The following is a 55,060-nucleotide window of genomic DNA, read 5'->3' as shown; positions in this document are numbered from 1 at the left end:
CCACCGCCTGCCGCACGCCTACAAGGTTAGGATTCCTTAAGTTAGGTAAGTTAGGAGGGGCTGAATTCCTGTTCGGATTCAGTGCGGTTACATCACGCCACGGTTCCCGATAGCACGGGTGTCGGGTTCCGGATAGCACGGGTCGGATGGTTCCTGATAGCACGGCTCTGTCCACAGCTTGTTCACAGGTTGGCCGTTCAACGACGCGCAGCGCGAGGCGCGGCGGCGAAGGGATTGGCGGGGGCGGGTTGGAAGCACAGCCGCGGCAGCCCGTCGGAACCGATACTGAGAGACAGGCGATAACCGGGCAGCGGCTGTCTTTGGACGATGGCCCGGATCTCGAAGGCGAAGCGCTTGAAGGGCGAGAGGCTGCCGGATTTCAGGTGCAGATGCCGAAGGTCGAAACTCCAGCCTCCGGGCTGCCGGCCGCCGTGGCGGCGCACCAGCCGGTAGAGCCAGCGTTCCAGCCCGCCCTTCAGGTCGAAATAGGCCCGGTCGATGGTCAGGACCAGCGCGTCGTCCATCACCCCGGCATAGAACCAGTCCGGCAGGATCAGTTCGATCCCGAGCGGCCGGCGCCGGTCGTCGAGCAATTCCTTCCACTCGTTGATCCAGGAGAAGCGGTGCCGCCGCCGTTCCGCCGGCTGGCGGATCGAGGTAGCGACCGTCGTCGACTGCAACCGGTCGAGTGCTGCCTTCAGCCGCAGATAGCTGCGGGCGGAATCGTCGCGCCGAATGAAGGTCAGGATCTCGTAGGGCGTCGCGGCCATCAGACGCGAGGTCCGCAAGCCTTGGTTGCGGGCCTCGACGATCTGGCTGGCGGCCCAGATCAGGATGTCGGCGTCCCAGATCGTCGCCATGCCGTGTTCCGGCGTCGCCTCGACGCGGATCGAGACCGAGCCCATGTTGAAATCGATCGGCACCACCCGGCGGGACTTGGCCAGCGAGAAGAACGGCCAGGACATCAGGTCTCGGGAATCCCGCGCGGCGATGTCGCGCGCGACCGGCCGGAACAGTTCCATCTGCCGGCCGTCGCAGATGCGGCGCGCGGAAATCGGCGCGCTCACCGGCCCGTCCCCGCGGTCTCGCCGAAGGCGCGGTCGGGTTTTCCGGAAGCTTTCGCCATTTCCGAGGTGGACTGGCGCGCCGAGCCCTCGATCCAGGCGCGCAGGTCGGCAATGGTGTAGACGACCCTGCCGCCGAGCTTGCGGTAAACCGGGCCGGTGCCGCCGCAGCGGTGCTTTTCCAGCGTTCGCGGCGAGAGGTCCAGAAGCCGGGCGGCTTCCTCGGTGCGCACGAAGCGCGGCCAGGCGGGATCGGGTTCGTTCTGCATCGTCGGTCTCCGTCGCAGGATCCGCCAGAGAGGCGGGATTGCGACGACGATGGCGCAAAAGCAGCACCGGGCCGGAGTGACAGAATGACGGTCTGGTTTTTGTCACCCCCTTTCGTCGGGAGCCGGAGCCGGGTCGACGAAAAGCTTTCCCGGCTCACGAATCCCCATTATACTAGGTGGCGCCGTGCGTGGTGCCCGGCGACTCCTCCCGCATGAGCTTACGGGAGCGAGTTGCCAGGAATCTGCGCCGGCTGAGACAGGAGAAATCCCTGTCGCAGGAGGAGCTTGCCGATCGTGCGGACATCAACCGGAACTATGTCGGCATGCTGGAGCGCGAGGAGAACGCCGCGACCGTCGACATGCTGGAAAAGCTCGCCGCGGTGCTGGAGGTCGATCCGGTGGAACTGCTCCGCCGCGAACGGACGTGAGCTTTCGGCAGCTGTTCGCCCGTTTTCCCAAGGATTCGCGGGTTTACGCCGATGGTCAAACCGCCGTCATGTTCGTACCGGAATATGCGTATTCAGAGAATCCCGATATCCGGCACGGATCGTTCCCCTAGAAATGGATTGCCGCGTTCTTCATTCTGGACGCAGGTCGGATACAGGAGAACTTCATGGCCGCTGACGCCTTCGAGGAAACCCCGCCGCAGTCCGAGCGGCTGACCGGCTACGACGAGGCCCATCTGACCACCTATCTGCGGCTTCTTGACGCAGAGGAGGAAGGGGCCGACTGGCGCGAGGTGGCCCGGATCGTCTTCGGCCTCGACGTCGCCGCCGATCCCGACCGGGCGAAGCGCGTTCACGACAGTCATCTGGCCCGGGCGCGCTGGATGACCGAGGCGGGCCACCGGCAGATCCTGAAACCGCGCATGCGCTAGAGCAGGGAACGGCAGCGGTATCTGTCCGTGTCTTTGGGGTGGCGTCGGCATATCCGCCATTCCCGAGCACAATCTATGCGTGAATCCGCATGTCTGCATAATCACGGGTTCCGACCCGCCTTTCATTCCGATGGGGAGCAGAGCCATGCCGTCTTCCACCGATTGGAGGTCACCGGGCTATGACGACCGGTTCCGGACGCTCGACCGTGCCCGGATGACCTTCCAGTTCCTGCGCCGCAACCGCCGCTATCGTGCCGAGTATTCCAGGATCCGCAAGCATATCGGGCGCGGCGTGACCGTTGGGGACAGCACAAAAGAGGAGATTGCCCGGATGGCCTGCCGCTGGGGGCTGATGTTTCCCGGTCGATCCCGCACTTCCGGTATCGGAAGCCCGGCCGCTCTGGCGTCCTGATGCGCTTCCCGCCACCCTGATCCTCACCGCCGCACCTGAAGGTTATGACCGGCCACCGCTGCTTAATCCAGCCGATCTGCCGCTGGCGCCGGTCTTGCGGACAAGCGAGGGGTTGCACGGCATCGTCGCCGATGCGGGTGGCGATCACCGGCTCTGGTTTCCCCACGGCATGGCCCGGATCCGGCTGGCGATCATCGTGCCGCTCGACGAGGATCTGATGGTCCGGCTGAACAGCATCCGGCGGTTTCATCGGTTGCTGACCGGCAGGCCGGTCAGGCCGATACCTTCTCTGCAGGCGCTTTCGGCCTCCGAACGGCACCGCGCCACCCTGATGCTGCGCGCCTGGGATGGAGCCGATTCCGGCGCCTCCCGCCGCGACATCGCCGGCGTCCTGTTCCGTACGGATTTCAGCGGACTCAGCGCCGACGAATGGAAATCTGCCTCCGAGCGCCGGCAGCTTGCCCGCATCCTCGCCGACGCCCGCGCCATGATCGGCGGCGAATATCTCACGCTGTTGCGGGGCGGCCCGCACCGGCGGCGCTGAACCGACCGCCGCTGGCGGCGTCAGTCGCTGGCGAGGTCGGCCTTGTGTCGCTCGCGCGCAGGCGGAGGAATGCCTCGATCTCTTCTGCGGTGGTGGCGCCGTATTCGACCATCTGGCCGAGCAGCTCGAGGGCTTCATGGATGTCGTTGCGGTCGAAGCCGAACTCGCATTCGGCGTGGATCTTCGCCGCGAGGGCAGTGGTTTCGGTTTCACAGGTCATCGGCGTCCTCCGTTCTGGGGTTGGGCTGAACCGCTCAGCCTCTCCTGCAGCTGCGAGCCCCGCGATCACGGGGCCAGGCAGCTTCCGCTGGCGCTGGTGAGATCAGGCCGGCCTTCCGCAGCCATTTGGCGGCGTCGGCGGCATCGGTTGCGTGGACAATGACCGTCAGGGTCATGCTGTCGCGGCTGGCGCGGGCCTTGACCCCGGTGTCCGCGTCCATGCCCATCTCGATGTCCTCGAGGTTGATGCAGCGGGCCAGCGGGTTGCTGGGGATGTTGATCTCAAATGTCGCGGTATGCATCGGGCGTCTCTCCGAGCTTCGGGGGCGATCCATTCGACCCCTTTCACCACCCCGACCCCGCGTTGCGGGGGCATGGCGCCGGCTGGTGTCGACCACCTCCGCGCCTTACGAATAGTCTAGCAAAAACAAGGCGCTAACGCAAGCCGATTGCGATGTTTTATCCATTATTTTCAGTCTTTTAGATGATTTCTTAACCCCTTAACACTGCCGCCGAAACGCCCACGGATGGCCACCCCATTCGCCAGCGGACACCCGTTCCCCCCTCTGCTCTGAAGCAAAGCGCGCCGTTCGCGACCATGCGCCGACGGTAATGCAAAACCCATCGGTGGCGCTGTGGCGCTGTCTTTTCCCAAGTCTTCCTTCCCAAGCCCCTGTTTCTTCTTCACGGGAGTAGAATTGGGATTTGGGGGAAGGAAGGTCCGCGGGGGGTGCCCCCCACCGGAGGCTTTCCGGCCGGTCGATCCGGCCGGGGAAGCCTTCTCTTGCCCGCGCAGTCTCAGGGCGATCCGGTGCGGACATGGGAAAACCCGGCGGCTGGAACCGCCGGGCCTCCCGCTCAGGTCGGGATGTCGTCTTCGTCGATGAAACGGCCTTCGTCCTCGTCTTCGGTCTCGGACTGCGGCGCCCGGCTCAGGAAATCCACCGTCTCGGCGACGATCTCGCAGCCGTAGCGGTCGTTGCCGTCCGCATCCTGCCATTTCGTGTAGTGGATGCGGCCGCGCACCAGAACCTTCGTGCCGGAGTCGCAATATTGCCGGATGGTCCGGCCCAGGCCGTTGAAGGCGACGACGCGGTGCCATTCCGCGTCCTCGACCCGATAGCCCTTCTCGTCGCGCACAACCCGGCCTTCCGAATAGCGCGGGCGCGCGGTGACCAGCTTGAAGCGGGTGACATCGGTGCCGGTGCGGGTGGTGCGGGTTTCGGGGGCCTGACGGATGGTGCCGGCGAGGATGACGATGTTCTGCATTGTGTGTCTCCGTTGCTTCAGCTGCTTCGCGGGCCGCGTCGAAGTGCGCAATGATATCCGGCTCGCTGGCCCCGGTGATCGCGCCGCCGTTAAGACCGAGCGCGGCGAACGCCATATAGGTCTTGTGCTCGAGCACCATCTGTCCGGGCAGGATGCCGTCGATCTCGTGCTTGTGCGGGTTGACGGCCACCTTCCATTCGTCGGTTTCGCCGCGCCAGACCCCCGGCAGCAGGTCGATCCGCTTCGCGCCTGCGGCCACCGCCCAGCTGACCACTGTGGCGAAAAGCGCGCTCACCCTCGGTCCCTGCGCCGCGCTCATGACCACCCGCAGCGATGGGGTGGTGCTGGGGTTCACGGATCACGACAATCCGCTGACCTTCGCCGGCGTCCAATTCGAGCCAGAAAGCGGCTTTGCGGCCTCCGAAATTCGCGTCGGGTCAGAGTTAAACGTCGATTCCCAGGATGCGGAGGGTGTTCTTTCCTCCGACCGCATCACCGAAGCCGATATCGTCGGCGGGCATTATGACAATGCCGCGGTTGAGGTCTGGCGTGTGAATTGGGCCGCTGTAAGCCAGCGGATTCTCATGCGGCGCGGGTCAATCGGGGAGGTTCGTCGGGGAAAGATCGCTTTCACTGCTGAAATGCGCTCGCTGGCGCATCTTCTCGATCAGGCCACCGGCCGGACTTATCAATATTCCTGCGATGCGGCGCTTGGGGACGGCAGGTGCAAGGTCAATCTCGCCGGCGCGTCCTTCAATGGCACGGGGGCGGTGACCAGCCTGATCCGAGACCGTTCGTTCCGAACTTCGGGGCTTGTCTCATTTCCGGCTGGCTGGTTCGACCACGGAATCCTGTCCTGGACAAGCGGGCCGAACGCGGGCCGCGAGGCCGAGGTGGTGCTGCATGGTAAAAGCGGCAGCGTGGTAAGTTTGTCCTTGCTGGAGGCGCCCGTTGTCGAAATTGCGGCGGGACACGAGTTCACCATCGTAGCGGGGTGCGACAAGCGGCATTCCACCTGTTTCGCCAAATTCTCGAACATCGCGAATTTCCGGGGCTTCCCGCACATCCCCGGTCAGGATGCCGTGGTGCGCTATGCGAAAAAGAGCGGCCTGAACGATGGGCAGCCGCTATGACCGCCGATCCTGCAATCGTCATCGCGGCAGCGAGGGAATGGCTCGGAACGCCCTATCACGATCAGGCCAGCACTATCGGCGCTGGCTGCGATTGCCTCGGGCTCGCGCGGGGCGTCTGGCGGCAGATCGTCGGCCGCGAGCCGACCGAGATTCCTCCCTATGGGCGCGGCTGGGGCGAGGTCGGCCAACGCGAGGTGCTGGCGGAGGGCGCGCGGCTGTGGATGGTCGAAATCGATCCGCTTGAGGCCGGCCCGGGCGCCGCCGTCCTGTTCCGCATGCGCGAGAACGGCATCGCGAAGCATGTCGGCATCCTCACGGGGCCGAACAGCTTCATCGCGGTCGGCGCATGCTGCCGCGCTGGTGGTGGACGGTGGCCCGCAAAGCCGGTCGACCGGTCGGGCGCTGATCGCGCGGATCGATGCCGGGTGCGGTGGTCCATGACCGCCCCGGCGCTTCTGGCGCAGCCGGTGGCGCGGCTGTCGGATGATGGCCGCACGGTCCTGCTGTCGCGCGGCGGCTGGTCCGGCTCCTTCCCACTGTCCCGCCTGCCCTCCCAGATCGCCTTCTATCGTGGCCTGCGAGACCGGAAAGGCGGCAAGTATGCCGCCTTCTACCAGCCCACGCTCGCCGCCCTCGAGGCGCTATCCGACGAGATCAGGCAGCATTCAGATGATAGGGCCGGACAAGGCAATCGGCCGGAAGGCCCCATTCGGTGCTGATCTTGTGGATCATGGCCACGGTGAGCGCGCGCTTGCGGTTCATGACCTCGGACGCGCGCGGCGTCGATCCGAGCAGCCGGCCGAGATCGGCCTGGGTGCGCCCGGTCGCTTCCATGTGCGCCTTCAGCAGGTCGACGGGATCGGCTTCGGGGATGGGATGGTGCCGGTCCTCATAGGCTTCGATCAGGTCGGCCAGAACGTCGAAGCGGTCTGCTTCGGGGGTTCCGGGTTCGGGCTGGTTGTCGAAATACGGGGCGATCTCGGCCAGCGCCCATTGATAGTCCGCTTCGGTGCGGATCGGTCGAACGTCCATCAGATCGTCTCCGGGTTGATCTTGTCATATTCCTTGTGGGTGCCGACGAATTTGATCAGCCCCCGCCGGTAGGGATAGGCGAAATGCACGATCAGGCGGTATTTGTTGCCGCCGATGTCGAAGATCACGCGGTTGTCCCCCACGAAATCGACGGTCGTTCCGAACATCGCCTTCACATCGGCCGGCCCGGTGAAGGTCGCTTTTGAAACGGCGGCATACCAGTTCACCAAGGGCGTTTCTGCTCGGGGCTCTCGCTCCCAGAAGGCGCGAAGCGTTGCCTTGGCGATGATCTGCATGGTCACTCCTTTATTCCCGTATTGGGAATATCGCACAAGCCCCGACGCAAGGCAAGCGGATATTCCCATTTTGGGAATGATTTTGGCGCAAGGCGGTTCCGGCGAGCGGCGGTGATAGGTGGTCGAAACGGCCGGCTTTCACCGCCTATGGGCGCCTAAAGGCCAGCGCATCCAGTCGTGCATACGGCTGGACATGGCAAACCTTCGATTTCTTTCCGTCTGTTCGGGCATTGAGGCCGCATCGCTCGCTTGGGAGCCGCTGGGGTTCCATGCTGTCGGCTATTCCGAGATCGAGCCCTTTCCCTGTCACGTCCTGCATCACCGCTTCGGCGCGGGGCGACCCATGTTCATGCCCTCGCCCGACGAAGCGGGGCTATCGGTGAAGGACCGCAAGCCCCGTGCCTCCGCAATCCGTGCCGTCGCCAATATCCCCGAGGTCAGCCGCGTTCCGAACTTCGGGGACATGACCCAATTTGAGAAATGGCCTGACATTCGACCGGACATCCTAGTCGGCGGGACGCCATGTTTCCCGGCCGGAACCATGATCGCCACAGAGCGCGGATTCGTTCCTATCGAGGACATCCGCCTTGGCGACATGGTGCTGACCCATCAGGGCCGCTTTCGGCCCGTACTGCGCACCGGCAGCAAGATCGCGCCGACTGTCGTCGTCAAGGGTCAGGGCCATCCCGGCATGGTGACCACGGCGAACCATCCTTTCTATGCCCGGCGGCGGGAGGGGCGGCATCAGTTCGCGGCCCCGGAATGGGTGCGGGCGGAATCGCTCGCGCATCACCATTGGGCCTGCGTTTCCCGCTGGCCGGCGCTGCTGATCCCGGATGTTGAGGTTCGCGGTCGCGAGAAGCCCGTGGACCTTGAGGATGCAGATCTTCTGATGTTGGCCGGTGCCTATCTTGGCGACGGCTGGATTCGGATCAACGAGCGGCGTGGCTCCGTCCTGCTGGGGCTGAATCCGCAGAAGTTCATCCAGCTTCGACCTGTTCTCGACCTGCTGCGAACCTACACGGTTTCGCCCATGCGCACCTCGGTTCGGGTGCAGATTTCCAGTCGGCCCCTCGCCAGGTGGATGGCCGAACATTTCGGCCACGGTGCCGCTGATAAGCGCGTTCCCATGTGGGCGCTCGGCATGCCGCGCCCTCTGCGGGATGCCCTGGTGCGCGGCTATCAGATCACGGACGGCGGCCCCTCTGCATGCGTTGGAATCCGCGCTACCACCGTGTCGAGACAGCTTGCGCTCACCATGCGGGCGCTCGCGGTTTCGACCGGGCATGCCTCGTCGGTATCCTTCTCGGCTCGACCCGAAACTGCGGTGATCGAGGGGCGGACAATCCGCCAGCGAGGCACCTTCACTGTCTCTTTCAGCCAATCGGAACGCACCTCGTTCGAGGATGGCGGATTCCGCTGGCAGCTTGTCCGCAGCGTTGCGCCTACCGGCCGCGAGGAGCGGGTTTTCGATCTCGAAGTGGCCGAGGATCATTCGTATGTCGCAGATGGAATTTGCGTTCACAACTGCCAGGACTATTCCGTCGCCGGACTTCGCCTCGGCATGGCTGGCAGCAGAGGGCAACTCACCCTCACATATGTTGAAATTGCTGCACGATATCGGCCCCGCTGGCTGGTTTGGGAGAACGTCCCCGGCGTTCTCAGCAGCAACGGCGGACGAGACTTTGCGCGATTTCTGGGCGAGATCAGCGGCCAGCAGATCGACGTCCCCGAGGGAGGATGGAAGAACGCCGGCATCGTCTCCGGCATCCCCGACGCCTATGGCCTCGCCTACCGGGTGCTTGACGCTCAGTTTGTGCGAACACGCGGACACCCTCGGGCGGTCCCCCAGCGACGGCGACGTGTGTTCGTTGTCGGATATCTTGGAGACTGGCGACGTGCCGTCGCAGTATTATTTGACCGCGAAAGCCTGCTCGGGAATTCTCCGCCGCGCCGGCAATCGGGGCAAAGACCTGCCCCCACCCTTGCGTCTCGCCCTTCAGGCGGTGGCGGACTCGGGACGGACTTCGACCTCAACGGCGGACTGATCTCGATGGCCCACGGCCAAGGCGGTGCCGAGATCGGCATCGACCATGGCCCGACCCTCACCTGCAACCACGAGGCCCCCATCGTCGCGCATTCCCTGCGCGCCGAGGGCTTCGACGCATCCGAGGATGGCACCGGGCGCGGGACGCCCATCGTGCCGGTGGCGATGCTGCTGACGGCTGGCATGGCGAAGTCGGCCAGCCGCATGCCGCATGAGCAGGGCGCGCTAGTGCCCGTGCAGCAGCCGTTCGTGCTCATGGAGCGCGGGCGCGATGGCCAGCAGAACCTCGAGTATCGGCAGGACGGTTCCGCGAACGCGATTCTCACCCCCAACGGCGGGCGCAGCGGCATGGGCGTCGGCGCGGTGGCGCATCCCATCGCCTTCGACTGCCTCGCCGGGGGCGAGACGGGCCTGTCCATCGGTGACGTGCCTGGCGCGCTCCATGGCGGCGGCAAGAGCGGGGGCCGCGCCGCCATCGCCTTCTCGGCCAAGGATTGCGGCGCGGACGCGCAGGACGATGTGACGCCCATGCTCCGCGCCATGGGCCATGCCGATTCCCATGCGAATGCCGGCGGGCAACTGGCGGTGGCCCTGCCTTGGGCAGCCCGTCGATTGACACCCGCCGAGTGCGAGCGCCTGCAGGGCATGCCGGACGAGCATACGATGATCCCGTGGCGCGGCCGGAACGGCGCGCCTGACGGGCCGCGCTATAAGGCGTTGGGCAACAGCATGGCCCGGAACGCCATGGAGTGGCTCGGGGAGCCCGGGCGCAGCGCGGCCTGGCCGAAGTTGAAGCCCAGTTCCTTCAGGATCTTGCCGTTGACGACGATCTGCGTCTCGGTGGCCGGGGTGTGGCCCAGATGTTCGTGACCGAAGACCGGATCCATCATCGCCTCGACGATGGCGACCAGCACGGGCATGTATTCCGGCCGGCAGCCCGACATGACGCCGTTTACGGCCACGCTCCAGACGGTCGCTTCGCGGCTGGCGGGCAAAGCCTTGCCCAGCACCTCGTCGCGATCGCGCGGCGTGTGGCGCAGGAACGCCTCGACCTTCTCGATCGTGGGCGGGACGACGGGCATGCCTTCGCTCCAGCCGTTTTCGAGGAAATGCTCCTGCACCTCGTCGAATGCGCCCGAAAAGACGATGTCGGTCTTGTCAGGTTCGGCGACATAGCCTTCTTCCGGCGGTTGCACGGTCAGGCCATGGACGACCTGCTGAAGCATCGGCCCTGCGACCGTCTTCTCAAGTTGCTCGTCGGGGACGAAGTTGACGTGACCCGGATGGATGGTATGAGGCAGATTGGGCATTCCAAGCCCCTTGGCAGTCATCTTGCCCTGGTTCACGAAACCGGAGCAGAGCATGGTGACTGTCGGATATCCCAGTTCTTCAACCAGGGCGCTGGCACGCGTCACGGCGGCCGTACAGGAGCCTCAGCATCCGACGCCGACGATCACCGCGTCGACGTTGAAATCTTTCAGTTTCTGGGGCAGGGCTTCAAGAACCTCGTGCTCGTTGGCGCCGTGGATCTCCCCGAACTCGCGCCAGCTGACGAACTTGATGCCGGGATAGAGCTTCGTCATCTCCCGTTCCCAGATGTCGAACATGATGTCGCCCTTGAACACCCAGTCCCAGAGCTGGGCGACGGTCTTGCCCTCGAGGGTGTCGAGCCTCTTGGCAAGCCTGTGCCCCTGATGCATCTGGCGCCCGCTTGGCCAGACGACGTCATAGGTTTCCGTCATGGATCCTCCTTTCTCGTGCATTTTCGGCAAGGCCATGGCTTGGACCCAACCTTTTGCGGCCCGCAGGCGGCAGGCCGAATCCTCCATGCCGTCCATCCTGCCCGCAAAGTCGTCATCCGCGAAGCAGGTATCACGAAACGAGACCCTGCCATCATGCGCGCTTCTGCGAAAATCGCGGTAACAGCCCAACGGCAGCACGGCTTTCGGCGCGAGTCGGTGCCGTCCCCCGCTGACGGGCATCAATGAACGGCGGCCTTCCGGGGCCGAGGCAATAACGGAAGTCGAAGCATGTTCCTGATTGCTACCGCGGGTCACATAGATCACGGCAAGACCGCACTGATCCGTGCCCTGACCGGAACCGAGACGGACCGCCTGCCGCAGGAAAAGGCGCGCGGCATCTCGATCGACCTGGGCTTTGCCTATTGGACCGACGTGGCAGGGACCGTCGGCTTCGTCGATGTGCCCGGGCATGAGCGTTTCATCCCGACCATGCTGTCCGGTGCCGGCGCGGCCGATTTCGCCCTGTTGATCGTTGCCGCTGATGACGGCATCATGCCGCAAACGCTGGAACATCTCGACATCCTGGACTTGCTGGGCATCCGGCAGGGTGTCGTCGCGCTGACGAAATCCGATCTCGCGAATCCCGAACGGATCGCCTTGCTGGACCGCGAAATCACCCGGACTCTTGCCGGCACCGCGCTGGCGGGCAGCCCGATCCTGCCGGTCAGCGCCGCCACGGGGGCTGGTATCGACGCGCTCGCCCGGCTGTTGCGCCAGGCCGCCACGCGACCCAGGCCCGATCGGGAAGCCGGGCTCGGCTTTCGTCTGGCCATCGACAAGGCCTTCACAGTGCCGGGGGCGGGCACGGTCGTGTCGGGGGCGATCAGGGACGGCGCCGTTGCCGTCGGAGACGAGCTGACCCTCGCTCCCTCGGGTGAAACGGTGCGGGTGCGCGGCTTGCAAGCCGCTGGGCGCCAGGTCCCGCGTGCCGTCGCGGGCGACCGATGCGCCATCAACCTGCGTGGGGTGGCGCTCGACCAAGTGCGCCGCGGCGACTGGCTGTTGGCGCCGGGCCATCTTTGTGCCTCGCATCGACTGACGGTGGATCTACGGATTTCGGACGCGGTCGCAAACGGCATCCGCCACAACAGCCAGATGCATTTGCATATCGGCACGACCGACATGCCCTGTCGCGTCCTGCTGCATGGCCGTTCGACGCTGCCCGTCGGGGAAAGCGGCGTCGCCCATCTGGTCACGGCCCGGCCGGTCTGCGCCGTCGCGGGCGACGCTTTCGTGCTGCGCGATGCCGCCGCCCGGCAAACGCTGGCCGGCGGGCGGGTCGTCGATCCGCTGGCGCCCCATCGCCGGCGCCGCGACGACGACCCCGAGCCGCTCTGGGCTGCCCTGCGCCGGCCCGATCCCGGCGCCGGCTTTCGCGACTTTTTGGCCCGGCCCGGCACCGAGGTCGATGCGGGTGCCTTTGCCTGGCGCCGCAATCTCGCCCAGCCACGGATCGAGACGCTGCTGTCCGACGCCCACGTGGTCCGCTGCGGTCCCGGCGGCCGCCTGGCGCTATCGGTCCGAACCGCCGAGCAGGCCGAGGCGGCGATGATCGCCGGCCTCGACAGCTTCCATGCCGCCCAGCCCGCGCTTGCCGGGCGGCCGGTCGCTGCGGTGCTGGCCGACCTGCCCTTTCGCCTGTCGCGCGAGGTGCGCCGCACCATCCTGCAACGGCTGCGGGAGCAGGGCAGACTGGCGGTGCGCGGCAATTTCGTGCATCGGCCCGACCATGCGCCGCCGGTTCCGCCCGGATCGGAGGCGCAATGGCAGCGCATCCTGGCCGCGGCAGCGGTCCTTGGGCGTTCGTCCTTCGGGTTGCGGGAACTGGCCGATGCCAGCCGCATCCCGGAAGCCACCATCGCCGAGCAGTTGTTCGAGCATCGCGGCCGCATGGAGATCTGGCGCATCTCGGCCACGCGCCACATGCTCGACAGCGCGCTTCGCGAGATCGCGGCCAACGCCAGCGCGTTGAGCGGTCAATCGAAGGCGGGGTTCGACGTGGCAAGGCTGCGCGACCGCACCGGTCTGGGCCGCAACCTGCTGATCGAGGTGCTGGAATTCTTCGACCGCACCGGCATCGCTCTACGCCGGGGCGACAGGCGCCGCATCGTCGCCGATCTGGACGCCGCCTTCCAGCGCGCCGCGCTGGCCGAGGCGGGGCTGCCGCGCAAGCTGTTTTTCGAGCGGCCGCGCAGCCGCCGCAAGCGACCCGGGGGTCACGCCTCGCGCTGAAGCGCCGCGGCCTGCGCGCGCAGCGCATCGACCAGCACCATGGCCACGGGCGACAGCATCGCCCCTTCCCGCAGCATCAGGCAGACCTGGCGCTCCATCCCGGTAAAGCCGGCATCCAGCTCGACCAGCGCGCCGGATTCCAGCTCGACCTCCATCTGCCTGGCCGAGGCCAGCGCCAGCGCGTCGCTGCTGGCCAGCAACTGCCGTACCACCGCCAAATCGGCGGATTCGATGCTGGCCTGCGGCGGCGCGATCCCCGCCTTCAGGAATTGCGCATCGAACAGCGCCCGGCTGGGCGAACTGTGCCAGGGCAGGATCCATTGCCTGCGGGCAAGTTCGGCAAGGCTGATCGGCTTTCCGGCCAGCGGATGCCCCCGCCTTGCCAGCACGGTCAGCCGGTCGGCGAACAGCGGCTCGATCACCAGCCCGGTGAAATCCGTCTCCTTGCGTGGCACGCCCAGGCTGGCGTCGATCTCGCCCGAGCGCAGCCCGTCGATGAGCTGATGGAAGGGACTGTCGATGGTGGTCACGCGGATGCCCGGATGGCGCGAGATCGCATCGGCGATCGCCATCGGAAAGACCCGCGTGCGCCCCAACGGCAGGGTGCCGATCACCACCGTTCCGGCGTAATCGCCCGAGACCGTGGTGACATCCAGCGCCATGTGGCGCAATTCCGCGAAGACGCGCTTTGCCCGGATCGCCACGCGGTTGGCCGTCTCGGTCGGAATGACGCCTTGCAGGCCGCGATGAAACAGGGTCGCCCCCAATGCCGCCTCGATCCGGCCCAGCGACATGCTGGCCCCCGACTGGGTGATGCGCAGCCGTTCGGCCGCCGCAGAAATCTTGCGCGTTTCGACAAGATGGATCAGCAGCATCAGCTTGCGGTTGTTGAACAGCAGATGCTCGATCGCGCTGGGTGAGGCGGCGGATTTGCGTGGCTTCATGCGCGCCAGATCGGCGGCGGCCTCGGCCAGTTCCGCCCGGATACGCCGCGCGCGGGCCAGCACCAGCTGACCATAGTCGTTCAACTGGATGCCTCTTGCCCCGCGATCGAACAAGAACATGCCGATGCTCTTTTCCAGTTCCGCCACCGCACGCGAGACGGCCGAAGGCGCCTTGTTGAGGATTCGCGTCGCCCGCGCGATGCTCTCCTCCTCGGCAACGCTGAGGAAGATGCGGATCGTATGCAGCTGGGCCCCGTCGGTTTCGGCGGTGTCGATATCGTCTCTCATCTGCCCCCCTCCCTAGTGATGATAACACAAGTCGACAGCGCCATAACCAATTTGGCAGCCCACTTTCGGCCGAATGGGTATAGGCAAAACCGGCAAACGGCCAGCCCAGAGGAGAACAAGAATGCGTGGAACCGAGGCTGTCGCATACCAGCTGCATAACGATATCGCCGTGCTGACCCTCAATCGGCCTGAGAGCCGCAATGCCATCGACGACGCGATGCGCGAGGCCCTGCTCGAACGGCTGGACGCGCTGGAGGCTGATGAGAATGTGCGCGCCGTGGTCGTGACCGGCGCCGGAAAATGCTTTTGCGCGGGCGGCGACATCGCCGCCATGCGGGCCCGGCTGGATGCGCCGGCGGGGCAGATCGCCTTCAACGGCTTCCGCCGCCAGATCCGCACCCACAAGGCAATCTCGCGCATTCACGGATTCCACAAGCCGGTAATCGCTGCCGTGAACGGACCGGCGGTCGGCCTGGGCGCCGATCTGGCGCTGGCCTGCGACTTCGTGCTGGCCTCGGACAGCGCCTTTTTCGCCATCAGCTACATGCTGCGCGGCCTTATCCCGGATGGCGGCAGCCTCTATCTGCTGCCCCGGCGCGTCGGTCTGGCCCGCGCCAAGGACCTGATCTATTCCGGCCGCCGCGTCGCCACCGAAGAGGCGCTACGCATCGGTCTTGCGGATCGCTCGGCCGCGCCCGAGGCGCTGATGGAGACCGCCCTTGACTGGGCGCATGAGCTCAGCCGGGGCTCGCTGACCGCGATGGCGCTTGGCAAGACCATCCTCAACGAAAGCTACGAGACCGGGCTGGAAGAGATCTTCGAACTTGGTGGGCGTAGTCAGGCGATCTGTTACAGCTCTGCCGAGCATCGCACCGCCGTCGAAGCCTTCCTGGCCAAGGACTGAGCCCATGACCAAGCCGACGGCAATGCCTGTCCGGACAGGGCTGCAGGATCGCGCCTTTGTCATCACCATCGACAATCCGCCGGTGAACGTGCTGGGTCAGGCGGTCCGCGCCGCGCTGCTCGACGCCTGCGACCGCGCCGCCGGGGCGCTCGGGCGCGGCGAGGCCGACCGCGTGATCGTGACCGGCGCCGGCCGCGCCTTTGTCGCCGGCGCCGATACCCGCGAATTCGACAGGCCGGCGCTGGATCCGCAACTGCCGGATGTGCTGGCGCGGCTTTCGGCCCTGCCGGCCGTCGCCGCGATCAACGGTGCGGCGCTTGGCGGCGGGTTCGAGATCGCGCTGGCGTGCCGCGCCCGCATTGCCACGCCCCAAGCCCTGATCGGCCTGCCCGAGGTGACGCTGGGCGTGGTGCCTGGCGCGGGCGGCACCCAGCGCCTGCCGCGACTGATCGGCGTCGAGGCCGCGCTGCCGCTGATCTCGACCGGGCGGCTGGTCAAGGGCACCGAAGCCGCCCGGCTGGGGCTGGTCGATGCCGTCTTCGACGATCCCCTGGCCGCCGCGCTGGCGCTGGACGCGGCGCTGCTGGCGCGGCCGGCGCTGGACGACCTGCCCTGCCCTGCCCCCGCGCCGGATGCCGGCGAGACCGCCCGGCGTCACGCGCGCAAGCGCTTGCGGGCCCAGGTCGCGCCGCTGAAGGCGATCGAGCTGGTCGAAACCGCTGCCCGCCTGCCGCTGGCGGAAGGCCTGGCGCAAGAGCGCGCCGCTTTCCTGGAGCTACGGGCCTCGCCGCAGGCTCGCGCGCTGCGGCACGTCTTCTTTGCCGAACGCAGCGCCGCTGCGGCGCCCGCCGTCGCCCGGCTGACCCCCGCGCCGCTGAAGACCGCGCTGGTCGCGGGCGGCGGCACAATGGGGGCGGCGATCGCCTATGCCCTGCAGGGCGCCGGGCTGGAAATCGCGCTGCTCGAGCATGACGAGGCCGCGAGCGATCGCGCGAAAGCGAACCTGCGCAAGCTCTTCGACGAGGCGGTCGGCCGCGGCAAGATGGCCGGGGATGAGGCAGAGCAGCGGCTCGCGCGCCTCCGCTTCCTTCATGGCGGTGAAGCCCTGCCCCCGGTCGATCTGGCCATCGAGGCGATCTACGAGGATCTCGATGCCAAGCGGGCGCTTTTCGCCCGGCTGGCCCGCGATCTGCCGCCGGAAACGCTGCTGGCCACGAATACGTCCTACCTGGACGTGAACGCGATCTTTGCCGGCTTGGCGCACCCCGAGCGCTGCCTGGGGCTGCATTTCTTTGCACCCGCCCATCTGATGCGGCTGGTCGAGGTGATCCGGGCCGCAGAAACCTCGGCCCAGAGCCTGGCTACCGCCTTCGCGCTGACCAAGCGGCTGGGCAAGATCGCCGTCGAGGCCGGAGTCTGCGACGGCTTCATCGGCAATCGCATTCTGATGCGCTATCGCCAGGAAGCCGACGGCGCGCTTCTGCGCGGCGCCCAACCGGCCGATGTGGACGCGGCCATGGCTGATTACGGCATGGCGATGGGCCCCTATGCCGCGCAGGATCTGTCGGGGCTCGACATCGCCCATGCCAACCGTCAGCGCAAGCGCCGCGCCGGCCTGCCGCTTTCGCCGCGCGAAACCGGCTTGCCCGACCGCATGGTCGAAGAGCTGGGACGGCTGGGGCGCAAGAACGGCCGCGGATGGTTCGCTTACGTGGACGGCGCCCCCAGCCCCTCGCCCGAGGTTGCAACCCTGATCGCGCAGGTCGCGCAGGAAAGCGGCATCGCGCCCGTACAGCAGGGGCCGCAAGGGATCGCGCGTCGGCTGGTGCTGGCGATGATCGCCGAAGGCTGCGACATTGTCCGCGAGGGTATCGCGCGCCGTCCGGCCGATATCGACCTGGTGCTGGTGCATGGCTACGGCTTCCCGCGCTGGCGCGGCGGCCCGATGCTGCAAGCGGACGAATGGGGCTTGCCGCAGGTGCTCGACGAAATCCGCGACCTGGCGCTGGCCGACCCCGCTTGCTGGAGCATTCCGCCGCTGCTGGAACAGCTGGTCGCGGAGGGCCGCAGCCTGGCCGAGCTGAACGGGACCGGGCGCTGATGCGGCCGGCTTTCCTCTATGTCGGCAGCCGGCGCAAGGGGCCTTCCTCGTGGTCACCGCCCCCCGCCGGCGAATTCGGCATCGGGATCCACCGTTTCGACTGCGAGACCGGCGCTGTCACCGCGGTCGGCCGTGTCGCCCCCGAACTGTCGGTCGGCTATCTGCTGCATGACGCTAGGCGCGGCGTGCTCTACGCGCTGCATGAGGCAATGACCCTGCCCGACCGAAAGCGTGGCGGCGGCGGCATGATCGCCGCCTTTCGCATCGATCCCGAGACCGGCGCGCTGACCGAGATCTCGCGCAGCCCCAGCTTCGGAACGCTGCCCTGTCACGCCACGCTGGACGCAGAGGGCCGGCACCTGCTGGTGGTGCATCACACCGGCCATACCCCGGTCACCCGCACCCGCAACACCGCGCAGGGCTATGAAATCGTCCTGGAATACGATGAAGCCGCGACGGTGATGTTTCCCCTGGACGATGCCGGGCGCATCCAGCCGCCTTGCCATGTTCGCCCCCACGACGGTCGGGGCGCCCTGCCGGACCAGACCCATTCGCAGTTGCATTGCATCCGCCAGCTTCCCGGCACGGAGCTCTTTGCCATTTGCGACAAGGGCGGCGACCAGGTCGCGCTGCTGCGGCAGGCGGGGGAAACGCTGCGCCCTGTCCGGGACATCCCCGCCCCGCCGGGCAGTTCGCCGCGCAGCTGCCTGACCCATCCCCGCCTGCCGGTGCTCTACGCCAATTTCGAGACCGCCCCCCTGCTGCACGCCTATCGCTGGAGCGCGGATGGAAAGATGCAGCGGATCGCCGCCATCGCCCCCTGGGCGCCGTCCGCGGGACCGCAGTCCGCGCTCATGCCCTCGGACATGGCGATCAGCGCCGACGGCAGCCGGCTCTACCTGCTGCTGCGCGGCCCCGAGGCCCTGACCACCTGCCTTCTGCATCCCGATGGCCGCCCCGAGCCGATCGACACCCGGCCCTTGCATGTCGATAACCCGCGCGCCATCGCGCTTTCGCCCGACGGAGCGCATCTTCTGGTCGCCGCCGTGGTCAGCCAGGAGGTCGCGGTCTGGCCGCTGAACAAGGACGGGCTGCCTATCGGCGAAGGGCGTCGCCAACCCTGCGCCCATGCCGGCTGCATGACCTTTGCGTAATCCCGAAAGGACGGACCATGGAAGATAGCGGACCGATCGTCACCCGGCACCGACACGAAAGCCGGCGCCGGCTGCTGACCGTCCAGCAGGTCCGGCGCCTGACCCCGTCCATGATCCGCATGGTCCTGGGCGGCGAGGCGCTGCACGACTTTGTCAGCCTGGCACCGGACGATCACGTCAAGCTGTTCCTTTCCTGCCATGGCGTGCCGGTGTCGCGCGACTACACGCCGCGCCATTTCGACCCCAAGACCCGGACGCTGACACTGGATTTCGCCATCCACGCTGCCGGACCGGCCACGGATTGGGCCTTGGCGGCGCAGCCCGGCGACAGCCTGGAAATCGGCGGGCCACGCGGCTCGGCGGTCGTGACGCCGCTGTTCGACTGGTGGCTCTTGATCGGAGACGAGACCGCCCTGCCTGCAATCGGTCGCCGGGTTGAGGAATTGCCGGCGGGAACGCCGGTCATCACGCTGGCCAGGGTTCCGTCCGCCGAGGATAAGCAAGCCTTCGACACGCAGGCTTGGCATCGCGCGCATTGGCTTTACCGTCCGCTTTCGGAGGCGGCGAATCCCTCCCATCTGCTCGAGGCGGCGCGCAAGCTGGACCTACCTCCAGGCAAGGGCTTCGTCTGGATCGCCGCCGAAGCCGGGGTCGCGCGCGCGTTGCGCGATCACTTTCTGAAGGAACGGCAGCACCCGCAGACCTGGCTCAAGTCGTCGAGCTATTGGCAGAGTGGGTTAAAGGGCACGCCGGATTAGACTGCCTTGTTCCCAGGGTCGGCGCCAAAAGGACGGGCAGCCTTGCCAATCGCCTCGATCAGGGTGCGTGCTGCCGGCGAAAGCATCGCTCCCTCGCGACGCAGCATCACGACCTCTCGCTCGATCCTGTCGGCCTGCACGTCCAGGCAGACCATGGTCCCCGAGCCGATCTCGGCCGCGACCAGTTGATGGGAGGTAAAGGCCAACATGCCGTTTTCGGCCAGCAACCGGCGGATCAGGGCCAGATCGGCGGTCTGAACGGCAGGTTGCGGGGGCTGCAGGCTAAGCCTGAGGAACTGGCGTTCGAACAGGCCACGGCTGACCGAATGAGCGGCCGGCAGGATCCAGGGCTCATCCGCGATCTCGGCCAAGAGCAACCCGGCCCGCGAAGCCAGCCTGTGATCGGCCGCCGCTACCACGATCAACCGGTCGGCGAAAAGCGGTTCGGCCACCAGCCCCTTGGCATCGAAATCCCTGCCGGGCACCGTCAGCACAATGTCGATCTCGCCCGCGCGGAGCCGCGAGATCAGCGTCTCGCCCGGCGCTTCGATGGCATCCACCTGCACGCCAGGATGCCGGGCGACGCAATCGCCGATGCCGCGCGGCAGAATCTCGGTCCTTGCCAGCGGCAGCGCCCCGATAACCGCCGTCCCGACCGGCTCTCCGGCAAAGGACGCCAGGTCGGACAAGGCATGGCGCAACTCGGCCCGCATTCGGCGTGCGCGCAGGATCAACCGCGCCGCCGCGTCCGTCGGGGTCATGCCCTGAATACTGCGGTGGAACAGCCGAACCCCCAGCATTTCCTCAATCCGTCCAAGCGACATGCTGACCCCCGACTGGCTGATGCCCTGCGTCAGCGCCGCCCCCGAGACCGATCGGGCATCCGACAAATGAATCAGCAAAAGCAGCTTGCGCCCGCTGCGCAGCATGTGTCGCAAGGCCCCGGCATGGACCCGGCCGCTGCGGCCATTCATCCGGCCGATATCGGCCTGGGCAGCAGCAATTTCCGCCTCGATCCGAGCCAGGCGCGCAAGAAGCACGCGGCCATAGCCGTTGAGCACGAAACCAGAGCCACCGCGCTCGAACAGCGGCAGACCCAGGATCTGCTCGATCTCGGCCACTCCCCGCGTCACGGCCGAGGCGGATTTGAACAGCGCTTCGGCTGCGCCCGTCACGCTGCGGCGTTCGGCAACGGCGGAAACCATGAGCAACGCACCAAGATGGGCGAAAAGCCGGTCGGCGGTATCGCTGGCGAAGGTCCCAGGAGTATCAAGGACGGGTTGCGGCATCCTCACCCGCCACGCCTCAGGGCAGCGATGGCCCGGCTGGCGTCAGCACCCGCTTGCGACAGCCCCCCGGGAAAACCGCTGCGCACCGCGCCGACGGCCCAGAGCCCGGGCAGGCCGGTCGCACCATCGGCATCCACCAGCAGCCCGCCCTGCCCATCGCGTGCAACCAAGGCCGGCAAAAGCCCGCTGTCCGGCACCGAACCGATAAAGACGAAAACGCCTTTGCAGCAAAGTTCTCGGACTCCCTCACCCCCTTCCAGCCGCGCACCGGTCACCTGAAGCCCGTTACCGAGGATCGCCGTGACCCTCGTGCCGGCCAAGATGCGGGTCCGACCGCCGGCCAGCGCCTTTTCGACCAGGTCAGGCCTGGCCTTCGGCGCCCCTCCGCGCATCACGATGGTGACGGCACGGGCGAAGCGCGCCAGAATAGCCGCTTCCTGAAAGGCCGCATCGCCCGAGCCGACCACGATGCATTCATGCCCAGCGACGCGGGGGCCGTCGCAATCAGCGCAATGCGAGACGCCCTTGCCCTCATGCTCGCGCTCGCCCGGAATGCCCAGCTTGCGTGGTTTGGCGCCGGTCGCCATGACCACATGCCGGGCCGCATAAACGCCATGTGGTGAGATGACGTCCCAGCCGCCGCCCGGCCGTGGCAGAAGCCCGGTCGCCGCGTCGAAAAACGGCTTCGCGCCCAGGTCCATGTTCTGCATGGCGATCACGGCGCCAAGGTCCGGCCCGGAAGATGTGAAGGATTCCGGCGAGGGGTCGAGCCCCAGCACGGTCATCACCACCCCGCCCGCCATCTCGCGCTCGAAGGTCGCCACGCTGAGCCCCTGCTCGCAGGCCAACCGAGCGGCGCATAGCCCCGCATATCCCTGTCCGATCACGATCACGTCAAAGGAATCCATCACGCTTTCCTTGCTGGAACAGGAATTCCCGCCGCGGTGCGCGGCGGGATGGTCGGCCGACGATCCAGCCGGATCAGGCAGAGGCGGCAAGTGCCGCTTCGCGCTTCTGCGCGGCGGCAAGCTGCGCCGCCCGCAGGTCCTGCGCCTTGGCGATCGCCTGGTTCTTGGCCGTATCGAGCAGCTTGTCGAGCGGCAGGCTGGCCTCCAGCTGCAGCTTTTCCGCCGCGCCGCGATCGATGCGGGCACGGACGGTGCCGGTGGGATCCGCGGTCTCGACCCAGACTTGCCAGAAGACAGGGCCGACCCAGCCGGTGACCGAGCCCGCCGGCTTGCCGACATGGACGATGATCTCCTCGCGCGCCAGATCCTTCACCTGCCCCTGTTCGGCCAGGATTTGGCCCGCGAAGCGGTCTTGCCTTTTCAATTGCGTGATATCTTCGGATGTGTAGCTCATGTCTCTCTCCCTGGCTGCTGATGGACGCCGCACCCGGTGTCGGCGCGATGGGACACGATAGGCAGAAGGACCGGTTCACGCCTACCTGGTATCACAAATTTTCAATCGGATCGCACAGAAGCGCTAAGGATACCGTTCGCAAAGACAATAATATAAACTACTGTTATAACTTTAACTTTCCTGAATATCCCTGCGACAATCCGCCTCTTCGTCCGCAGCGCCGCGAAGCAGAGCACCCGGCCTACGCCAATTCGAATCGGCTTCCATCACAATATCGCAACGAATTTCACAGCGCGACGCTTGTGATCGACTGCTGCGGCCCTATCCTCGGGCATGTCGGCGGAGAGAGGTTGTTCACCCGCTTTGACGAACCGACCCAGTCAGGCATGCCCCGCCAAGGGGCGGATGGATCTGTCGGCGGCTTGCCCGCCTGCTCCGTCGCGCCTGTCGCCGAAGCCCATCGAACCTAGGGAGAGAGATATGGACCTTAACAGATACGAAGTGGTCTGGCCGCGCAGCCGGCAATTCCAGGACGGCACCCGCCTTGCCCGCCGCCTTGAGACGCTCGAAGGCAAGACCATTGCCCAGCTTTGGGACTGGATCTTCAAGGGCGACAAGATGTTCGAAGTCTGGGAGCGCGAGTTGAAGAAGCGCTACCCCGGCATCAACTTCGTTTCCTGGCGCGAATTCGGAGAGATCCACGGCCATAACGAGCGCAAGGTTCTGGAGGAACTGCCTGAGAAATTCGCCAGGTTCGGCGTCGATGCCGCGCTGGTCGGGGTCGGCTGCTGCGGTTCCTGCACGGCGGGCGTGACCCGCGCAGCGATTCATGTCGAGAAGATGGGGATTCCTACGGTCTCGATGATCTGCTCCGGCTTCGAGATGCAGGGCAAGATGACGGCCAAGGGCCTGCAGATGCCGAACCTGCCCTATACCGTTCACCCCGGCCATGTGAACTTCGTCACCGACGAGGAACTGGACCGCAACGCCGCCACCGTCATGCTCGACCAGGTCATCCGCGGCTTGACCGTGCAGCCGCCCGAAGAGGCGCTGGACGCCGAATACAGCCAGCGCGAGATCGTCTTTACCGGCAATTACAACCAGGTGCAGCAGCATTTCCTGAAGAACGAATGGTCGGAAGGACTGCCGGTGGTGCCTCCGACGCTGGAGGCCGTGGGCGAGTTCCTGAAGTTCACCGACCGCGATCCCGCGGAAGTGCTGGGCCACGTCCTACCCGACAACCGCGAGGCGACCGTCCCCGGCTTGCCGGCATGGAACCCGACGCCGACGCCGACGAGAATCTCTTCACGGCATTCCGGGCCAAGGGCGAGAAGCATCGCAACGCCGTGTTGGCGCTCATCGTCGCCCGTACCCTGAAATACGGCTGTTCAGTCTATGGCCGAAGCGAGCGGTTTCCGATTTTCGATGAGATCGAGGCCGAGGTGAAAGCCAATATCCGGCACGTCTAGCCATTCGCAAGACCGGTCCCGAGCGCGTCCTGCTCTCGACCGATTTCGGCCAGGTGAACAGCGATCCCTTCCCCGAGGGCTCGGTTCGCTACGCGATGGAGCTGGGCGCAAGGCTGGACGGGGTGGTGTCGCGGACCGATTTCCCGGCGATGTTTTCGGACAATGGCAGGCGAGCTCTGGCAGGCCGCTGAAATAGGTGCAATATCCGAGATCGGGAAAGGCGCTATCTGTGCTCAACCGCCACACCTTCAGCCTGGGCAGCCTGGATAAGAGCCGCATCCAGGCTGGTCAGGGAAGAGCCCTGACGCAACGCCAGTTCCAGATAGAGCGCATCATAGACCGTCAGGCCATGGCGGCGGGCCAGATCCATCACCACCGAATGCGCCGGCCTGGTATCCAGCCGCACCCCAAAGGCATCCACCGCCTCGATGATCTGCTCGGCGGCGCCTGCCGGCAGCCGCCCTCGTCGCTCGTTGACGACCAAGATATTACGCAGCTCGGCCCACAGCAACCAGGGAGCGCCGATTTCCTCGTGTCTCTCGGCCAGAGAAGCCAGGTCCACGCCAGACTCATCCGGCATGACCCACGCAATCAACGCCGAAGCATCGATGACCAGCATCAGCGGCGGCCTTCGTCACGCGCCGAAAGAATATCGTCGATTCCAAGCCGCACATCTCTTGTCGCGAGCCTGTTGCGCAATTCAACCATACGAAGCAAGGCGGCGGCACGGTCATTGCTTGCTGGAGGCACCAAGCGAGCGACGGGCTGGCCGCGCCGGGTAATCGTCACCGTCTCGCCTGCCTTTGCGGCGGCAAGAAGTTCCGACAGATGCGTTTTGGCCTCGAAGGCACCGATCTCGCGCATGCGAATCTCCATCAACTGGTTTGAAATCTAGTCTGATTGCAGACCTTTTTCAAGCATCCCAGCCAGCATAGAGTCAGAATCCTAAAAGCTGTGTCAGCAACAAAGGTGAACCGCGCCGGGTTTGCCGGAGGCTCCGACTCCTGAGTAGGATGGAGCATCATGAGCTAGACGACGAACAAGTTTTCCCCTGAAGTGCGCGAGCAGGCCGTGCGGCTGGTTCTCGACAACGAGGCCCAACATCCTTCGCGCTGGCAGGCGGTGATGTCGATCGCGGCGAAGATCGGCTGCCCGCCGCAGACGCTGAATGACTGGGTGAAGAAGGCCGAGGTCGACAGCGGCCGACGCGCGGGCATCCCGACCGAGATGGCCGAGAGGATGAAGGCGCTGGAACGCGAGAACCGCGAGCTGCGCCAGGCGAACGAGATCCTGCGCAAGGCATCAGCGTATTTTGCGATGGCGAAGCTCGACCGCCGGTCGAAGTGATGGTGGGTTTCATTGAGGCGCATCGTGATGCGCACGGGGTCGAGCCGATCTGCACGGAGCTGCCGATCGCCCATTCCACCTACTACGATCACCTGGCAAAGCGGGCTGATCCGGCGCGGTTGTCGGACCGTGCCCGTCGTGATGCCGCCCTGCGGCCCGAGATCCAACGTATGTTCGAAGAGAACTGGCGGGTCGATGGCGTCCACAAGGCCTAGCGGCAGCTCGTCCGGGAAGGCTTCGAGATCGCGCGTTGCACGGTGACAAGGCTGATGAAAGACATGGGCATCCAAGGCATCATCCGCGGCAAGCCGCACAGGACGACGTTCCCAGACAAGAAGGCCCCATGCCCGCTGGACAAGGTGAACCGCGAGTTTCGCGTGCCGGCGCCCAACATGCTCTAGGTCAGCGATTTCACCTACGTCGCGACCTGGAAGGGGTTCGTCTATGTCGCCTTCGTCATCGATGCCCAAGGGCCCTATCTGATCGCTACGGAACATCGTCGGTAATGGCCGTCATTCGGCAAACGCGTGACCGGTTCGCGGAGGCGCAGCCTTAGGCGTCAACGTCCATCCCATGGGAACAGGCTGATCAGGGCGGCGCCAGAAACAGGTCATCCACCTGCAGCAGGCCCTGCCGTACACGGTCGATCAGCGCCTGGGCCAGTTGCGATGTCGGCTCCCATGACGAGGTGTAAAGCCACATCATCATGCGCGGCGCCGGCTGGATCGGCACGAAGGCGATGCCACCGCTATCCCAGCTCATTCGCGCCATGGCGGGCACGATGGCAAATCCGAAGCCCTGACTGACCAGCACGCAGGCCGTGTCGGCCATCTGCACCTCGGCGCGGGTTTCGACCTGCACCCCTGCATGGCTCAGCGCCTCCACGATCACGCGATGGGACTGGTCGTCGCGCCCCAGCGCGATTATCGCCTCGCCCTCCAGCTGGGCCAGGTCGATGCTGGTCAGCCCCGCCAACCGGTGGTTTGCCGGCAAGGCACAGACCATCTTCATCTGGACGAAGGGCCGGCAATGGATCCCTGGCGCCTGCGAGGGCACCAGCGAGATACCGAAATCCGCCGCCCGGGCCAGCATGGATTGGGAAATATCGGGCGAGTTCTGCGTCAGGATCGTCATCCGCACTTCGGGCCGGCGGGCCAGGAACGGCGCCAGAAGCTGCGGCAGAACCCGCATCCCCAGGGCCGGAAAGGCCGCCACCGAGATCTCGCCGCGCTCGGTGTTGCGGATGGCGCGGGCCGCGTTCTCGATCCGCTCGACGCCGGTCATGAACTTCTCGGTCTCGGAGAACAGGCGCCGCGCCTCGGGCGTCGGCACCAGGCGGCCCTGTCCGCGGTTGAACAGGTTGAAGCCGCAGGACGATTCGAACTGCTGGATCAGCTTGCTGACCGCCGGCTGGCTGACGAACAGCATCTCGGCCGCCTTGGTGACCGAGCCGCCCTTCATCACCGCATTGAAGGCCTCGATCTGCCGGATATTGGGGCGTGCCATGCAGACTCCATAATGAAACGGAATGACTCTCCGAACTAAACTCAATTGTCAGGCTTCTGAAAAGCGCCAATCCTTGAGCCAAGAAAAACACCAACAGGGATTGCCAGATGAAACGCTCCAGTTATGCCCTTGCCTCCACCCTGCTTTGCGCCCTGCCACTTGCCGGCCCGGCGCTGGCCCAGCAGAAGACGCTGACCGTTGGCGGCTATGGCGGCTCTTTCGAGACGCTGATGAAAGAGCTGCTGATCCCCGAATTCGAAAAGACCCATGACGTGAAGATCGCCTTCGTGCCCGGCAACTCGACCGAGAACCTGGCGCGGCTGCAGGCCCAGAAGGGCGCCCAGGAACTGGACGTGGTGCTGCTGGACGATGGCCCGATGTACCAGACCGACGCGCTGGGATTCTGCGCGCCGCTGGCCGATACGCCGATCAAGAAGGATGTCTACGAACTGGCCCGCATCGGCAAGAACGCCATCGGCCTTGGCTTCGTCGCGACCGGCTTCACCTATAACAAGGACTGGTTCAAACGCGAGGGCTGGGAGCCACCGAAAAGCTGGCAGGATCTTAAGGATCCGAAATATGACCAGATCCTGTCGATTCCGTCGATTTCCAACACCTACGGGTTGCACGCCTTGGTGATGCTGGCGCGTGGCGCGGGCGGCGGCGAGAAGGATATCGAACCCGGCTTCGCCGCCATGACCGAGGAGGTGGCGCCGAACGTGCTGGTCTTCGAACCCTCGGCCGGCAAGATGTCGGAACTGTTCCAGTCCGAGGAAATCGCGCTGTCGGTCTGGGGCTCGGGCCGCACCAAGTCGCTGGCGGATACCGGCTTCCCGGCCGGCTTCGCCTATCCCGAGGACGGGGCCGTGGCCCTGCTGCTGGCTGCCTGCCCGGTGGTGGACAGCGACGTCCCCGACGAGGCGCAGGCCTTCATCGACTATCTTCTGGACCCCGAGGTGCAGGTGAAATTCGCCGATGCCATGGGTGCCGGCCCGGTCAACACCAAGTCGGTGCTGCCGCCGGAACTGGCCGAAAGCCTGCCCTATGGCGACAAGATCCAGTCGCTGGTGACGGTGGACTGGGACACGATCAACCAGAATCGCGACGACTGGACCCAGCGTTGGGCGCGCGAGGTCGAGCGCTGACCGCCTGAACCGTCGCGCGGGGCCGGCAACGGCCTCGCCCGTTTCCCGCACCCTACGGCACGGAGAAATCGCATGGCTTTCCTGGACCTGGTCAACCTGACCAAGACATACGGCACCTTCACCGCCGTCGATTCGCTCAGCTTCAGCGTCGAGCGCGGCAGTTTCGTGTCGCTGCTGGGCCCCTCGGGCTGCGGCAAGACCACCACCCTGCAGATGATCGCGGGCTTCGAGGAGGTCAGCTCGGGTCGCATCCTGCTGAACGGCCGCGACCTGGCCGCCGTGCCCGCGCGGCAGCGGGGGCTGGGCATCGTCTTTCAGACCTATGCGCTGTTCATGCACATGACGGTGGCCGAGAATGTCGCCTTCGGGCTCGAGATGCGCAAGGTCGACCGGGCCGAGCGCAAGCGCCGCGTGGCCGAGGCGCTGGACCTGGTGCATTTGTCGCATCTGGCCGACCGCTATCCGCGCGCCATGTCCGGCGGCCAGCGCCAGCGCGTGGCCCTGGCCCGGGCACTGGTGATCCAACCCGAACTGCTGCTGCTGGACGAGCCGCTGTCGAACCTGGACGCCAAGCTGCGCGAAGAGATGCAGCTGGAACTGCGCCGCATCCAGCGCGAGGCCGGCGTCACCACGCTGCTGGTCACGCATGACCAGTCCGAGGCCATGGCGCTGAGCGATCAGGTCATCGTCATGGAGCGCGGCCGGCTGCAACAGGCCGCCGCCCCCTTCGATGCCTACGAGGCGCCGCAGACCTCTTTCGTCTCGGGCTTTCTGGGCAAAAGCAACAGCCTGCGCGGGCGCCTGTTCGGCAAGGGCCCCGAGGGCTCGGCGCTGGACCTGGGCGGGCTGCGCCTGCAGGGCCCCGCGGCCGATCTGCCGCCGGGCGAGGTGGAACTGGCGCTGCGCCCGGAACGCATCGAACTGGTGGCCGAGGGCGAGGGGCTGGTCTCGGGCACCGTCTCGGAACAAGTGTTCCTGGGCGATCAGTGGCTGTTGAAGGTGGAAACGCCGCTGGGGCCGCTGCTGATCCTGCGCCGCAATACCGGCCGCCCCGAGGCGGCCCCGGGCGAGACCGTGCACCTGTCATGGCAGCGCGACCATCTGCGCATCCTGCCGGTCGAGGGCGCGGCATGACCATGGCATCCACCGAAACCCTGCGCGAGACCGCGCGCCCCGCGCTGCCGCCCGCCGCGCGCAAATGGCTGCTGTCGGCGCCGATGCTGCTGCTTTTCGCGCTGATGCTGCTGGTGCCGCTGCTGATGACGCTGGTGCTCAGCTTCAACAGTTTCGACTTCTACGAGGGCATCGGCGGCGATCTGAGCCTGGCGAACTATGCCGAGGTGCTGGGCGACGGCTATTTCTACGAGATCTTCGGCCGCACCTTCGGCATCGCGCTGGCCACGACGCTGATCTGCGCCGCCATCGGTGTGCCGCTGGCCTGGTTCCTGAACCGGATGACGCCGTTCTGGCGCTCGGTCATGGTGCTGGTGGTGCTGGGTCCGCTGCTGATCTCGGTCGTGGTGCGCACGCTGGGCTGGGCGATCATCTTGGGCAACAAGGGCGTGCTGAACGGCGCGCTGATGGATCTTGGCCTGATCGAGCGGCCGATCCGGCTGATGTACAGCTCGGGCGGGATCGTGCTGGCGCTGGTCCATGTCATGCTGCCCTATATGGTGCTGGCGGTCTGGGCGGCGCTGCAGCGCGCCGATGCCTCGGCCGAGGCGGCGGCGGAATCGCTGGGCGCACGGCCCTGGACGGTGTTTCGCCGTGTGGTGCTGCCGCAGGCGATGCCGGGTGTGCTGTCGGGGTCGCTGATCGTCTTCGCGCTTTCGGCCTCGGCCTTCGCGACGCCCGCGATCATCGGCGGGCGCCGGGTCAAGGTCGCCGCCACCGCCGTGCATGACGAGTTCATGAACACGCTGAACTGGCCGCTTGGCGCCGCCATCGCGATGATCCTGCTGGTGGCGATCATGGCGGTGATGCTGATCTGGACTCGGCTGGTCGAGGCCCGCGTCGGAAAGGAATACGCATGAGACGCAACGGGATCTTCGCCAAGGCCTTCTGCGCACTGTTCGCGCTGTTCATGCTGGCCCCGATCCTCGTCGTGATCGGCGTGTCCTTCACGCCCACGGGCTATCTGGAATTTCCGCCCAGCGGCCTGTCGCTGCGCTGGTTCCGGGCCATCCTCGACAATCCCGACTTCATCGCCGCGGCCTGGATCAGCCTGAAGCTGGCGCTGATCGCGGCGACGCTGGCCACGGTGCTGGCGGTGCCGGCGGCGCTGGCCATCGGTCGCGGCAGCTTCCGGGGTCGCGAGGCGCTGCAGGCGCTGTTCATGTCGCCGCTCATGGTGCCGACGGTGGTGCTGGGCATCGCCTTCCTGCGCTTCCTGACGCTGGTGGGCATCAGCGGCACCTTCACTGGCATGATGCTGTGCCATGTGGTGATCGTCACGCCCTTCATCCTGCGGCTGGTGCTGGCCTCGGTGGTGGGACTGGACGCCGCGACCGAGCGGGCGGCCGTCGCCATGGGCGCATCCGACTGGACGGTGTTTCGCCGCATCACCCTACCCACCATCCTGCCGGGCATCGTCGGCGGCTGGGTGCTGGCCTTCATCACCAGCTTCGACGAACTGACGGTGACGGTGTTCATCGCCAGCCCCTCGACCACGACGCTGCCGGTGCGGATGTTCTCGCATATCGCGCAGACCACGGACCCGCTGGTCGCCTCGGTCTCGACGGTGGCGATCCTGTTCACGGTGGCCCTGATGCTGGCGGTGGACCGGCTTTACGGGCTCGACAAACTCCTGATCGGAGAAGGCAAGACATGACTTCCAACGAACGCGCCGCCGACACGCTGGTGGTCGGTGGCGGATTGGTCGGCGCAGCGCTGGCCTACGGCCTCGCGCGCGAGGGCGAGCGGGTGACCGTCCTGGACGAAGGCGACGTGGCGCTGCGCGCCAGCCGGGGCAATTTCGGGCTGGTCTGGGTGCAGTCCAAGGGCGACGGCCTGCACGACTATGCCCGCTGGACCCGGCATTCCGCGGATCTCTGGCCGGAATTCGCCGGGTTGCTGGAGCAGGACAGCGGCATCTCGCCCGATTACGAAAAGCCCGGCGGCGTGCATTTCATGCTGTCGGAATCCGAGCTGGAGGCCAAGCGCGCCCAGATCGCCCGCATGCACAACGTGAACGGCGCCGCAGGCTACGGGGCCGAGATCATCGACCGCCAGCAGCTCGACGCCATGCTGCCGGGGCTGGGGCCGGACGTGATCGGCGCCAGCTGGTCGCCGCATGACGGCCATGCCAGCCCGCTGCGGCTGCTGCGCGGGCTGCACGCCGCCATCGCCGCGCGGGGCGGGCGCTATGTGCCGGATGCGCGTGCGGATCAGGTCGGGCGCGACGGCCAGGGGTTCTTTGCCCGCACCGCCAAGGGGACATACCGCGCCGGCAAGATCGTGCTGGCCGCCGGGCATGGTAATACCGCACTGGCGCCGGCGCTGGGGATGACCATCCCGCTGCGCGCGGAAAAGGGCCAGATCCTGGTGACCGAGCGCGCGGCGCCGCTGCTGCCGATGCCGACCCATGTGCTGCGCCAGACCGCCGAGGGCACGGTGATGATGGGCGACAGCCACGAGGATACCGGCTATTCCACCGACAGCGTCAGTTCGGTGATCCGCGACATCGCCCGCCATGCCGTGCGCTGCTTTCCCGCCATCGCCCAGCTGCGGGTGGTGCGCAGCTGGGGCGCGGTGCGGGTGCTCAGCCTGGACGGCTTTCCGATCTACCAGGAATCCCCGGGCTTTCCCGGCGCCTTTTCCATCAACTGCCATTCCGGCGTCACGCTGGCCGGCGCTCATGCGCTGGCCCTGGCGCCGATGATCGCGCGCGGCCGGCTGGACGCACAGGTCGAACGCTTCACCGCAAGGAGATTTGGACATGCCACGGCGCATTGACCCCGAAGGGGCGACGCTCAGCTTCACCTTCGAAGGCCGCCGGATCGAGGCGCGGGCCGGCGACAGCGTCGCCGCGGCCCTGACGGCGGCCGGCATCCGCGACCTGCGCGACAGCGCGGTCTCGGGCCAGCCGCGCGGCATCTTCTGCATGATGGGCGCCTGTTTCGACTGCCTGGTGGAAATCGACGGCCAGCCGAACCGGCAGGCCTGCATGGTCCCCGTGACCGAAGGCTTGACTGTGCGCCGCCAGCGCGGCGCGGCAGAGGTGCATCCATGACCCAGCAGACCATCCCCTTCGCCGATCTTGTCGTTATCGGCGCCGGCCCCGCCGGCATGGCCGCCGCGACCGAGGCCGCCAAAGCCGGCCTTTCCGTCACCCTGCTGGACGAGGCCCCGGCCCCCGGCGGCCAGATCTATCGCGGCATCGAGACCGCCGGCCCGCGCCGCCTGCAGATCCTGGGCCCCGACTATGCCGAGGGCCGCAGCCTTGCCGACAGCTTCCGCGCCTCGGGTGCGACCTACCTGCCCGGCGCGCTGGTCTGGAACATCGGCACCGACCGGGTAATCGACTATTCGCACCAGGGCGTCTCGCACCAGTTGCGCGCCGGGGCCATCGTCGCCGCCACCGGCGCGCTGGAACGGCCCATGCCGATCCCCGGCTGGACCCTGCCCGGCGTCACCACGGTCGGCGCCCTGCAGATCCTGCTGAAGGGCTCGGGCGTGGTGGCCGAGGATGCGGTTTTGGTCGGCTCGGGCCCGCTCTTGTGGCTCTTGGCGGCGCAGATGGTCGATGCCGGCTGCCCGCCGCGCGCGGTGGTCGAGAACCTGCCGCGCGGGCGGACGCGGGCGGCGCTGCCGCATCTGCTGCGGGCGTTGCGGGCGCGCTCCTACCTGGCCAAGGGGCTGGCGCTGATGCGCAAGGTCAAGGCGGCGGGCGTGCCGATCCACCGCCATGCCACCGGCCTTGCCGTCGAGGGTGCGGATGCCGCCCGGGCGCTGGTCTTTGCCGTCGGCGGCCGCGCGCAGCGGATCGAGACGACCAGCATAGCGCTGCATCAGGGCGTGGTGCCGAACCAGCAGGTCACCCGGCTGATGCGCGCCGATCACCTCTGGGACGCCGGCCAGCACTGTTTCCGCCCGGTGCTGGACGCCAGCGGCCAGACCTCGGTCCCCGGACTTTACGTCGCGGGCGACGGCGCGGGCATCGGCGGCGCCAGGGCCGCCGCCCTGCAGGGCCGACTGGTGGCGCTGTCCATCACCGGCGGCGATCCCGCCCGCATCGTGCGGCTGCGGGCGGCGCTGGCGCGCGACGCCGCGATCCGGCCGTTCCTGGAGGCGCTCTACGCCCCTGCCCCCGAGGTGCTTGCTCCCGCCGACGACACCATCATCTGCCGCTGCGAGGAGGTCACGGCCGGCACGATCCGCGCCACCGTCGATCTCGGCGCCCCCGGCCCCAACCAGGTGAAATCCATGCTGCGCACCGGCATGGGTCCGTGTCAGGGCCGGGTCTGCGGCCTTGCCGTCGCCGGCATCATCGCCGCGCGCAAGGGCGAGGACCCGCAGGTCACCGATTATTACCGCATCCGGCCGCCGCTAAAGCCGATCCCGTTGGCCGAACTGGCCGGCTTCGCCCCCGGAATCGCCGCGGAATGACGGCGGCGCTGCATTCCGGCCGCTCGGCCGACCTGCTGGTGGTCGGCGGCGGCATCCATGGCTGCTCGGCGGCGCTGCATGCGGCGCTGCGCGGCATGTCGGTGATCGTGCTGGAAAAGGACAGCGTCGGCCGCCATGCCTCGGGCGTGAACGCCGGCGGGGTGCGGCGGCTGGGCCGGCATTATGCCGAGGTGCCGATCTCGCAGCATTCCATGCAGATCTGGTATGGCATCGCCGATTTCCTGGACGACGATTGCGGCTTCCAGATCGCGCCGCAGATCAAGGTGGCGGAAACCGAGGCCGAGCTGGCCAGCCTTGCCGCCCGCGCCGCCGACCTGCGCGCCATGGGCTTCGACCACGAGGTGATGCTGGACCAGGCCGAGCTGCGTCGCCTGCTGCCCGCCGTCGCCGATCACGCCCTGGGCGGGCTGGCGGCGCTGCGCGACGGCTTCGCCCAGCCCTACAAGACCACCTTCGCCTTTCAGCGCAAGGCGGCCGCATTGGGCGTGCGCTTCCATGAAGGCTGCCCCGCCACCGCCGTCCGCCGCGACGCCGGCTGGATCGTGACGACGCCCCAGGGCGATTTCCGTGCCCCGCGCCTGTTGAACGCCGCGGGCGCCTGGGGCGGGCGGCTGGCGGGGATACTGGGCGAGCCGGCCCCGGTCGAGGCCATCGCGCCGATGATGCTGGTCACCAACCGCCTGCCGCATTTCTGCGACGCGGTGGTGGGCGCGACCGGACGGCCCCTGTCCTTCAAGCAGATGCCGAACGGCACCGTGGTCATCGGCGGCGGCAGGCGCGGCCGCGCCGATGCGGCCTCGAACATGTCCGAGATCCTGTTTCCCGAACTGCGCCTGACGGCGCAGACCGCCGCCGAGCTGTTCCCGGTCATGCGCGGCGCCCAGATCATCCGCAGCTGGTCCGGGGTCGAGGCGCGCATGCCCGACGACATCCCGGTCATCGGCGCCTCGGCCCGCCACGAGGGGCTGTTCCACGCCTTCGGCTTTTCCGCCCACGGCTTCCAGATGGGCCCGGGCGTGGGCGAGATCATGGCCGGGCTGATCGCCACCGGCGGCACGAATGCGCCCCTGGCGCCCTTCTCGATCGCGCGCTTCGCCGCGTGATCACAACCTTCCCAACGAAAGGAAACCCGATGATCCAGCGCCATTTCCCGACCCGGATCAACCACCGCATCGTAGAGGCCGGCGGCATCCTGCACTTCGGCGGGCTGATCGCCGACGACCTGGCCCAGGACATGAAGGGCCAGACCGCCCAGATCTGCGCCAAGATCGACAAGCTGCTGGCCGAGGTCGGCTCGAGCAAGGAAAAGCTGGTCACGGCGATGCTCTACATCACCGATTTCGACCAGAAGGAGGGCATGAATGAGGCTTGGCTGGAATGGCTGCCCGCCGGGCATCTGCCGACCCGCGCCACCATCGGCGTAGCCGAACTGGGCAAGGGCGTGCTGATCGAGATCGTCGTCTCGGCCGTGCGCTGATCCTGGGGCTGGTCGGGCACCGTCCCGGCCAGCCGATCAACAAGGCGTTTCAAGAAAGCTGCCTGTGACGGCGGGCAGCTCTCCCCGATGAAAAGCGTCTCGGCAGCGGATCAAGGACCTGCACGATCTGGGAGACCCGCTTGTCGTCCCTTTGCTGCGGCTTGTTCGCCTCCTGTCAAGCCGGCCGCGCTTGCGACGAACCCGGGAAGGACTAACCTTGCAGCAGGGCGGGCAGGCTACCGCTGGCCAGAACCGCGCGCGCCAGATCCAGCATCGGGGGCAGCGGGTAGGTGTCCGAATTGCCGCGCGCCCTGCGGATATGGGATACCGCGCTGTCGAGTGTCGGGAACGTCCCGGGCGCGCGCAGATGCAGGTATATCGCCAGCACGATGACCGATCGCGACCGCCCGCCCCGGCAATTCACCAGCACATGCCCAGCGCGATGGGCGGGATAGTTCGGCTTGCCGGGGCTGGTCTGCGTGACCAACCCTTCCAGCGCCAGCACGGCGGCGGCGAGGTGGGCGGGCGTATTGCCCGCCCCGTCGATCAGGCCCACCTTGGCGCGGCGCATATGGGTGCCGTCGGACAGTTGCAGGGGCGCGACGTCGATGTTCAACGACACATTCAGCGAAGAGGTGATGCCTGCGGCCAGCAGCGCGGCGCCGTCGCTGGCGCCGGTCAGGTTGCCGACATAAAGGCGGCAGATCCGGCCCTGGGGCAGGACCAGGTCATGGACCGGGACAAGGATCGTGGTGTCGTTCTCGGCCCGCTCGCGGGTGGTTTCCTTGATCAGCATGGATTGGGCTTTCTTTTGTCGGGGGGCAGATCCGGTCCGGTCGCCAGATCGGGGCCAGGGCCAGCGCAAGCTCAGGGGCATCGTCCAACGCCCCGAAGGCGGGAACCAGATGCCTCGCGCCGGTGATTTCGGCCAGCCAGATCTGGTCGCGGGCACGGGGATGCACGTTCCAGGGATGCCGGCTGGCGCGACCCTCGGCGATCAGCCCCGCCGCCGCACTGCCGGGGGCGACATGACCGGTGAAGATGAAGCGCCAGCCTCGCGGATCGGCAATTAGGCATGACACCAGATCGCCGAGTCGCTCGGTATCTGCGGCAATGATCACATCGCCCTCGCGAGCCTCCGACGGGGTGGTGACGCTGCGCAGATCGGGCAACGCCCCCTGCAGCTCGGCCCGGACCTGCGGGCAGACAACCGGCGACAGGCCAAGGGCGGACAGTCGCAGCGCCATATCCGCGCCGCGCCCGAGGATAGGGACCGGCAGCACCGTGCCGGGGACGATGCTGTCCGCCAGCGCCGGCCCCTGCTCGGCCAACGCCTGATCGCGGTCGCCATAGGAAAGATCGGTGATCACCAGATCTGCCCGGGGCGGGGGATCGAAGGGCAGAAGCCCGGATTCCCGGCTCCAGTCGCCCATGTAAAGCGCGCCGCCCTCCTGCGACAGATGCAGCCAGATGCCGCCCATAGCATGTCCGCTGCGCCCGACCAAGACAGGCAGGCCCAGCAATTGCGCAGGGCCTTGCAGCGGCAGGGCGCGGCAGGCTTCGGGCGGCAGATGCCGGCCCAGCAGTGGCAGGGCGTCGAAGGTGGCTCGGCTGGCAAAGACCGGCGGACAGCCCAGCCGCGGCCACAGGTCGATGGCCCCGACATGGTCGATATGCGCATGGGACAGGAAGATCGCATCGACCCGTCCGATGCCGTCCATATCCGGGCGCTGGCCCGGTGTCGGCCCCTCGCCCAGGTCCAGCAGGATGCGCCGCCCGGCGATCTCCAGCAGGAAGGCCGCCGGGGATTTGCCGCCCAACCCGCTGAATGCCGTCAGAACTGCCATGGCAACACGCCTTTCGGCAGAAAGCGCGACAGCGCCGTCGACAGCAGCATCAGCGCCAGCACGCCCAGGATCATCAGGCACCCAACGGCGGCGGCAAGGGTCGAGGCCCCGCCTTCCTCGAGGAAGATGATCATCGGCCCGATGGTGCGGGTGCCCGAGGAGATCAGCAGGATCGAGGTCTGGATCTCGTTGATCGCGGTCATGAAGACGATTACAGCGGCGGCGACGGCGGTCGGGGCGATCAGCGGCCAGATCACGTCGCGCATCCGGCGCAGGAAGCCCGCGCCCGCGACCCGGGCGGCCTCTTCCAGCGCGCGGTCGATCTGGGCATAGCCCGACAGCACCGGGCGCAGCGCCAGCGCAAAGAAGCCCGCGACATAGGCCGCCAGGATGATCCAGGGCGTGCCATAGATCGAAACCCCGATCCCCGGCAACGGCCGCAGGAACAGCAGGATCATCGCGACGCCCAGGGTGATGCCGGGCAGGGTATAGGCGGCCTCGGAACCGAATTGGAGCAGCCGCACCAAGGGCCCGCGCCGCCATGTCAGAAAATAGCCCAGGAAAACCGAGGCCAGCATCAGGAAGCCCACGGTGACCAGCGTCAGCCACAGCGAGGTGACGAAGGCATCGCGCAGCGACACTTGCTGGAACAGCGCCGAGACGTAGTTCTTCAGCGTCATCGTCTCCGCTGTCAGCGGCAGGCCGTAGGCGGTAACCAGCGAAGTCTGGAGCAGCGCCGACAGCGGCAGCAGCAGCGAAACGATGAGATAGCCCCAGAGCAGCGCCGCGACCACGGCCCCGGCCCGGCCCAGCGGAAGCATCAGCGGGCGGCTGCCCAGATCGACGCGGGTATCGCTGCGATCGCCCGCGCGCGCGGCCAGCAGCACGCCCGCCACGGTCAGGGCGGTCAGCACCAAGGACAACGCCGCCATGTTCGGCAGGGCGCCTGGCCCCAGCCCATTGATCTGCTGATAGATCTGGGTGATCAGCGTCGGCACGCGTGCGGGAATGCCCAGCATGGCCTGAATGCCGAAATTCCCGATGGCCGAGACGAAGGCGAGGCTGGCCGCCGCCACCATGCCGCCGCGTGCCAAAGGCAGGATCACGGTCAGCAGCACCCGGCCCGGACCGGCGCCGGCGGCGCGTGCCGCCTCGGCCAGATCCAGCGGAATGCGGCGCAGGCTGGCCTGCATCGCAAGATAGACCAGCGGTGCGTTGTAGATGCCCAGAAGCAGGATGATCCCGGTTTTGGAATACAAGGGATGCCGCGTGCCCGCCTCCATCGACAGGCCGAGGAAGCCCAGCACCGGGCTGGAAGGCGAGAAGGCCTGGATCCAGGCCATGGCCGTCACCTGCGGGGGGATCATCAGGAGCAGCACGAAGGCAAAGACCAGCGCCGATTTGCCGCTCAGGTCGGTCTGCACCATGATCACCGCGAAGATCGTGCCGACCAGCACGGAAACAAGGGTCGAGGCCAGCGAAATATGGATGGTGTTCCAGATCGCCGCCCCGGTCTGCGGGCGCGAGAACAGCTTTGCCAGCCGCTCGATCGCCAGACCGCCATCATCGAAAAGGGCCGCCTGCGCCAGCCGCAACATCGGCGCGACGGAAACCGACAGGATCAGCACGGCCAGCAGGGCCAGAACGATCCTTTCGGAGGAAAGCCGGAAAAGGGGCGCGCGCGGCGCCCCTGCGCTGTTCGGGATGGAGGTCATCCCGATCAGCCGCCGAAGATTTCGGTGAACCTGGCGCGCGCCTCGACATCCTCGGCCACCGCACGGTCGGCATCCAGCGGCATCAGCTTGATCTCGGACAGCGCGGGCATCCCCTCGGGCGACGCGACCTTGGGATCGACCGGCATGTAGCCCTGTTCGGCCGCCAGTTTCTGGCCCTCTTCCGACAGCACGAAGCTGACGAAGGTCCGGGCCGCTTCCACCTGATCGGTGCCGGCGAGGATCGCCACCGGCTCGGTGAAGAAGGTGGCGCCTTCGGCCGGATAGACGAATTCCACCGGCGAGCCTGCCCTTTTGGCGCGCAGCACATCGGCATCGATGTTGACGCCATACTTCACCTGGCCCCCGGCCACGGCCTTGAGCACCGGGCCATTGCCGCCCTCGGGCACCACGCCAAGCGCGTTCAGACGCTCGTAATAGTCCCAGCCCTGGGCGGCGTCCTGCAGCAGCGAATGCATGTGGACCAGCGCCGCGCCGGAATAAAGCGGGCTCGGGGCGACGATCTGGCCTGCATTGGCGTCCTGGAACAGATCGGCCCAGCCCGTGACGGGCGCGGCGATCCGGGTGTTGTAGACGATGCCGGTAGACGAGATCTTGGTGCCGAAGAAGGTCTTGTCGGCATCATACATCAGCGGGTCGATACCTTCGAGCGGCGCTTCGGGCCAGGCCAGCAGCAGGCCCTGGCTTTTCAGCGTGCCCAGATTGATGCTGTCGGCAACCAGCAGCACGTCGGCCTTGATGCCGCCGGCTTCCTGCTCGGCGGTCAGGATGTTCATCAGCTGCGAGGTGCCGTTGCGCATCCATTCCACGGTGATGTCGGGATGCCTGGCCATGAAGGCATCGACGGTCTGCTGCGCGATTTCCGGCGATTGCGAGGTGTAGAGCGTCAGCGTGGTCTGCGCCGACACCGCGGTCGCGGACAGCATCAGGGCAAGGGTGGTGACAGTCAGGCGCATTGGAATTGCTCCGTAAGATGCGAAGAGGAGGAGGAAGGGATCGGCGCCGCACCGGGAGCGGAGGTGCCGGGAAGCGGGATGGCCCAGAGGTCGCGGAACGCCAGGTCAAGGCGCGCGCCCGGTTCGGGCGGCGTGGCCGTGTCGGGCAGCACCATGGGCAGCCGGAGGGACGGATCCGTCTCGGGGCGCAGCTCATAGGACCAGCTGCCGCCGCGATAGGTGCGGGCGGTGACACGGGCGGGGATGCCGGCCTCGCCCGGATGGACGGGCTGGATATCGGCGGGATGGGTCGAGGCCATGGCCAATTGCCGGGCGGTTTCCCCGGCATGGCAGCGCAGCCGGACGCGCGTTCCCAGAAGATCGGCCATGGCAAGCCCGTTCCCCATGGGGCGCAGGCCCTCGACCGGCAGCACCAGCCCGCCCCCGATGAAACCGGCCACCGTGGCGTCGGCAGGTTCGCGATACAATAGCCGGGGGCTGGCGCATTGCAGCAGGCGGCCCTTGTCCATCACCGCGATGCGGTCGGCCAGGGCCATCGCCTCGGATTGGTCATGGGTGATATAGACCAGCGTCGCCCCGCTTTCGCGGTGGAAGCGGTGGAACTCGTCTTCCATCGTGGCGCGCAGATGCACATCCAGGTTGGCCAGCGGCTCATCCAGCAGCACCAGATCCGAACCGGCGGCCAGGCAGCGGGCCAGCGCGACCCGCTGGCGTTGCCCGCCCGACAGATCAGCCGGGCGACGGCCGGCAAAGGGCGCCAGGTTGACGGTGTCCAGCGCCCGGGCCACCCTGGCCTCGCGTTCGGCCCGGGGCAGGCGCGCCACCTTCAGCGCATAGCCGACATTTTCCGCCACCGACATATGCGGCCACAGCGCGTAGTTCTGGAACACGATGCCGATGCCGCGCCCTTCGGGCGGCACCATGACATTTCCACCCGCCACCTGCCGGTCGCCCAGGGTGATCGTGCCTTCATCGGGGCGGTCAAAGCCTGCAACCAGCCGCAGCAGCGTGGTCTTGCCGCAGCCCGAGGGGCCAAGCACGGCCACGAATTCGCCCACCGCGATGTCGAGGTCGATACCCGACAGAACCCTGGTCTCGCCATAGCTCTTGCCGATGTTCGACAGCCGCAAACCCGTCATGCCGCGCTGTCCCTTTCCTGTCATTTCCGGCGCGACTGATGCAGCGGCGGCATGACATGAGCGTGGCCGTTCTGTAAAATCTTGATGAACCTTGCGGTTCGGATGCACGATGCTGGCGCATTCAGCCAGCCACTGCCTTGCCGACGCTGGGGAGAAGATCGAATGGTCTCATACGTTGCACTGCTGCGCGCCGTGAATGTCGGCGGAACAGGCAAGCTGCCGATGACGGAGTTGAAGGCGATGTGCGCCGCCGAGGGTTTCGGCAAGGTCCGCACCTATATCGCCAGCGGCAATGTCGTATTCTCGTCCGACCGGCCCGCGTTGGAGGTCAAGCGGGCGCTTGAGAAACGTCTGGAAGACCATGCCGGCAAGCCGGTCGGCGTCATCCTGCGCACCGCGAAAGAAATGGCGGACGTTCTCAACGCGAACCCGTTTCCTGACGCCCCGCCCAGCGGGACTGTCGCCATATTTCTGGACAGCCCGCCACCCGCCGACACGCTCGAAACGATGAAGCACCGGAAGGACGAAGAGGTTCGGCTGGGCAAGCGGGAAATCTATGTGGCTTATGGCGCGGCGGGCATGGGCCGCTCGAAGCTGGCGATTCCCGCAGCCGCGGATGGCACCGCTCGCAACATGAATACCATCGCAAAACTCGCCGAGCTCGCGGCCTCGATATGAGATGCCCGGACCAGCCGCCAACGACGGAACAGGCTCGGGCCTGATCGAGAAGATCGTGGCAACGCCGGTGCCGACCAAGGGCAAGCGGATGGCGCTCGATCTGACGCTTCACGGTAACCGTCCGGCCTGACCGCTACCCGTTCCATCGCCAGGGCAGCAGGTCGTCGACCTTGGTGATCCTGTAGTCTGGGATGCGGGCGATGGTGTCGGCGAGCCAGGCGTGGGGATCGATTGCGTTGAGCTTGGCGGTTTCGATCAGCGTGTAGGCGATGGCAGCTGTCTTGCCGCCCGCTTCTGATCCGAAGAAGAGGTAGTTCTTCCGCCCGAGGGCTATGGCGCGCATTGCGCGTTCGGCGGCGTTGTTGTCGAGCTCGAGGATGCCGTGATCAAGGTAGGGGGCAGGCGCTCCATGCGAGTTAGCGCATAGCGGATGGCGGCCGCGAGTGGGGATTTACCCGAGATCGTGGTGAGCTGCATGGCCAGCCAGACCTCGAGATCGTCGAAGACCGGGGCGGCATGGGCGCGGCGGAGTTGCGCGCGAGGGTCAGGCGGCGAGCCTCGGGCCTCCTTCTCGACGGCGTAGAGCTGGGCGATCCGGGCGATGGCCTCTTCGGCGATGGGGGACGCCTGCGACCGGTGGATGTCGACGAACTTGCGCCGGACATGAGCCATGCAGGCAACTTCGCGGATGGCTCCGGAGCGATAGAGGTCCTCGAACCCGGCATAGCCATCGGCATGCATCCAGCCGCGGAACCGGGCGAGGTGATCCTTGGGGTGCTGGCCCTTCCGGTCGCCGGAGAACCGATACCATGCCGCTGGTGGAGCATCCCCGCCCCAGGGGCGCTCGTCACGGGCATAGGTCCAGAGCCGCGCGGTCTGGGTCTTGCCGGTGCCCGGCGCCAGCATCTGAACGGGCGTGTCATCCACGAAGATCGCTTCGGCCGACAGGACATGGCGCCCGATGGCCTCGGACAGCGGTTCCAGCAGGGCGGTGGTCTTGCCGACCCAGTCCGCCAGAGTAGAGCGGTCGAGGTCGATACCTTCGCGCTCGAAGATCTGGCTCTGGCGATAGAGGGGAAGATGGTCGGCATATTTACTGGCCAGGACATGGGCCAGCAGGCCAGGCCCGGGACGGCCGCGCTCGATGGGGCGCGTCGGCAGCGGGGCCTGGACGAACCGTTCGCAGCAGGCGCAGGTCAGCCGGGGCCGCACGATCCGGTTCACGATGAAGCGTCCCGGCACATACTCCAGCTCTTCGGTCACATCCTCGCCGATCCGGCGCAGCCGCCCGCCGCAATCGGCGCAGGCCTCGGCGCCCGGGGTCAGTTCCACTTCCATCCGCGGGATGTGATCCGGGATCGGCCGGCGCTTGGGGCGGTCCTTCTCCTCGATGTCCGGCAGCTTCATCCGCGCCGTCATCGCGGCAGCGGCGATCTCGCTGGTCTCGAGCGCCAGTTGCAGCTGCTCGGCCGTCTCCGACGAGGCTCCGAACCGCTGCGCCCGGTGCCCGGCCAACTGGTGGCGCAGCTTCTCGATCAGGATCGCCTGCGCCTTCACCTCGGCCAGAAGCCGCGCGGTGAAGCTGCGAAGCTCCTCGGGGTCGTCCGGCAGGGTCAGGGTGTGATCGAGCATGGGAGAAGTCTATCTCACGGGATTCCTTGTGGGAATCCTGCGATTGCATGCCCCTTGGATTAGCCTGCCGCCAAGGGCCTCCAGGTCCGCTCCGGCGCGCGCCAGTCGATCCCTTCCAGGAGCATCGACAGCTGCGCCGGCGTCAGCGCCACCTTCCGGAGCGGCTGGAGCGCGAATGCAAAAGGCCTCCCGGAGGAGGCTTAAGTAGCTGTAATATAAGGAATTTCTTGGTTGCGGGGGCAGGATTTGAACCTGCGGCCTTCAGGTTATGAGTCGTGTCGAACGAACCATGAACAATCACTCGGAACCGCGAGTTCTTGCGCAATTTCCGACACTTGCCGATCCCGGAGCCGAGGCTCCGCTTCGCACGATCTGTCGGGATTGCGCAGCGTTTTTCGGCCTCGTGCTTCCATAATGCTTCCAACGGGCCGGAACCTGATTTTCCGGTAGCACGACCATCAGGCGGCGGTGAGCGACCAGAAGCCGAACTTCCTGCCGTGTTCCTCCTTCAACCGGGCGACATAGGCGTCGTGCGTCTCGAACGCACCGAAGTCCGGGATGTCGCCCGCGAGCCGCGCGCAGCTGGCGAGGTGCTCGGCGGCATAGCGATACCGCTTCGCCCGGGATCTGGAGAGCGTGAAGTCGATCATCGCGCGGAGCACCAGCGTCGCGGCCAGCGGATGACGCTCTGACAGGGCCACCGCTGCGGGGGCGAGATACTCGTAGTGATCCCCGTCGATCTCGTCGTGTCGGGCCACCAGGAGGTCGGCGGCGCGATCCAGCGCCGGCCAGTCGAGGAAGAACTGCAGGGCGTGGAGAAGGCTCGGATAGGCCATGGCGTGCGCCATCGCGCGCTCTTCGGCTTCGATGTCGTCGAAGTCGGGAAGCCGCTTGAGATAGGCCCGCAGGTAGCTGTCGGAGAGCGTGCGCTCGAAGCAGTCCCACCGGAACGACTGCGCCTCCTCGCCGCGACCCAGCGCCTCCAGCGTCTGCAGGCGAATGTCCTGCCAGGCCAGAGGAACCCGCAGCCCGTCGCCGAGCTCCGCGCGCTCGAGGAACCCCAGCGCCTCGCCTGCCCTGCCGTCCGCGAGCAAGCGCTGCGCGATCTCCGCCGCGATCTGCGGCACCTTGCGCGTCTTCGGATCGTACTGGGCGATGAAGCCGTCGACGTCTCCCTGCGCGTCGGCGATGTCCTTGAGCGCCATGGCGACCGTGCTGGTACGCTCACGCGCCCGCATCTCGTGCTCGTAGGTGGTGCCGCCCGTGCCCCAGCCCACCGCTTTCCATTGGTCTTTCGGCAGAACCGGCACAGGTGAGCGACCGAGTTCTTCGGCCATCGATTTCAGGGCCGCCAGCCCCGCGTCGCCGAGCGCCGGCGCCATGATGCCGATCAGTCCGTCATACTGGCCATAGCCGTTGTCCTGCAGCGCATCGAGAACAGTGCCGGCGAGCGCCTGCGGGTCCGGCCGGACCTTCGCCGCGAGCTGACCCAGATCGGCGCAGGCCTCGTGGAAGATGCCGATGACGGTGCCGCTGGAGTCGTCGCAGCGTTCGAACACCGGTGTGGCCAGCGCCATGAACCGCCACATGAGCGCCACTGCCTCATCCGGATCGGCGGGCGCGATCTGCTCGACGATGGCGCGCCGCTGGGTTTCGAGATCCGTGACGAGCGCCTTGCGGTTCTTCCAGGTGATGAAGCTGCGGGCCCGGGCGATGCTGGTCAGCCGCTTGGTGATCTCCCGCGCCGCCTCCCTCGGGCTCTGGGCGCCCGCCAGTGCGAGCCGGAGCTTGCGCTTGGCGGCTGCGTTGCCGGTGCTGACCTCGATCAGCAATTGCGCCAGGCGCTCTGCGCCCAGCGCTTCGAGGTTCTTCGCATTGAGGGTGGTCTTGGACGCCATCGGATCGCCAGATTCTTTTCGCTGAGCCTATCAGCGGTCCGCGGGGGCCGGAACCTGCGTTCTGATTCGCTGGGCTCGTCGATATCCCGCATCGGCGCGCTGTAACGCATTGCGCGGAAATGCGAGCCACTTCCTTTTCCTTCGCAATTTCAATGTGTTCGTTGACTGTCGCCCTGGCTTCAGCACTGTGGAACGGCGAAAGAACCACCGAAGAGTGCCATGCCCAGGATCACCAAACGCCTCGTCGACGCCGCAGAAGCCCGCTCCGCCGAATACTTCGTCTGGGACAGCGAGATCCCTGGCTTCGGGCTGCGCGTACTGCCGAGCGGGCGCAAGGGCTACGTGGTTCAATATCGCGCTGGACGCCGGTCCCGGCGGATCAGCCTCGGGCCCAGCACCGTCCTCACCTGCGAGCAGGCCCGCAACCGCGCCATCTCCATCGTCGCCGCCGCGCGCAATGGCGCGGACCCCGCTGCCGAACGCGACGCGGGGCGCAAGGCGATCACGGTGAAGGAGCTGGCGGAGCGGTTCGACAAGGAGCACATCGCGATCCGCGTGAAGGCGAGCACGGCCAAGGAGTATCGCCGGAACCTCGAACGCTTCATTCTGCCCGCGCTCGGGCAGCTGACGGTCACCGGCATCACCCGGGCGGACGTGGCGAAGTTCCACCACGACCTCCGCCACATCCCCTATCAGGCGAACCGTTGCCTCGAAGTGGTCTCGAAGATGTTCAGCCTCGCCGAGATGTGGGGCCTGCGTCCGGACGGCACCAACCCGCGAAAGCACATCCGGAAGTACCCCGAGGAGAAGCGCGAGCGGTTCCTCAGCGCGGCGGAACTGCGCCGGATCGGCGAGGTGCTGCGCGAGATGGAGGCGGAGAGGATCGAACTGCCCTCGGCCATTCTCGCCGCCCGCCTGCTGATCCTGACTGGCTGTCGACTGAACGAGATCATGACGCTGAAATGGTCATACGTCGATCTGGCCGAGCGCGTCCTGCGCCTTCCGGATTCCAAGTCCGGCGCCAAGGTCGTCCATCTCGGCCAGCCCGCCGTCGACCTGCTCCGCGACGCCCAGCGCATCGAGGGCAACCCTTGGGTCATCGCCGGCACCCTGCCCGGCAAGCGTCTGAGCGATCTCCAACCCTTCTGGCAGCGCGTCCGCGCCCGCGCCGGCGTGAAGGACGTCCGCATCCACGACCTGCGCCACACCTTCGCGTCGACCGCTGTCGCCTCGGGTCAGGGCCTGCCGATGATCGGGAAGCTCCTTGGTCACACGCAGGTCCAGACCACGGCGCGCTACGCTCACCTCGCGGCCGAGCCGGTGCGGATGGCTGCCGATGCGGTGGCACAGAACCTCAGGCAATCCCTGGGATAATCGCGCCCCGCCACGTCCCTTTTCGATTGATCGCGTAGTTCCGCGCGGCTACCCTTCGAGAAAGCCCAGAAATTGGGCGCGCACAGTTCGCGTGCGCGCAGGGCTGGGCGGGAGCGCAATGTGGACAGGGACAAGGCTGAACTACGCTGGGGGATCGAGCAGCGGCTCGAGTTCATCGAGTTCCGCCTGTTCTGGGAGGGGCACGTCAACCGCATCGACGTGATGCAGCAGTTCGGCGTTTCGGTGAACCAGGCATCCTCGGACCTGAATCGCTACATCGCGCTGGCGCCGGACAACATGGTCTACGACAAGAGCGCGCGCACCTATGTCCGTGGCCCGGACTTCAACTGCAAGTTCCGCCCGCCAGACGCAGCGCATTACCTCGCCCAGCTCCGCCTGGTTGCCGACGATGTGCTGGAGCGCGACGACTGCTGGATCCCTGACCTGCCACCCTATGCATCCGCCCCGACGCCTGTGCGCGGCGTCGATCCGGTGACGCTCCGTTTGGTCGTCGGCGCCATCCGCCGGTCCGAGGCGATCGAGGTGAAGTACCAGTCCCTGTCGAGCCCGGAGCCGCGCTGGCGCTGGATCGCGCCGCACGCCATCGCGTTCGACGGGTTCCGCTGGCACACGCGGGCGTTCTGTCTGACCGACGAGTGCTTCAAGGACTTCCTGCTCTCACGGATCCTCGGCATCCGCGGATCGCGGGAGAGTGAAACGTCGGCCGAACAAGATCGCGACTGGCATTCCGTGGTCACCCTGGAGGTCGGACCCCATCCAGAACTTTCGGAGACGCAGGCCAAGGTCATCGCGCTCGACTACGGGATGCGTAGCGGCAAGGCCAAGATCAAGGTCCGACGAGCGCTCCTCTACTACGCGCTGAGACGGCTCGGGCTCGATACCGACCCGAGCGCCCGCCGCCCTCAGGATCAGCAGATCGTCCTGCTCAATCGCGATTTGGTTCTCGAGGGGGCAGCATGACGATAGCAGACTCCCTCAACGCATTGGCGGCTTGTCTCCCAACTGTTCGGACACGAATCCTGAGCTATCGGGATCGCCGTGTTCGCCTGACCGAGTCCGATACGATACGCGTGTTGATCCTTCCCGTCCTCGAAGCGCTCGGATGGGATCTTCAGGACGTCGAAGAGGTCAGAAGCGAATACCGCCACACGGCTGCTGACAATCCTGTCGACTATGCCCTTTTCCTCCACAGCACTCCGGCGCTCTTCGTTGAGGCCAAGGCGCTCGGGGTCAGCCTGGATGACCGCAAGCCGCTCCTGCAGACCCTGAACTATGCCAACGCCGCCGGTGTGGACTGGTGCGTGCTCACCAATGGCGCGGCCTGGAGGATCTACAAGGTCCACGCACCGGTCGAAGCGGAAGAGAAACTGTTCCTGACGGTCCTGCTCGACGACCCGTCTGCCGCGATCGAAGACATCGCCGCTACGCTCTCGCTCCTGTCCCGCGGCCGGATGCAGGCGCGCGCGATCGACGCGCTTTGGACGGAGTGGCGGGTGGACCGGCAGGTCGAGGCGGTCCTCGACGCAATTACGGAAGACGACGCGTTTGTCCGTCTGGTCGCCAAACGGGCCGCTGGCCTAACCGCAGGCGAAGTCCGCGCCTCGCTGCGGCGATCAGGGCTGCGGAGCTTCTATCCGCGGGTAGAGGCTTTCATGGCCAAGCTCGACGGGCTTTCCGAGACGTCGACCACGACCGATAGAATCAAGCTCGCCGAAGCGTCGCTTGAGGAAGTGCCACCCGCGCCAGCCAAGTCGGGCCGAGCGCGGCTGATGAAGACACGCGAAATGGTCGACGAGGGGCTTCTGCCGGTTGGCACCATCCTCACGATAAAGGACCGACCAGATAGCGCCGCTACCGTGGTGGACGGGAAGCGTGTCGAGTTTCGCGGCGAGCTGATGAGCTTCAACGAGTGGGGCTGCAAAGCGACCGGCTGGACAGCGATCCAGATCTACAAGTGGGCGGTGCTGCCGGACGGGCGGCTCCTTGAGGCGCTGCGTGCGCCCGAAACCGATCCCAACAATAACAAGGAAGGCTAATGAGCACGAACACCGCCCTCGCCGATTTCATCTGGAAAAACGCGGACGACCTCTGGGGGAATTTCAAGCACGTCGATTTCGGCAAGGTCATTCTGCCCTTCACCCTCCTGCGCCGCCTGGAATGCGTTCTGGAGCCGACTCGGGATCAGGTGCGCGATACCGTCAAGAAGATGAAAGACAGCGGGATAGACCTCGACGTCATCCTGCGCACCCAGACCGGCTACCCGTTCTACAACACCTCGAACTACGACCTGCGCAGCCTCGGTGCGACCCGCACCCGTCAGAACCTCGAGGACTACATCGCCTCCTTCTCTGACAACGCGCGCGTGATCTTCGAACAGTTCGACTTCGCGAACACGCTCGCCCGGATGGACAAGGCCGGGGTCCTCTACAAGATCTGCCAGAACTTCGCCGCCATCGATCTTCACCCGGACGCGGTTCCGGAGCGGGTGATGTCCAACGTCTACGAACACCTGATCCGGCGCTTCGGCGCCGAGGTGAACGAGGCGGCCGAAGACTTCATGACCCCGCGCGACGTGGTGCATCTGGCCATCGAGCTGCTGCTCGACCCGGACGACCAGATGTTCATCGACAACCCCGGCCTGATCCGGACCCTCTATGACCCCACCTGCGGCACCGGTGGCTTCCTGTCGGATGGGATGGAACATGTGAACGCCCTACGCGACCGCTACTCGGTCGCTCCGGTCATCGTTCCCTACGGCCAGGAGCTGGAACCGGAAACCCACGCGGTCTGTCTCGCCTCGATGCTGCTCAAGACCGTCGAGTCCGATCCGGGCCGCGACCTGTCGAAGAACATCAAGCTCGGCAGCACCCTGTCAGACGACAAGCTCGCGAACGAGCGGTTCCATTACTGCGTCTCGAATCCGCCCTTCGGCAAGAAATGGGAGATGGACCAGGCCGCCGTGGTCCGGGAGCATCAGGAGAAGGGGTTCGAGGGCCGGTTCGGCCCGAAGCTGCCGCGCGTCAGCGACGGGTCGATGCTCTTCCTCCTCCACCTCCTCAGCAAGCTGGAGGCGCCGGAGCGCGGCGGCGGGCGGGCGGCCATCGTCCTGTCCGGCTCGCCCCTCTTCAACGGGAACGCGGGGCAAGGGGAATCCGAGATCCGGCGCTACCTGCTGGAGGAGGACGTGGTCGAGGCGATCATCGCGCTGCCGACCGAGATCTTCTTCCGCACCGGGATCGGCACCTACATCTGGCTTCTGTCCAACAACAAGCCGGCCGCCCGGAAAGGCAAGGTCCAGCTGATCGACGCGACCGCGCTGTTCGAGCCCATGCGCAAGAGCGAAGGCAACAAGCGCCGCCGTGTCGGGGATGACCAGATCCGCCAGATCGTCCAGATGTATTCCGACTTCGCCGAGACGAAGGAAAGCCGCCTCTTCGACAGCCGCGATTTCGGCTATCGCCGGGTGAAGGTCCTGCGCCCGCTGCGCAAGAAGATCGTGATCTCGCCCGAGGGGCTGGCCGCGCTTGCGGACGAAACCGCCTGGGGCAAGCTGTCCCCCACAGAACAGGCCGCCTGGACCGGGCTGTTTCAGGCGGACATGGGCGAGGCGCACGGCTGGCACCGGTTCGAGGCCTTGGTCAAGAACGCGGCCAAGCGCGACGCTGGGCTGGGCCGCGTGAACGCCGCCCTGATCAAGGCGTTCCAGAAGGCGTTCGGGGTGCGCGACCCGGACCTTGACCCGGTTCTGGACAAATCCGGCGCGGTGATCCCCGATGACGACCTGACGGATTTCGAGAACATCCCCTTGGGTACCGACATCCGGGACTACATGGCGCAGGAGGTGCTGCCCCATGCGCCCGACGCCTATGTGGATGAGGCGTTCCGCGACGAATACGACGGTCAGGTGGGTGTCGTGGGGTATGAGATCAACTTCAACCGCTACTTCTATGAATACCAGCCGCCCCGCGATCTGGAGGAGATCGACGCCGAGCTGAAGGCGGTCGAAGCGGAAATCGCGGCGGTGCTCGCGGAGGTGACGGACTGATGTACTGGCCCGACACGCAGACCGAGTTGAAACCGCTCAAAAGCGTGACTCGACTTAACCCTGAAAGCTTATCTGAAACGACTAATCCTGATTTTCGTTTTGATTACATAGATATCGGAAGTGTTGTTTATGGAAAGGGCATCACGACAAAGCAGTCGGTCACCTTTTCGGATGCGCCAAGCCGCGCTCGGAAACTGGTCCGGGAAAACGATCTAATTATTTCGACCGTGCGGACCTATCTACGAGCTATCGCGCGGATTGGCCGGGAGGACGACAAAAACATCGCTTCGACCGGCTTCGCGGTTTGCCGTCCTGTTTCAGGCGTCGACCCGACCTTCCTTTTTTATGCGGTTCACTCACAGCCTTTCATCGAAGAGGTTGTCGCGCGCTCAACCGGGATAAGTTATCCGGCGATCAACCCTTCAACACTGGGAGACATCAAGCTTCCAGTACCTTCAGAGGAGGATCAGGTCGCCATCGCCCGCTACCTCGAACGCGAAACCGGCCTGATTGACGGCCTGATCGAGAAGAAGACCCGGTTCATCGCGCTGCTGAAGGAAAAGCGGGCGGCCGTGATCACCCATGCGGTCACCAAGGGTTTTGACCCGGATGCGCCGACCAAAGACTCGGGAGAAGCTTGGATCGGTGAAATACCTGTGCACTGGGAGGTCAAGCCTCTGCGTGCTTTTTTCAATTTCCGAAATGAGAAGAATGACCCCGTAAAAACAGAGAACATTCTTTCCCTGTCCATCGCTCATGGCGTCACTCCATACACGGAAGAGGGCCGCGGCGGAAATAAGAGCAAGGACGACCTGACTGCATACAAGATCGCGCACGAGGGGGATATCGTCCTAAACAGTATGAACGTGATCGTTGGCGCAGTGGGGCGATCAAAATACTATGGTGCGATCAGCCCCGTATACTATTCGCTCTATCCGAAAAACGATGACGTATATGTTCCATTCTTCGAGAAAATATTCATGAACAGTGGATTCCAGAAGGGGCTACTTCGCTTTGGCAAGGGTATCCTGATGAAAATCAGCGGTACGGGCCAGATGAATACCATCCGAATGAAGATTTCCCAAGACGATCTAAGAACTGTTCGCTTTCCTGTCCCTCCGCACGAAGAGCAAGTGGAGATTGCGCGTCAGATTGAGCACGAAGTGTCTCGCATCGACGGCCTGATCGCCCTGACCGAGCGCAGCATCGACCTTCTCCGCGAGAAGCGTTCCGCCCTGATCACCGCCGCCGTCACCGGCAAGATCGACGTGAGGCGTGCTGCATGAGCGACCTGCATCACGAGAAGCACCTCGAGGCCCATATCGTTGGCAAGCTCGCCGCGGCTGGCTGGCTGGTCGGCGCCTCCGACGCCTATGACGCGGACCGCGCCATGTATCCGGAGGACCTGGAAGCCTGGCTGCGCGCCACCCAGCCCCAGAAATGGGACCGGCTTCATTCGATGAACGGCGACAAGACCCTGAAGGTCGTCATGGACCGGCTGGAGACCGCGCTGGAGAAACAGGGGATGGTGCAGACCCTGCGCCGGGGCTTCTCCATCGCTGGCGCGGGGCATCTGGACTTGTCCGAGGCCGCGCCCGAGGATCAGCGCAACGAGAAGGTCCTGCACCGCTACGCGTCGAACCGGCTGCGGGTGGTGCCTCAGCTGAAGTATCACCCGGGCCGCGAGCTCGCCATCGACCTCGGCCTGTTCCTGAACGGCCTGCCGTTGGCGACGGTCGAGCTGAAGACGGATTTCACCCAGTCGGTGGAGCACGCGAAAGCCCAGTACCGGCGCGACCGCTTGCCCGTGGACCCGGTCACGAAACGCAAGCACCCGCTCCTGACGCAGCATCGTGGCGCGGTGGTCCATTTCGCGATGTCCGACAGCGAGATCTGGATGACCACGAAGCTCGCGGGCGAGGACACCTTCTTCCTGCCCTTCAACAAGGGCGACAGCGGCCGCGCGCGAAACCCGGCACGGGCCGACGGGGAATACCCCGTCGCCTATTTCTGGGAGGAGATCTGCCAGCCCGACGCGTTCCTGCGGATCTTCCACAGCTTCGTCTATGTCGAGAAGAAGAACGTGGTCGACCTGAAGGGAAACTGGTCGGTCAAGGAGACCCTGATCTTCCCCCGGTTCCACCAGTTCGACGCGGTCAACAAGATGATCGCCGACGCCAAGGAAAAGGGGCCCGGGCACCCCTACCTTTGCGAGCACAGCGCGGGCTCAGGCAAGACCTCGACAATCGCCTGGACGGCGCATGACCTGGTGAAGCTGCGCCGGGACGACGGGACGCCGATCTTCGACACGGTGATCATCGTGACGGACCGGAACGTCCTGGACGGTCAGTTGCAGGACGCGGTCCAACAGATCGACCACCAGAAAGGGCTGATCGCCGCGATCGACCGGGAGACCTCGTCGAAGTCGAAGAGCGACCAGCTGAGCGAGGCGATGCTGAAGGGCACCCCGATCATCGTGGTGACGATCCAGACCTTCCCCTTCGCCATGGAGGCGATCCTGACGGAGACGTCCCTGCGGGACCGGAACTTCGCGGTGATCATCGACGAGGCGCACAACTCGCAGACCGGAAACACCGCGTCGAAGCTTCAGGCGACGCTGGCCCTGTCGGCCCGGAAGGACGCAGAGGAGATGACGGTCGAAGATATCCTGCTGGAAATCCAGCGGGCCCGGAAGCGCCCGTCGAACGTCTCCCATTTCGCCTTCACCGCGACCCCGAAGCACTCGACCATGATGCTTTTCGGGCGCCCGGCAGATCCGACCAAGCCTGCATCGGACGACAACCTGCCGGTCTCGTTCCACAAGTACGAGATGCGCCAGGCGATCGAGGAGGGATTTATTCTGGACGTTCTGCGCGGCTATGTTCCCTACAAGACCGCCTTCAACCTTGGACAGGAGATCGTCGAGGAGAAGCGGGTCGACGGGAAGGCCGCCAAGCGGGCGCTGGCGAAATGGATGACGCTCCACCCGACCAACGTCACCCAGAAAGTCCGCTTCATCATCGAGCACTTCTCGAAGAACGTGGCCCACCTTTTGGACGGGAAGGCCAAGGCGATGGTGGTCACCAGCTCCCGGGCCTCTGCGGTCCGGTACAAGCGAGCCTTCGACGCCTTCATCGCAGCGAACCCGGAATACGGACACATCCGAACCCTTGTAGCCTTCTCCGGCAAGCTGACCGGGCGCGAGGTGATGCACCCGAACGACGATCTGCTCTACGGGGACGCTTTCGTCGTCGAGGAGGACGCCGAGTTCACTGAGGCGAACATGAACCCGGAGGCAGGCGGCAAGGATCTGCGCCACGTCTTCGACCGGCCAGAATACCGGGTCATGCTGGTAGCAAACAAATTCCAGACCGGCTTCGACCAGCCCAAGCTGGTCGCAATGTACGTGGACAAGAAGATCGCGAATGCGGTGGAGATCGTCCAGACCTTCTCGCGCCTGAACCGGACCTTCCCGGGCAAGGATCAGACCTTCATCATCGATTTCGTGAATGATCCCGACGTGGTGCGGGCCGCCTTCGCCCAGTACGACCGGGGCGCGCGGATCGAAGAAGTTCAGGACCTCAACGTCATCTACGACCTGAAGGAGTTTCTCGACGATCAGGGTATCTACGACGGCACCCATATTCTCGACTTCCAGCGCGCCCGTTTCCGGACCGCTGCGTCTGCTGCGACCGGGAACGACGACGAGGCGGCGCACAAGGCAATGTACGCCGCGACGCAGGAGCCGACGGATGCTTACAACCGGCGCTTGTCCGAGCTGCGGGAGCGTGCGGCCGCGGCGGAGGATGCTTGGCAGCGCGCGAAGAGCGCCGGGAACGACGATGGGATGAAGCGTGCCGACCACGAACGCGAGCAGGTCGAAACAGCGATCGTTTCCCTTACCGACTTCAAGTCTGGCTTGTCCCGGTTCGGACGGCTCTACGCCTACATCGCCCAGCTGGTAGACCTCGGGGACCCAGAACTGGAGACTTTTGCCGCTTTCTCAAAGCTGTTGGCAAACCGGCTCGACGGAGTGCCTGCAGCCGAGATCGACCTGCACGGCATCGCGCTGACCGGCTACGACATCGAAGAGCGGGAACCGACAAGTGAAGGCGAAGACCAGGAGCCGCCCACTCTCGACCCAGTGAAGGGCGGTGGTGGCGGCTCACGACCCGGCGCTCTGCCCGTGTATATGCAGGAGCTAATTGAGCGGCTGAACAGCCTATTCGGCGAGGCGACCCCGCTTGAGGACCAGGTGGCCTTCGTTAACCAGGTCGCGGCGATCACCCGCGAGAACCCGGTCGTGATGGCCCAGATCAACAAGAACAGTAAAGATCAGGCGATGAAGGGGAACCTGCCCGGCGCCGTCCAAGCAGCCGTGGTTCGAGCAATGTCCTCGCATAATTCACTTGCGACACTGCTGCTGAGCAAAGACAGGCAAGCCCTGCCGATCCTCGAGGGGGTGATCTACGAGATCCTGAAACGGGGTGAAGCGCTCAGCCTGAATGAGTAAGTGATCGATTTTTGGAAGATAGGCATATGCAAGATCAACCCCGCTCCACCAACCTCTCCGGTCTGCTCGAGGACGCCCGGCGCCGGCTCGTGGAAACGGGAACCAGAAACCGCCTCATTCATGTCAACCGCTCCGCGAAGCGCGCCAACGTGCTCGACATCGTCGAGGAGCGAAGCGCGAACGTTTTCGAGCTGCTGAAGACGCAAGGAAAAAAGATGCGTTTCCAGCCCCGCGATGAGGAAGAGGAGGAGCAGCCCGAGGATGAGCCGCTTCTCCTAGCGTTGGCCAATGATGCGGAAGACCCTGACGATCGCGAAGCCCGGTATCGGGACCTGCTGCTGGAGACCCGGCTCGGCCCCGAGGCTCTGCAGCGCCGCCTCCTGCGTCTTTTCACAGACGCACGAACCGCGGAAGAGGAGCAGGGCTTCAACATCCTCTACCTCGCGATGGGGTTCCTGCGCTGGTACGAGAGCGACAGCTCAGATGTCATGCGCGAGTCTCCCCTGATCCTTGTGCCCGTCGAACTCGTCCGAGATGACAGGCGCGCCACCTTCAACCTGCGCGCCCGCGATACTGAGATCGTCACCAACCTGCCCCTGCAGGAACGGCTGCGCGCGGATTTCGGGTTCGAGCTGCCCGAAATCCTTGATGACGAG

General features: G+C 66.0%; 52 protein-coding genes, 4 pseudogenes and 1 other annotated feature (1 of these 57 cut by a window edge). Of the genes and pseudogenes, 33 read left to right on the top strand and 23 right to left on the bottom strand.

The genetic code is table 11. The features are described 5' to 3' along the window. Positions 1–197: 197 nt before the first annotated feature. The gene (locus LOS78_RS00970; RefSeq protein ID WP_240550497.1) at positions 198–1,022 is read right to left on the bottom strand and encodes a replication initiator protein A; all 825 of its coding nucleotides are present in this window, start codon (positions 1,020–1,022) and stop codon (positions 198–200) included. A 41-nt stretch (positions 1,023–1,063) separates the two neighbouring features. Continuing rightward, positions 1,064–1,333, bottom strand: coding sequence for an AlpA family transcriptional regulator (locus tag LOS78_RS00965; RefSeq protein WP_230376483.1), 270 nt, complete (start codon positions 1,331–1,333; stop codon positions 1,064–1,066). Between the two features lie 212 nt (positions 1,334–1,545). Here LOS78_RS00965 and LOS78_RS00960 point away from each other — a divergent pair, with 212 nt between their 5' ends. The 4 genes from LOS78_RS00960 to LOS78_RS00945 all read left to right on the top strand — a co-directional run bounded on the left by LOS78_RS00960 (position 1,546) and on the right by LOS78_RS00945 (position 3,166). Beyond that, positions 1,546–1,761, top strand: coding sequence for a helix-turn-helix domain-containing protein (locus LOS78_RS00960; RefSeq protein WP_230376482.1), 216 nt, complete (start codon positions 1,546–1,548; stop codon positions 1,759–1,761). 185 nt (positions 1,762–1,946) lie between these two features. Beyond that, the gene (locus tag LOS78_RS00955) at positions 1,947–2,210 is read left to right on the top strand and encodes a DNA -binding domain-containing protein (RefSeq protein WP_230376481.1); all 264 of its coding nucleotides are present in this window, start codon (positions 1,947–1,949) and stop codon (positions 2,208–2,210) included. Positions 2,211–2,355: 145 nt separating this feature from the next. Beyond that, on the top strand, positions 2,356–2,622 hold the full coding sequence (locus LOS78_RS00950) for a transcriptional regulator domain-containing protein (RefSeq protein WP_230376480.1): 267 nt from the start codon (positions 2,356–2,358) through the stop codon (positions 2,620–2,622). A gap of 16 nt (positions 2,623–2,638) precedes the next feature. After that, the gene (locus LOS78_RS00945; RefSeq protein WP_371824705.1) at positions 2,639–3,166 is read left to right on the top strand and encodes a DUF2285 domain-containing protein; all 528 of its coding nucleotides are present in this window, start codon (positions 2,639–2,641) and stop codon (positions 3,164–3,166) included. Here LOS78_RS00945 and LOS78_RS00940 read toward each other — a convergent pair. The 3 genes from LOS78_RS00940 to LOS78_RS00930 form a co-directional block, all read right to left on the bottom strand. Continuing rightward, positions 3,129–3,386, bottom strand: coding sequence for a hypothetical protein (locus LOS78_RS00940; RefSeq protein ID WP_230376478.1), 258 nt, complete (start codon positions 3,384–3,386; stop codon positions 3,129–3,131). The two genes, LOS78_RS00945 and LOS78_RS00940, sit on opposite strands and share 38 nt — an antisense overlap. 34 nt (positions 3,387–3,420) lie before the next feature. Beyond that, entirely contained in the window at positions 3,421–3,687 is a 267-nt protein-coding gene (locus LOS78_RS00935; protein ID WP_230376477.1) for a hypothetical protein, read from the bottom strand. Positions 3,688–4,243: 556 nt separating this feature from the next. Next, entirely contained in the window at positions 4,244–4,654 is a 411-nt protein-coding gene (locus LOS78_RS00930) for a single-stranded DNA-binding protein (protein WP_230376476.1), read from the bottom strand. A 266-nt stretch (positions 4,655–4,920) separates the two neighbouring features. On the opposite strand from LOS78_RS00930, the gene LOS78_RS00925 reads away from it, so the two are divergent. Together LOS78_RS00925 and LOS78_RS00920 are read left to right on the top strand one after the other, a co-directional pair. Beyond that, positions 4,921–5,787 carry a DUF2163 domain-containing protein gene (locus LOS78_RS00925; protein ID WP_230376947.1) on the top strand — a complete coding sequence of 289 codons (867 nt, stop codon included), beginning with the start codon at positions 4,921–4,923 and terminating at the stop codon, positions 5,785–5,787. After that, positions 5,784–6,122: pseudogene (locus LOS78_RS00920) on the top strand (peptidase); the annotation flags it as partial. The gene LOS78_RS00925 and the pseudogene LOS78_RS00920, both read left to right, overlap by 4 nt. Before the next feature lie 319 nt (positions 6,123–6,441). Here LOS78_RS00920 and LOS78_RS00915 read toward each other — a convergent pair. Together LOS78_RS00915 and LOS78_RS00910 are read right to left on the bottom strand one after the other, a co-directional pair. Continuing rightward, positions 6,442–6,819: a type II toxin-antitoxin system HigA family antitoxin gene (locus LOS78_RS00915; protein WP_084637914.1), complete on the bottom strand. Its 378-nt coding sequence runs from the start codon at positions 6,817–6,819 to the stop codon at positions 6,442–6,444. Then, positions 6,819–7,115: a type II toxin-antitoxin system HigB family toxin gene (locus LOS78_RS00910; RefSeq protein WP_230376475.1), complete on the bottom strand. Its 297-nt coding sequence runs from the start codon at positions 7,113–7,115 to the stop codon at positions 6,819–6,821. The genes LOS78_RS00915 and LOS78_RS00910 overlap by 1 nt, the downstream gene beginning before the upstream one ends. A gap of 193 nt (positions 7,116–7,308) precedes the next feature. On the opposite strand from LOS78_RS00910, the gene LOS78_RS00905 reads away from it, so the two are divergent. Further along, on the top strand, positions 7,309–10,032 hold the full coding sequence (locus tag LOS78_RS00905) for a DNA cytosine methyltransferase (RefSeq protein ID WP_230376474.1): 2,724 nt from the start codon (positions 7,309–7,311) through the stop codon (positions 10,030–10,032). Positions 10,033–10,595: 563 nt separating this feature from the next. Here the strand turns inward: LOS78_RS00905 and LOS78_RS00900 are convergent. Then, entirely contained in the window at positions 10,596–11,228 is a 633-nt protein-coding gene (locus LOS78_RS00900) for a hypothetical protein (RefSeq protein ID WP_230376473.1), read from the bottom strand. On the opposite strand from LOS78_RS00900, the gene selB reads away from it, so the two are divergent. Then, a complete protein-coding gene (gene selB / locus LOS78_RS00895; RefSeq protein WP_230376472.1) occupies positions 11,193–13,196 on the top strand; it encodes a selenocysteine-specific translation elongation factor in 2,004 nt (667 codons plus the stop codon). The genes LOS78_RS00900 and selB overlap by 36 nt on opposite strands. Here the strand turns inward: selB and LOS78_RS00890 are convergent. After that, positions 13,181–14,428, bottom strand: a complete 1,248-nt coding sequence (locus tag LOS78_RS00890; protein ID WP_230376471.1) for a LysR family transcriptional regulator — start codon at positions 14,426–14,428, stop codon at positions 13,181–13,183. The two genes, selB and LOS78_RS00890, sit on opposite strands and share 16 nt — an antisense overlap. A 121-nt stretch (positions 14,429–14,549) precedes the next feature. Here LOS78_RS00890 and LOS78_RS00885 point away from each other — a divergent pair, with 121 nt between their 5' ends. The 4 genes from LOS78_RS00885 (at position 14,550) to LOS78_RS00870 (ending at position 19,345) form a co-directional block, all read left to right on the top strand. Further along, the gene (locus LOS78_RS00885; RefSeq protein ID WP_230376470.1) at positions 14,550–15,332 is read left to right on the top strand and encodes an enoyl-CoA hydratase/isomerase family protein; all 783 of its coding nucleotides are present in this window, start codon (positions 14,550–14,552) and stop codon (positions 15,330–15,332) included. 4 nt (positions 15,333–15,336) lie between these two features. Further along, positions 15,337–17,433 carry a 3-hydroxyacyl-CoA dehydrogenase NAD-binding domain-containing protein gene (locus LOS78_RS00880; protein WP_230376469.1) on the top strand — a complete coding sequence of 699 codons (2,097 nt, stop codon included), beginning with the start codon at positions 15,337–15,339 and terminating at the stop codon, positions 17,431–17,433. Next, positions 17,433–18,587: a beta-propeller fold lactonase family protein gene (locus LOS78_RS00875; RefSeq protein WP_230376468.1), complete on the top strand. Its 1,155-nt coding sequence runs from the start codon at positions 17,433–17,435 to the stop codon at positions 18,585–18,587. The genes LOS78_RS00880 and LOS78_RS00875 overlap by 1 nt, the downstream gene beginning before the upstream one ends. Positions 18,588–18,697: 110 nt before the next feature. Further along, positions 18,698–19,345 carry a siderophore-interacting protein gene (locus tag LOS78_RS00870; protein ID WP_230376467.1) on the top strand — a complete coding sequence of 216 codons (648 nt, stop codon included), beginning with the start codon at positions 18,698–18,700 and terminating at the stop codon, positions 19,343–19,345. Here the strand turns inward: LOS78_RS00870 and LOS78_RS00865 are convergent. From LOS78_RS00865 to LOS78_RS00855, 3 genes are all read right to left on the bottom strand, one after another. Beyond that, positions 19,342–20,634, bottom strand: a complete 1,293-nt coding sequence (locus LOS78_RS00865; RefSeq protein ID WP_230376466.1) for a LysR family transcriptional regulator — start codon at positions 20,632–20,634, stop codon at positions 19,342–19,344. The two genes, LOS78_RS00870 and LOS78_RS00865, sit on opposite strands and share 4 nt — an antisense overlap. A gap of 2 nt (positions 20,635–20,636) precedes the next feature. Beyond that, the gene (locus tag LOS78_RS00860; protein ID WP_230376465.1) at positions 20,637–21,542 is read right to left on the bottom strand and encodes an NAD(P)/FAD-dependent oxidoreductase; all 906 of its coding nucleotides are present in this window, start codon (positions 21,540–21,542) and stop codon (positions 20,637–20,639) included. Positions 21,543–21,615: 73 nt separating this feature from the next. After that, a complete protein-coding gene (locus LOS78_RS00855; RefSeq protein WP_230376464.1) occupies positions 21,616–21,996 on the bottom strand; it encodes a hypothetical protein in 381 nt (126 codons plus the stop codon). A 480-nt stretch (positions 21,997–22,476) separates the two neighbouring features. Here LOS78_RS00855 and LOS78_RS00850 point away from each other — a divergent pair, with 480 nt between their 5' ends. Continuing rightward, positions 22,477–23,373 carry a hypothetical protein gene (locus LOS78_RS00850; RefSeq protein ID WP_028714529.1) on the top strand — a complete coding sequence of 299 codons (897 nt, stop codon included), beginning with the start codon at positions 22,477–22,479 and terminating at the stop codon, positions 23,371–23,373. Positions 23,374–23,518: 145 nt separating this feature from the next. Next, a complete protein-coding gene (locus LOS78_RS00845) occupies positions 23,519–23,656 on the top strand; it encodes a hypothetical protein (protein ID WP_156929542.1) in 138 nt (45 codons plus the stop codon). 32 nt (positions 23,657–23,688) lie between these two features. On the opposite strand, the gene LOS78_RS00840 is transcribed toward LOS78_RS00845, so the two are convergent. After that, positions 23,689–24,084 (bottom strand): type II toxin-antitoxin system VapC family toxin, encoded by a 396-nt coding sequence (locus LOS78_RS00840; RefSeq protein WP_230376463.1) that lies wholly within the window; start codon positions 24,082–24,084, stop codon positions 23,689–23,691. Further along, entirely contained in the window at positions 24,084–24,329 is a 246-nt protein-coding gene (locus LOS78_RS00835; protein WP_036714637.1) for a type II toxin-antitoxin system Phd/YefM family antitoxin, read from the bottom strand. Before LOS78_RS00835 ends, LOS78_RS00840 begins: the two co-directional genes overlap by 1 nt. 192 nt (positions 24,330–24,521) lie before the next feature. On the opposite strand from LOS78_RS00835, the pseudogene LOS78_RS00830 reads away from it, so the two are divergent. Continuing rightward, positions 24,522–25,276, top strand: a pseudogene (locus tag LOS78_RS00830) (IS3 family transposase); the annotation flags it as partial. Then, positions 24,770–24,886, top strand: a sequence feature (AL1L pseudoknot). It overlaps the preceding pseudogene by 117 nt. Positions 25,277–25,400: 124 nt before the next feature. Here the strand turns inward: LOS78_RS00830 and LOS78_RS00825 are convergent. Further along, positions 25,401–26,318 (bottom strand): LysR substrate-binding domain-containing protein, encoded by a 918-nt coding sequence (locus tag LOS78_RS00825; RefSeq protein WP_051416378.1) that lies wholly within the window; start codon positions 26,316–26,318, stop codon positions 25,401–25,403. A 107-nt stretch (positions 26,319–26,425) separates the two neighbouring features. Here LOS78_RS00825 and LOS78_RS00820 point away from each other — a divergent pair, with 107 nt between their 5' ends. The 9 genes from LOS78_RS00820 (at position 26,426) to LOS78_RS00780 (ending at position 34,568) form a co-directional block, all read left to right on the top strand. Then, positions 26,426–27,463, top strand: coding sequence for an ABC transporter substrate-binding protein (locus tag LOS78_RS00820; RefSeq protein WP_028714532.1), 1,038 nt, complete (start codon positions 26,426–26,428; stop codon positions 27,461–27,463). Between the two features lie 72 nt (positions 27,464–27,535). Next, positions 27,536–28,597, top strand: coding sequence for an ABC transporter ATP-binding protein (locus tag LOS78_RS00815; protein ID WP_028714533.1), 1,062 nt, complete (start codon positions 27,536–27,538; stop codon positions 28,595–28,597). Further along, positions 28,594–29,496 (top strand): ABC transporter permease, encoded by a 903-nt coding sequence (locus tag LOS78_RS00810; RefSeq protein ID WP_230376462.1) that lies wholly within the window; start codon positions 28,594–28,596, stop codon positions 29,494–29,496. Before LOS78_RS00815 ends, LOS78_RS00810 begins: the two co-directional genes overlap by 4 nt. Then, a complete protein-coding gene (locus LOS78_RS00805; RefSeq protein WP_028714535.1) occupies positions 29,493–30,293 on the top strand; it encodes an ABC transporter permease in 801 nt (266 codons plus the stop codon). The genes LOS78_RS00810 and LOS78_RS00805 overlap by 4 nt, the downstream gene beginning before the upstream one ends. Then, entirely contained in the window at positions 30,290–31,417 is a 1,128-nt protein-coding gene (locus LOS78_RS00800; protein ID WP_028714536.1) for an FAD-binding oxidoreductase, read from the top strand. Before LOS78_RS00805 ends, LOS78_RS00800 begins: the two co-directional genes overlap by 4 nt. Then, on the top strand, positions 31,401–31,694 hold the full coding sequence (locus LOS78_RS00795) for a (2Fe-2S)-binding protein (RefSeq protein WP_028714537.1): 294 nt from the start codon (positions 31,401–31,403) through the stop codon (positions 31,692–31,694). The genes LOS78_RS00800 and LOS78_RS00795 overlap by 17 nt, the downstream gene beginning before the upstream one ends. After that, on the top strand, positions 31,691–33,070 hold the full coding sequence (locus tag LOS78_RS00790; protein WP_230376461.1) for an NAD(P)/FAD-dependent oxidoreductase: 1,380 nt from the start codon (positions 31,691–31,693) through the stop codon (positions 33,068–33,070). Before LOS78_RS00795 ends, LOS78_RS00790 begins: the two co-directional genes overlap by 4 nt. Then, entirely contained in the window at positions 33,067–34,194 is a 1,128-nt protein-coding gene (locus LOS78_RS00785) for an FAD-binding oxidoreductase (RefSeq protein ID WP_028714539.1), read from the top strand. The genes LOS78_RS00790 and LOS78_RS00785 overlap by 4 nt, the downstream gene beginning before the upstream one ends. Before the next feature lie 29 nt (positions 34,195–34,223). Then, a complete protein-coding gene (locus LOS78_RS00780; RefSeq protein ID WP_028714540.1) occupies positions 34,224–34,568 on the top strand; it encodes a RidA family protein in 345 nt (114 codons plus the stop codon). A gap of 211 nt (positions 34,569–34,779) precedes the next feature. Here the strand turns inward: LOS78_RS00780 and LOS78_RS00775 are convergent, their stop codons facing one another. From LOS78_RS00775 to LOS78_RS00755, 5 genes are read right to left on the bottom strand one after another with little or no spacing between them, the layout of a single operon-like run. Further along, a complete protein-coding gene (locus tag LOS78_RS00775) occupies positions 34,780–35,364 on the bottom strand; it encodes a protein phosphatase (protein WP_028714541.1) in 585 nt (194 codons plus the stop codon). Continuing rightward, complete coding sequence (locus LOS78_RS00770) at positions 35,297–36,415, bottom strand: MBL fold metallo-hydrolase (RefSeq protein ID WP_230376460.1); 1,119 nt, start codon at positions 36,413–36,415, stop codon at positions 35,297–35,299. Before LOS78_RS00770 ends, LOS78_RS00775 begins: the two co-directional genes overlap by 68 nt. After that, the gene (locus LOS78_RS00765) at positions 36,403–38,130 is read right to left on the bottom strand and encodes an iron ABC transporter permease (protein ID WP_028714543.1); all 1,728 of its coding nucleotides are present in this window, start codon (positions 38,128–38,130) and stop codon (positions 36,403–36,405) included. The genes LOS78_RS00770 and LOS78_RS00765 overlap by 13 nt, the downstream gene beginning before the upstream one ends. A gap of 5 nt (positions 38,131–38,135) precedes the next feature. Then, complete coding sequence (locus LOS78_RS00760) at positions 38,136–39,104, bottom strand: ABC transporter substrate-binding protein (protein ID WP_028714544.1); 969 nt, start codon at positions 39,102–39,104, stop codon at positions 38,136–38,138. Further along, positions 39,095–40,243, bottom strand: a complete 1,149-nt coding sequence (locus LOS78_RS00755) for an ABC transporter ATP-binding protein (protein ID WP_230376459.1) — start codon at positions 40,241–40,243, stop codon at positions 39,095–39,097. The genes LOS78_RS00760 and LOS78_RS00755 overlap by 10 nt, the downstream gene beginning before the upstream one ends. Before the next feature lie 162 nt (positions 40,244–40,405). Between LOS78_RS00755 and LOS78_RS00750 the strand changes: the two genes are divergently transcribed. After that, positions 40,406–40,921 (top strand): DUF1697 domain-containing protein, encoded by a 516-nt coding sequence (locus LOS78_RS00750; protein WP_230376458.1) that lies wholly within the window; start codon positions 40,406–40,408, stop codon positions 40,919–40,921. 1 nt (position 40,922) lies between these two features. Next, on the top strand, positions 40,923–41,051 hold the full coding sequence (locus LOS78_RS21990; RefSeq protein ID WP_256380873.1) for a hypothetical protein: 129 nt from the start codon (positions 40,923–40,925) through the stop codon (positions 41,049–41,051). Between the two features lie 3 nt (positions 41,052–41,054). Here the strand turns inward: LOS78_RS21990 and LOS78_RS00745 are convergent. The 3 genes and pseudogenes from LOS78_RS00745 to LOS78_RS00735 all read right to left on the bottom strand — a co-directional run bounded on the left by LOS78_RS00745 (position 41,055) and on the right by LOS78_RS00735 (position 44,451). Next, positions 41,055–42,553, bottom strand: a pseudogene (locus LOS78_RS00745) (IS66 family transposase). A 59-nt stretch (positions 42,554–42,612) separates the two neighbouring features. Next, positions 42,613–42,708: pseudogene (locus LOS78_RS00740) on the bottom strand (IS66 family insertion sequence element accessory protein TnpB); the annotation flags it as partial. Positions 42,709–43,011: 303 nt separating this feature from the next. Beyond that, positions 43,012–44,451 (bottom strand): DUF6880 family protein, encoded by a 1,440-nt coding sequence (locus LOS78_RS00735; protein ID WP_230376457.1) that lies wholly within the window; start codon positions 44,449–44,451, stop codon positions 43,012–43,014. Between the two features lie 219 nt (positions 44,452–44,670). Between LOS78_RS00735 and LOS78_RS00730 the strand changes: the two genes are divergently transcribed. The 7 genes from LOS78_RS00730 to LOS78_RS00700 all read left to right on the top strand — a co-directional run. After that, complete coding sequence (locus tag LOS78_RS00730; protein WP_230376456.1) at positions 44,671–45,825, top strand: site-specific integrase; 1,155 nt, start codon at positions 44,671–44,673, stop codon at positions 45,823–45,825. A gap of 120 nt (positions 45,826–45,945) precedes the next feature. Further along, positions 45,946–46,806: a WYL domain-containing protein gene (locus LOS78_RS00725; protein WP_230376455.1), complete on the top strand. Its 861-nt coding sequence runs from the start codon at positions 45,946–45,948 to the stop codon at positions 46,804–46,806. Then, entirely contained in the window at positions 46,803–47,882 is a 1,080-nt protein-coding gene (locus LOS78_RS00720; protein ID WP_230376454.1) for a type I restriction enzyme HsdR N-terminal domain-containing protein, read from the top strand. The genes LOS78_RS00725 and LOS78_RS00720 overlap by 4 nt, the downstream gene beginning before the upstream one ends. Continuing rightward, the gene (locus LOS78_RS00715) at positions 47,882–49,891 is read left to right on the top strand and encodes a class I SAM-dependent DNA methyltransferase (protein WP_230376453.1); all 2,010 of its coding nucleotides are present in this window, start codon (positions 47,882–47,884) and stop codon (positions 49,889–49,891) included. The genes LOS78_RS00720 and LOS78_RS00715 overlap by 1 nt, the downstream gene beginning before the upstream one ends. Continuing rightward, entirely contained in the window at positions 49,891–51,177 is a 1,287-nt protein-coding gene (locus LOS78_RS00710) for a restriction endonuclease subunit S (protein WP_230376452.1), read from the top strand. The genes LOS78_RS00715 and LOS78_RS00710 overlap by 1 nt, the downstream gene beginning before the upstream one ends. After that, a complete protein-coding gene (locus LOS78_RS00705; RefSeq protein ID WP_230376451.1) occupies positions 51,174–54,404 on the top strand; it encodes a type I restriction endonuclease subunit R in 3,231 nt (1,076 codons plus the stop codon). The genes LOS78_RS00710 and LOS78_RS00705 overlap by 4 nt, the downstream gene beginning before the upstream one ends. 26 nt (positions 54,405–54,430) lie before the next feature. Beyond that, a protein-coding gene (locus LOS78_RS00700; RefSeq protein WP_230376450.1) for a DUF3320 domain-containing protein crosses the window boundary here: on the top strand, positions 54,431–55,060 show its 5' portion. Its footprint extends 4,032 nt past the window's final position; 630 of the gene's 4,662 nt are visible here — the first part of the coding sequence; the start codon lies at positions 54,431–54,433; its stop codon lies off the right edge, out of view.

This window comes from Paracoccus sp. MA, assembly GCF_020990385.1.
In the GTDB taxonomy this organism is placed as follows: Bacteria; Pseudomonadota; Alphaproteobacteria; order Rhodobacterales; family Rhodobacteraceae; genus Paracoccus.
This window is presented reverse-complemented; position numbering and strand designations above follow the sequence as displayed.

Excerpts from the sequence above, each read along its gene's own strand:
- LOS78_RS00970 (WP_240550497.1), bottom strand. The coding sequence starts at position 1,022 with ATGGAACTGTTCCGGCCGGTCGCGCGCGACATCGCCGCGCGGGATTCC.
- LOS78_RS00965 (WP_230376483.1), bottom strand. The coding sequence starts at position 1,333 with ATGCAGAACGAACCCGATCCCGCCTGGCCGCGCTTCGTGCGCACCGAG.
- LOS78_RS00960 (WP_230376482.1), top strand. The coding sequence starts at position 1,546 with ATGAGCTTACGGGAGCGAGTTGCCAGGAATCTGCGCCGGCTGAGACAG.
- LOS78_RS00955 (WP_230376481.1), top strand. The coding sequence starts at position 1,947 with ATGGCCGCTGACGCCTTCGAGGAAACCCCGCCGCAGTCCGAGCGGCTG.
- LOS78_RS00950 (WP_230376480.1), top strand. The coding sequence starts at position 2,356 with ATGCCGTCTTCCACCGATTGGAGGTCACCGGGCTATGACGACCGGTTC.
- LOS78_RS00940 (WP_230376478.1), bottom strand. The coding sequence starts at position 3,386 with ATGACCTGTGAAACCGAAACCACTGCCCTCGCGGCGAAGATCCACGCC.
- LOS78_RS00935 (WP_230376477.1), bottom strand. The coding sequence starts at position 3,687 with ATGCATACCGCGACATTTGAGATCAACATCCCCAGCAACCCGCTGGCC.
- LOS78_RS00930 (WP_230376476.1), bottom strand. The coding sequence starts at position 4,654 with ATGCAGAACATCGTCATCCTCGCCGGCACCATCCGTCAGGCCCCCGAA.
- LOS78_RS00915 (WP_084637914.1), bottom strand. The coding sequence starts at position 6,819 with ATGGACGTTCGACCGATCCGCACCGAAGCGGACTATCAATGGGCGCTG.
- LOS78_RS00910 (WP_230376475.1), bottom strand. The coding sequence starts at position 7,115 with ATGCAGATCATCGCCAAGGCAACGCTTCGCGCCTTCTGGGAGCGAGAG.
- LOS78_RS00905 (WP_230376474.1), top strand. The coding sequence starts at position 7,309 with ATGGCAAACCTTCGATTTCTTTCCGTCTGTTCGGGCATTGAGGCCGCA.
- selB (WP_230376472.1), top strand. The coding sequence starts at position 11,193 with ATGTTCCTGATTGCTACCGCGGGTCACATAGATCACGGCAAGACCGCA.
- LOS78_RS00890 (WP_230376471.1), bottom strand. The coding sequence starts at position 14,428 with ATGAGAGACGATATCGACACCGCCGAAACCGACGGGGCCCAGCTGCAT.
- LOS78_RS00885 (WP_230376470.1), top strand. The coding sequence starts at position 14,550 with ATGCGTGGAACCGAGGCTGTCGCATACCAGCTGCATAACGATATCGCC.
- LOS78_RS00880 (WP_230376469.1), top strand. The coding sequence starts at position 15,337 with ATGACCAAGCCGACGGCAATGCCTGTCCGGACAGGGCTGCAGGATCGC.
- LOS78_RS00875 (WP_230376468.1), top strand. The coding sequence starts at position 17,433 with ATGCGGCCGGCTTTCCTCTATGTCGGCAGCCGGCGCAAGGGGCCTTCC.
- LOS78_RS00870 (WP_230376467.1), top strand. The coding sequence starts at position 18,698 with ATGATCCGCATGGTCCTGGGCGGCGAGGCGCTGCACGACTTTGTCAGC.
- LOS78_RS00865 (WP_230376466.1), bottom strand. The coding sequence starts at position 20,634 with ATGCCGCAACCCGTCCTTGATACTCCTGGGACCTTCGCCAGCGATACC.
- LOS78_RS00860 (WP_230376465.1), bottom strand. The coding sequence starts at position 21,542 with ATGGATTCCTTTGACGTGATCGTGATCGGACAGGGATATGCGGGGCTA.
- LOS78_RS00855 (WP_230376464.1), bottom strand. The coding sequence starts at position 21,996 with ATGAGCTACACATCCGAAGATATCACGCAATTGAAAAGGCAAGACCGC.
- LOS78_RS00850 (WP_028714529.1), top strand. The coding sequence starts at position 22,477 with ATGGACCTTAACAGATACGAAGTGGTCTGGCCGCGCAGCCGGCAATTC.
- LOS78_RS00840 (WP_230376463.1), bottom strand. The coding sequence starts at position 24,084 with ATGCTGGTCATCGATGCTTCGGCGTTGATTGCGTGGGTCATGCCGGAT.
- LOS78_RS00835 (WP_036714637.1), bottom strand. The coding sequence starts at position 24,329 with ATGCGCGAGATCGGTGCCTTCGAGGCCAAAACGCATCTGTCGGAACTT.
- LOS78_RS00825 (WP_051416378.1), bottom strand. The coding sequence starts at position 26,318 with ATGGCACGCCCCAATATCCGGCAGATCGAGGCCTTCAATGCGGTGATG.
- LOS78_RS00820 (WP_028714532.1), top strand. The coding sequence starts at position 26,426 with ATGAAACGCTCCAGTTATGCCCTTGCCTCCACCCTGCTTTGCGCCCTG.
- LOS78_RS00815 (WP_028714533.1), top strand. The coding sequence starts at position 27,536 with ATGGCTTTCCTGGACCTGGTCAACCTGACCAAGACATACGGCACCTTC.
- LOS78_RS00810 (WP_230376462.1), top strand. The coding sequence starts at position 28,594 with ATGACCATGGCATCCACCGAAACCCTGCGCGAGACCGCGCGCCCCGCG.
- LOS78_RS00805 (WP_028714535.1), top strand. The coding sequence starts at position 29,493 with ATGAGACGCAACGGGATCTTCGCCAAGGCCTTCTGCGCACTGTTCGCG.
- LOS78_RS00800 (WP_028714536.1), top strand. The coding sequence starts at position 30,290 with ATGACTTCCAACGAACGCGCCGCCGACACGCTGGTGGTCGGTGGCGGA.
- LOS78_RS00795 (WP_028714537.1), top strand. The coding sequence starts at position 31,401 with ATGCCACGGCGCATTGACCCCGAAGGGGCGACGCTCAGCTTCACCTTC.
- LOS78_RS00790 (WP_230376461.1), top strand. The coding sequence starts at position 31,691 with ATGACCCAGCAGACCATCCCCTTCGCCGATCTTGTCGTTATCGGCGCC.
- LOS78_RS00785 (WP_028714539.1), top strand. The coding sequence starts at position 33,067 with ATGACGGCGGCGCTGCATTCCGGCCGCTCGGCCGACCTGCTGGTGGTC.
- LOS78_RS00780 (WP_028714540.1), top strand. The coding sequence starts at position 34,224 with ATGATCCAGCGCCATTTCCCGACCCGGATCAACCACCGCATCGTAGAG.
- LOS78_RS00775 (WP_028714541.1), bottom strand. The coding sequence starts at position 35,364 with ATGCTGATCAAGGAAACCACCCGCGAGCGGGCCGAGAACGACACCACG.
- LOS78_RS00770 (WP_230376460.1), bottom strand. The coding sequence starts at position 36,415 with ATGGCAGTTCTGACGGCATTCAGCGGGTTGGGCGGCAAATCCCCGGCG.
- LOS78_RS00765 (WP_028714543.1), bottom strand. The coding sequence starts at position 38,130 with ATGACCTCCATCCCGAACAGCGCAGGGGCGCCGCGCGCGCCCCTTTTC.
- LOS78_RS00760 (WP_028714544.1), bottom strand. The coding sequence starts at position 39,104 with ATGCGCCTGACTGTCACCACCCTTGCCCTGATGCTGTCCGCGACCGCG.
- LOS78_RS00755 (WP_230376459.1), bottom strand. The coding sequence starts at position 40,243 with ATGACGGGTTTGCGGCTGTCGAACATCGGCAAGAGCTATGGCGAGACC.
- LOS78_RS00750 (WP_230376458.1), top strand. The coding sequence starts at position 40,406 with ATGGTCTCATACGTTGCACTGCTGCGCGCCGTGAATGTCGGCGGAACA.
- LOS78_RS21990 (WP_256380873.1), top strand. The coding sequence starts at position 40,923 with ATGCCCGGACCAGCCGCCAACGACGGAACAGGCTCGGGCCTGATCGAG.
- LOS78_RS00735 (WP_230376457.1), bottom strand. The coding sequence starts at position 44,451 with ATGGCGTCCAAGACCACCCTCAATGCGAAGAACCTCGAAGCGCTGGGC.
- LOS78_RS00730 (WP_230376456.1), top strand. The coding sequence starts at position 44,671 with ATGCCCAGGATCACCAAACGCCTCGTCGACGCCGCAGAAGCCCGCTCC.
- LOS78_RS00720 (WP_230376454.1), top strand. The coding sequence starts at position 46,803 with ATGACGATAGCAGACTCCCTCAACGCATTGGCGGCTTGTCTCCCAACT.
- LOS78_RS00715 (WP_230376453.1), top strand. The coding sequence starts at position 47,882 with ATGAGCACGAACACCGCCCTCGCCGATTTCATCTGGAAAAACGCGGAC.
- LOS78_RS00710 (WP_230376452.1), top strand. The coding sequence starts at position 49,891 with ATGTACTGGCCCGACACGCAGACCGAGTTGAAACCGCTCAAAAGCGTG.
- LOS78_RS00705 (WP_230376451.1), top strand. The coding sequence starts at position 51,174 with ATGAGCGACCTGCATCACGAGAAGCACCTCGAGGCCCATATCGTTGGC.